Consider the following 57671-nt stretch of genomic DNA (forward strand, 5'->3'; position numbering starts at 1 on the left):
CGTGTGAAGATGGTGCTCGACAAGATCAAGTCAGACGGCCTCATCCCCACGCTGGAGACGGTGTTCAAAAAACTTGATGAGCCGCTTCCCCTGGGATATTGCAACGCAGGCGAGGTGATAGCCGTGGGAGAAGGTGTAGAGAGCTTCAAGATCGGAGACCGTGTGGCTTCCAATGGCAACCACGCCGAGATCGTGAGCATCCCTAAAAACCTGGTGGTCCGCATTCCTGATAATGTTTCATACGAAGAAGCTTCATTTACGGTGATCGGCGCCATCGGCCTGCAGGGCATCAGGTTGCTGAATCCCACCTTCGGCGAAACCGTTGTGGTGGTGGGCCTGGGACTGATCGGCTTGATCACCGGGCAGCTTCTCCGTGCCAATGGCTGCAGGGTGATCGGTCTTGATTTTGACGAAGCCAAAGTGCAGCTGGCAAAAGAGCTGGGCATGGATGGCATCAATGTGTCTGGCGATACAAACTCCGTGGAGGCCGTGATGCAAAGAACGTTTGGGGTAGGCGCAGACGGCGTAATCATCACCGCTTCTTCAAAAAGTGACGATATCATTTCGCAGGCCGCACAGATGTCGCGCAAACGCGGACGTATCATACTGGTAGGTGTGATCGGGCTTGACATCAGAAGGTCCGATTTTTATGAAAAAGAGCTCTCGTTCCAGGTTTCCTGCTCGTACGGGCCGGGCCGTTATGACGAAGCCTACGAACAGAAAGGCATTGACTATCCACTGCCTTATGTGCGCTGGACTGAAAAAAGAAATTTCGAAGCAGTTTTGCAGGCGCTTGCCGATCGCACCCTGAATGTGGGTAAGCTGATCTCTGAAGTGGTAGACCTGGAACAATATAATACCATCTATGGTGCCATCAGCCAGTCGCGATCCATTGCTTCGCTCATCAGGTTCCCGCTCACCGATGCTGAGCCTGCGCGCAAAGTGGCTGTTAGCGGAAGCGTTACCTATACGCCGCGTCAGCCCGTGTTGGGTGTGATCGGTGCCGGTAACTTTACAAAAATGGTGATCGTGCCCACCCTCAGGAAACTGAACGCCCAGCTCAAGTACATCGCCAGCGACAAGGGACTCACGGGCACCATGCTGGCCAAGAAGTATAACATCGGCTACTCCACCACCGACTATAAAGAAATACTCTCCGACGCGGAAGTGAACACCGTGCTCATCACGGTAAGACATAACCTCCATGCAAAACTCTGTCTCGAGGCGATCCAGGCAGGCAAAAATGTTTTTGTTGAAAAACCGCTCGCCCTTCACCGCGAAGAAGTTGACCAGATCAAAGCCGCGCTCGGTCAGCATCCTGCAAGCTCGCTCACGGTGGGCTTCAACAGACGGTTCTCGCCATTTGCTGTGATGGCCAAAGAGCTTCTGCGGGGCTCGTCTGCCATGCAGGTGATCTGCACCATGAACGCCGGCGCCATTCCCGCCAACTCGTGGGTGCACGATATGCAGGTGGGCGGAGGCCGCATCATCGGAGAGGCGTGCCACCTTATAGACCTGATCACTTATTTCACGGGCAGCCTGGTGGAAGAAGTGGTAATGTCGGCTTTGGGAACAGACCCACGCGAAAATACTGACAACGCCGTGATCACCATCAAGTACAAGAATGGATCGCAGGGTGTTATCAACTATTTCGCCAACGGCAGCAAGGCCTATTCCAAAGAACGTGTGGAGGTCTACAGCGAAGGCAGAACCATCGTGATAGACAACTACCGCAAGATGAAGTGTTACGGCTTCAGCAAGAGTGGTATGAGCTCATCGCAGGATAAAGGACACAAGAACCAGTTTGAGCTTTTCCTGAAAAAGATCCAGCAGGGCGAAAAAGTGCTGATCCCTGCGTCGGAGATCCTGAACACGTCGTATGCGGCGCTGGCTGCGCTCGAGTCATTGAAAACCCGTCAATGGGTGAAGGTTGATGATTGATCGCCTGATCAGAATATTCCATACCCTGCGTTACCTGAAGCCGGTACAGCTTTATTACAGGGTGTATTTTGTGCTTGCCAGGAAGCGTGTTGTTTCCTTTTTTAAAAAGAAGCTTGACGATGCCGTGCCGTTGTCTGTGGCAAAGCTCACATTGCATCCTTTCAGCATCCATCATGCCGTGCCCGAAGGCAACAGGTTTGTGTTCCTCAATCTTGAAAAGGATTTTGGTGCGCGGGTGGACTGGAATTATGCTGCTAACGGCAAGTTGTGGAATTACAAGCTGAACTATTTCGAGTTTGTCAACGATGAAAAAATAGACAAAGCCTACGCCCTGGCCCTCATCACCGATTATTGCAAGGCGATGAAGAACATCGACTGGGGTCTCGAGCCTTACCCCATCTCGCTCAGGGGCATGAACTGGATCAGGTTCTTTGTTACACACAAAATTTCTGACCCGCAGCTTAACCGCGCCCTGTATTGGCAGTTCAAAATGTTGTACTACACGGTTGAGTATCATCTGCTGGGAAACCACCTGATGGAAAATGGTTTCGCGTTGCTGTTCGGCGCCTATTACTTCCGTGATGAGAAATTTTACAAAAAGGCTACGCGCATTTTGAAGACAGAGCTGGCGGAACAGACTCTTGCTGACGGCGCACACTTCGAGCGCTCGCCCATGTATCATTGTATTTTGCTGCACCGCGTGCTCGATGCGTATAACCTTGTGGCCAGCAACCCATGGAAGCAGGACGAGCTGCAGACAATATTGAAACAAAAAGCAGCGGTGATGGCCGGGTGGCTGAAGCAGATGCAGTTCAGCAATGGCGACCTGCCCCAGGTGAACGATACGGTTGAGCATGAGTGCGAGCCGTCAGTGCTTTTCCAGTATGCGCAGGCGTTAGGAATACAACCGCAAACCACGGCACTCGGCGAATCCGGATACCGGATGATCCGCACACCACGCTTCGAGCTGCTGATAGATGTAGGCAATATCGGTCCCGATTATATACCGGGCCATGCGCACAGCGACACCTTCAGCTTCATTCTTTACGTAGACGGAGCCCCGCAGCTGGTGGAGACGGGAACAAGCACTTACCTGCCAGGAGAGAGAAGACATCTGGAGCGTACCACGGCATCGCACAATACCGTGGCCGTTGCAAAATGTGAGCAAAGTGATGTGTGGAGCACCTTCAGGGTTGGCAGGCGCGCGAAAGTGATCTCATTAAAAGAAGAAGCGAATGCAGTGACCGCCACTCATGACGGATACCGTTCCATCGGCGTCCTGCATGAAAGATCATGGACGTGGACCAATGATTCGATCACGATCACAGATAAAGTTACGGGTAACAAAAGTGCGGAAGCTTATATCCATTTTCCGCCAGGTGTGCAGCCCAGGATGTTAGATGCCGGCAAGATCGACGCTGGTTTCTTTTTCATCGGGCTGGCAAACCACACACAGGCGTCCGTTGGCGAGTACCTGATGGCCGCAGGGTTCAACAAGCTTGAGCGTTGCGCCTGCCTCAATATTCAATTCACTGACAGATTAGAAACAAAGATCAGTTTGCACGCGCCGGGGCAACTTCGATGATAGCCTTCAGCATATCGCCGGCAAGTTTTCTCCGGTCGTAATCACGCGCCAGGTTGCGGCATCCTTCTGCGTAGTCTACCTCGCCTGTTGTGATGTTGCGCCTTAGCACCGAAAGTTTTTCGAGGAAGTCGGTCTCATCTTCAGGTTCGAAGCAAACGCCGGCGTGATACTGTGTGATGATCTTCTGCGTTTCACCTTTCAATCCGAGAAAGATCGGCTTGTTCATGGCGGCCGTCTCGAAGATCTTGGAGGGGATCACATTTTCGAAGGTACTTGACTTGCGTAAAGGAACCAGGGCTACGTCGAGCACGGAAAGATAATCGGGCACCTGGTTTTTTGGTACCGGATCGAGAAAGATGAAGTTCTCCAGGCCGAGCTCGCGGGTTCTTCTGATCAGGTTGTTTTTCTCAGCACCATCGCCGATAAATAAAAAACGGATGTCGTTGTCTGTGATCTTCTTGGCTGTTTTTACAATGAAATCAAGCCCATGCGCCAGGCCGTGCGTGCCGATGTAACCAATCACGAAATCGCGCTGCAGGTTGAGCTGCCGGAGTATGTCCTGGTTTTTGCTGCGGGGCTGGAACCGGCTTGTTTCAACACCGTTCTTGATCACCACTATTTTGTCAGGAGAAATGCCGCGTGATGAAATGTTCTCTTTGAATGAGTCGGTAACCACGACCAGCCTGTCTGCCTGTCTGTAGAGGAACAGTTCCAGTTTTTCGAGCGCGCGGATGATGGAGCTGGTCTTGATCGCGTTAACAGCCTGGATCGATTCAGGCCAGAGATCACGCACCTCCATGATCCATTTTCTGCGTTTAAAAAAAGATAAAAAAAATCCGGATAACGCCGTGAAGAATTGGGGGGAGGTGGCGATAATGACGTCACATTTAACGAACAAACCGGCTATAAACGAGCTGAAGGCAAAACTTAAAAAGTCGAGTGATCTTTTTACCGCTCCTTTGTTTGGCGCAATAAAGGTCCAGACCCTGATAACATTGATCCCATCCATGGTTTCTTTGGAATAGAGTTTGTTTTTATATCCCTCGTAGACCTTGCCCATGGGGAAATTCGGGAAACAAGTGATCACGGTCACCTTATGCCCGGCCTTTACCCATTCCCTGCAATGCTCAAACGTTCGCGACGCGGGAGCATTGAATTCCGGAGGAAAATTGTCCGTCAAAAAAAGAATGGTCATGTTATTTCTGTAACGCACGGCAAAACTATACTTTTAGGATCAATCTGAAATGAAAATCTCCGGGGATAACCTACTTTAGAGAAATCCAGGATTGTAAAATAAAAATATACAGGAGATCGGGAGCGATTTCCAACTGATGGTCAATAAGAAAGACTTAATGGAGAATTCTTTGAATTTGATTAGTTTCCTTAATTTTGGCCCCAGACCCTGAATTATGACCATTCAGCTAGCAGCAGCTATTACATCTTTTGTCATTTCCTTTCTGATCCTGCCGATCATAATCAAATATTCGTTAAAGAAAAATCTTGTTGATATTCCCGGAAGACGTAAGATCCATAAAAAGGTAACCCCTTCGATGGGTGGTATTGCCATTTTTTGTGGATTTTTTATTTCTACACTTATCTGGCTTGACTTTCAGAGCTGGGGATATATAAAATTCATTCTCGTAGCTCTTTTTGTGATCTTCTTTATCGGCGTCAGAGACGATCTTGTGCCCTTGAGGCCGATGCTCAAGCTCATGGGACAGATCATGTCTGCCTGCCTGCTGATCTTTTTGTTCGACCTGAAGCTTAAATCACTTTACGGACTGTTCGGCATCTACGAGCTGCCCGAAGTAGTGAGCTTTCTCCTGACACTGTTCACCATCATCATCATCACCAATTCGTTCAACCTGATCGACGGGCTCGACGGGCTGGCCGGAACCATTGCCAGCATCGCGCTTTTTGCCTTCGGTACCTGGTTTTTTCTGATCGGCGATACCATTTTCGCCATATTTTCATTTACCATGCTGGGGGCTATTTTCTCGTTCCTCATCTTTAACTGGGAACCCTCGGAGGTGTTTATGGGCGACACGGGAGCCCTGGTCATCGGCATGCTGCTGGCGATCCTGGCCATCCATTTTATCAATGTGAACTACGCTCTTCCGGTAGAAAATCCGTACAAGTTCAACGCCTCCGTTGCTACAGCCGCCTGCTTCATCATCATCCCGCTGGTAGATACCTCACGCATCATCATCCTGCGGTTGTTGAAAGGACAGTCGCCCTTCAAACCCGATAAAAGCCATATCCATCACGCCATCATGAGGCTGGGCAAAACCCATAGCCAAACTACCATCATCCTGGCCACAGCGCAGGTGTTCTACATCGTTATGGCGCTGCTGTTCAACAACATCGGCGATAAGTTCATGATCCTGGGTGTGGTTGTGGTATCCGTCATCTTAAGCGTGATCCTCGACAGGCTCATCCTCAAGAAGCTCGACGTAAAGGAAGTGCCGGAATAAGCCGCCACGCTGCCTCCCGGAACTGGTGCGTTCTCGATCAAAATACTATTTTTGCACCATTACACTGGGAATGGAAAACAAAATCAAAAGTCTGCTGAACGAAGTCACGGCCTTCACCGCCAAGACCAAACAAGACCTGGAGACATTCAGGCTGAAGTACATCAGCCGTAAGGGCGCGCTGGGCGACCTCTTTGAAGAGCTCAAGCAGATCCCTGCTGAACAAAAAAAGCAGGCAGGTAAGATCCTGAACGAGCTCAAGCAGGCAGCCGAGGGCAAGTTTGCCGAGCTCACGCAGCTACTGGAATCCAGTGCGCAGACCACCACCGATATCGATCTTACGTTGCCGTCAGTGCCCAACAAGGTGGGAAACCTCCATCCCCTCACGCTGACCAAATACAGGATCATCGAGATCTTCGAACGCCTGGGCTTTAACGTTGCCGACGGACCGGAAATAGAAGACGATTGGCATAATTTCTCTGCGCTGAACTTTCCGCCCGATCACCCTGCACGCGAAATGCAGGATACCTTCTTCATCGAAAAAACCAACAAGGAAGGTGGTGATGTGCTGCTGCGTACCCACACCTCCAACGTTCAGATCAGGCTGCTCGAAAAACAAAAACCCCCTGTGCGTGCCATCATGCCAGGAAGGGTATACAGGAACGAAGCCATCTCCGCGCGGGCGCACTGTTTCTTTCACCAGGTAGAAGGACTTTACGTCGATAGAAATGTAAGCTTTGCCGACCTCAAGCAGACGTTGTTTCACTTTGCCAAAGAAATGTATGGCAAGGATATCAAGCTGCGCCTGAGGCCGTCGTTCTTTCCGTTTACAGAACCCAGCGCCGAGATCGATGTTACCTGCCTCATCTGCAAGGGAGAAGGTTGCGTGGTATGCAAACGCAGTGGCTGGGTGGAGATTGCCGGTGCCGGTATGGTGCATCCGAACGTGCTGCGCAACTGCGGCATAGACCCCGAAGAGTTCACAGGTTTTGCGTTTGGTATGGGCATCGAACGGGTTACACAGCTGCGCTACCAGGTGAACGACCTCAGACTTTATTCAGAGAACGATATCCGTTTTCTGCGCCAATTCCATACTGAAGGAACTACATGACCGTTGACGCTATCAAGTCAGTAGCCGTTGTCGGAGCGGGAACCATGGGGCAGGGAATCGCCCAGGTTTGCGCCGCGGCAGGGTACAAAGTTTTGCTGTACGACATTCAGCCTGACCTGATCAGCAACGCTCTTGAGCGTATCAGAAAAAATCTCGTCACACTGGTAGAGAAGGGTAAGATCACCGCAGCGCAAAAAGACTCGGTCACAGCGTTGATTACACCCGTGAGCGATTTTCGCCAGCTCCAGGTAGAGCTCGTCATCGAAGCAGTGATCGAAAAGCTCGAGGTGAAGCAGAAGATCTTCGCCGAGCTCGAGAAGATCAACGACCAGAGCTGTATTCTCACAACCAACACCTCGTCGATCCCCATCACACAGATCGCTGCCTCGCTGAAATATCCGCAGCGTTTTGCCGGGCTGCACTTCTTCAATCCGGCTCCTGCTATGAAGCTGGTGGAGATCGTAAAAGGTACAGCCACCACAGACGAGACCGTGCAGCTGTTGTTCCAGTTAGCGCAGAAGCTGTCGAAGCAGGCCGTGCTGGCACAAGATTCGCCTGGGTTTATCGTTAACAGGGTGGCGCGCCATTATTACGTTGAGGCGCTGAAGCTGCTGGAAGAGAACGTGGCGGATTTTAAAACCATCGACGCGCTGTTACGGGCAACCGGGTTTAAGATGGGGCCGTTCGAGCTGATGGACCTCATTGGTGTTGATGTGAATTTTTCGGTGACCACTTCCATGTTCAACGCCTTTCACCACGATCCGAAGTTCAGGCCCAGCCGCATCCAGCAGCAGAAAGTTGACGCCGGCCACCACGGACGTAAAACCGGAAAGGGATTCTATGACTACGAGTAAAGTATTACGCTGCTATAAGAGCCTGCTGTTTTCGCTGATCGCGATCTGTCTGCTGATCACGATCAACGCCTGCGAACCCGATCTGTCTGACGACCAGATCCCGCTGGCAACTTTTTCTGACATTCACATCAACCTGAACCTGCCGGCCTACAACAACCTGCGCACCGTGGGCGGGTATGTATATCTCAACGATGGCGGCAACAGGGGCATCATCCTTTATCATCAGAGCGCATCGAACTTTATCGCTTACGACAGGAACTGCTCGTACCAGCCCAACAACGCCTGCGCCACTGTAGGAATGCACTCATCAACGCTCTACATGGTAGACGATTGCTGCGGTTCTACCTTCGACCTTGCCACAGGACAGCCCACGGGTGGTGTAGCCTGGCGACCCCTCAGGAAATATCAAACCATCCTGAGCGGTAGTGAGCTGGTGATCACAAACTCAATTGTAGAGTAAATAAGGTACGAAGTCCGGGAAACAAGTACGAGGGACGAGGAACGAAGTACGGGTTAGTACAGCGTAAACCTCCGAATCGGCAGCCAGATCATGTGCATGACTCAAAACGTTGTCAATTGCCCATTTTCAACTGTCAACTGATTATTTCATCAGTTTTCCAATAATATCATCAACACTGATCCCTTCGGCTTCAGCCTTGAAGTTGCGTACAATGCGGTGGCGCAGCACGGGTTTGGCGATGGCTTGAATATCTTCAATATCGGGAGAGTATTTGCCGTTAAGCAGCGCGTTGCATTTGGCGCCCAGCACCAGGTACTGCGATGCCCTGGGGCCTGCACCCCATTCGAGGTATTCACCTGCGGTGGGTGATCCGCCGGTTGTGCCGGGGCGGGTTTTGTTGGCCAGCGACACCGCGTATTCTATCACATTATCCGGTACGGGCACGCGTCTCACCAGGTGTTGGAAATAGGTGATCTCTTCACCCGTCAGCACTTTGTTCACCGTCTTCGGCTCATCCGAGGTGGTGGTCTTCACTACTTCCACTTCGTCTTTGAAGGCTGGATAGTTCAGCAGGATGTTGAACATAAAACGGTCGAGCTGGGCTTCCGGCAGGGGATACGTACCTTCCTGCTCGATCGGGTTTTGGGTAGCCAGCACAAAGAAAGGGCGCGGCAGCTCGTAGCGCTGACCGGCGATGGTAACAGCATACTCCTGCATGGATTCCAGCAGCGCCGCCTGTGTTTTGGGTGGCGTCCGGTTGATCTCGTCAGCCAGGATGATGTTGCCGAAGATTGGACCCCTTACAAATTTGAAGTTCCGCTCCTTGTCGATAGTCTCCGCGCCGAGAATGTCTGAGGGCATCAGGTCAGGTGTGAACTGGATCCGCTTGAACTGCAGCTCCAGCGACGTGGCGATGGTTTGCACGAGCAGGGTTTTAGCCAGTCCCGGCACACCCACCAGCAACGAATGGCCCTGGCAGAAGATGGCAGTCAGCACTTGTCTTACCACTTCGTCCTGGCCGATAACTACTTTCGAAATTTCTGCCTTAAGCTTTTGATAGGAGGCCGCCAGTCCTTTAGCCGCTTCAACATCAGATGAGAACTTTGTCATGTACTTTAATTTTCTGCTGCACTTATGCTTTTGTTTCAAACGGCCAGCATACCGGTTTTAATGCTCGGGGCGTTCTACTTTTGTGATGAAATACATTGTCTCCCCCCGCCAGGGGAAGGTAGCATATCGTTTCACGTAATGAAGGTTCACCCGCTCCCCGCTCAAAGCCACGGTTTCAAGGTCTTTCAGCACCTGCTCGTTGCTGCTTTCAACGGAAAAGTCGAATGCTTCCGCGATGGGGTTTACCCCTTTCAGCGCACCGAAGGTCTGGAGGTTGAGTTGCCCCTCGTAGGTCTTGAAGATGATACCTTTTTTGCTGATCCGCAATACCGTGCCGGCCCGCACACCTTCATCGTAAACACCCCAATACATAAAGCTGAATATAATAATGCCTGCGATCAAAGCAGTTATGAGGATGATCCTGACTATTTTTTTAGCGGTATTTTTAACCTTTGAGCCAAAACTTTCGGACATGATTAACAGGATTTAAGGATTTACTGGATGAGCAGGATGAATATATGGCTGCTTATTCCGGAATGAAGAAAGATGTCTGGATTAACAGGATTGATGAATCCCCAACCATCCTGTTCATCCTGGAAATCCAGTTGATCCTGCTATACGGTCATGATCTCCGCTTCCTTCTTCTTCATCAAGGCGTCGATCCGCTGGATGAAATCATCGGTAAGCTTCTGTACCTGTTCTTCCGCATTTTTCACATCGTCCTCCGAAACACCTTTTACTTTTTTCAGGTCTTCGTTGGTCTCTTTGCGGATGTTGCGGACGCTCACTTTGCCATGCTCGCATTCATGGCCTACCTGCTTCACAAGCTGCTTTCTTCTCTCTTCCGTCAGCATCGGTATGTTGATGATCACCTGCTGGCCATCGTTCTGCGGATTAAGGCCGAGGTTGGCATTCTGGATAGCTTTTTCAATCTCACCGATCAGCCCTTTCTCCCAGGGTTTGATAAAGATGGTGCGGGCGTCAGGGGTGGTAAGAGATGAGACCTGATTCAGGGGGGTCATGGCGCCGTAGTAGGAGACCTGAATACCGTCCAGCATAGATGGATTGGCTTTTCCTGCCCTGATCTTGGTGAGCTCGTGCCCAACGTGCTGCAGGGCTTTATTCATCAGGTCTTTGGCCTCGTCCAGATATAATTGAAGTTCATCCATACGTCAATTGTATTAGTAAATATAAAAAATAATGGCTTTGTGCAGGTATTCAGTCCCTGATCATTAGCTGATCAGCGTGCCGGCTTCTTCACCGTTCACCACCCTCAGCAGATTGCCGCGTTTGTTCATATCAAATACAATGATGGGAAGCTTGTTCTCCATACACAGGGTGAAGGCCGTCATATCCATGATATTCAGGTTCTTTTCGTATGCTTCCTGGAAAGATAGTTTGCTGTAGCGTTTGGCATCGGGAAATTTCTCCGGGTCTGCCGTATAAACACCATCCACGCGCGTGCCCTTCAGCACCACGTTCGATTGTGTCTCGATGGCGCGCAAGCTAGCCGTTGAGTCAGTAGTGAAGTACGGATTGCCAATGCCTGCGCCGAAGATCACGATCCGCCCTTTTTCAAGGTGACGGATGGCCCTGCGCCGGATGAAAGGCTCGCACACCTGCTCCATTTTTATACCGGCCATCAGGCGCGTATACATGCCATGGCGCTCGAGGGCACTCTGCAATGCCATGCCGTTGATCACCGTTGCCAGCATGCCCATATAATCGCCCTGAACCCGGTCTATTCCCAGCGCCTCTGCCTGGCCGCCCCTGAAAATATTTCCGCCCCCGATAACGATGGCGATCTCTACTCCTTTTTCCTTAATGCCTTTGATCTCGTCACAATATTGTTCCAGCACCGCGGGGTCTATATTGGTAGTATTTTTGGAGGATCCCTGCAGGGCTTCGCCGCTCAGTTTGAGAAGAATGCGCTTATATTTCATCGTTCGGTTTTATCCGTTTAGGTAGTCCGTTGAGCTTCTTGCATCACTGAACAGACCGCTTTTTGGAAACAGTGGCAAATATAGGGAAGTAATAAAAATAGCGAGGGTTAAAATCCAATCAGTACCTGATTTTTTTCCACACTGTCGCCTTTTTTTACGTTGACAGTTTTTACCGTACCGTCGCCGGGGCACTTGATGATATTTTCCATCTTCATGGCCTCCAGGATCAGCAAAGCATCGCCCGCCTTCACCACATCGCCCGCTTTCACTTTCAGGTCTATGATCAGGCCCGGCATCGGCGCCTTGATCACATTTACCTTGCTGCCGGCGTTGCTGTTCATTCCCATCTTCTCCAGCAGCAGATCAAACTTGTCTTTTACCACCACAGGATAGATGCGGCCGTTCACCTTGATCTGGAAGGTTTTGGCCGCCGCATCCGCTTTCACAACCTCCGCCTTGTAACTGTTGTTCTCATGTACAATGTGAAAATATCCGTCGGCGATGGTGACCATGTCCCATTCAAAAGGCTGGCCGTTAACAGTGAAGCTTTCACCCGAGGTGCCGATCTCAAAAGTTTTGTTGTTGACTGTAGCCTTGAACATGCGGGACGTGAGTTGGTAGAGGTGCAAATGTAAACCAGGATTTTTTAGGATTTGCAGGATTTACCGGATTAAAACCGGGGCCAGGATTTTAGGATTTACAGGATATTCAGGATTAATACCAGGATCAAACCGGGATGACAAGATTCACAGATTTGCTGGATTAAGTATCGCTATGGCCTTTTGGAGTGCCTTGATTATCAGCCGCTAGCGACGTTTATAAAGCCAAAATTTGAAAATCTCAGAAATTCAGACATAACTTTGTCCTGTCGGGGTCATTGTTGACCATCGACAATTTAATAGGGGTGCCTAAAAATAACGGGCTGAGATTATACCCATTGAACCTGATGCCGGTAATGCGGCCGAAGGGAGGCAAGGTTAAACGTACGCGGATGCATTCCCCTGTGCAACCGCAGGTTTAAACCAACAAAATCAAAATGTTCAAATTTCTTTTTTCAGCAGCAGTGTTGCTGTTGTCGCTGAGCAGTTATGCCCAGTATTCACTCACCGGTGTTGTGCGCGATGAGCGTACCCATCAGGCGCTGACGGGTGCCACGGTGCAGCTGGCAGGTACCACGCAGGTGGCCATCGCCGATGCCTTTGGCCGTTTCGGATTCTATAAACTTCCCGCCGCCGAGTATGTTGTCACAACAACGTTTCTCGGTTACGCCGAGGCTAGCGAAAAAGTGCACCTCACCGCCGATGCGGAGATCGAGATCGCGCTGGCCGAAACCGCGGTGCTAACGGAGGCGGTAGTGGTCAGCGCCACCCGCGCCACCGACAAAACACCTACTACCTTCACCACAGTAGGCAAAGAAAAGATCCGGCAGCAGAACTTCGGCCAGGACCTGCCTATCTTACTAAGCTGGACTCCTTCAGTTGTCACCACTTCTGATGCGGGTTCAGGCGTGGGTTACACCGGCATCCGCATCCGCGGAAGCGATCCCACCCGGATCAACGTTACCATCAACGGCATCCCCTACAACGACAGCGAGTCGCTCGGAACGTTCTGGGTAAACATTCCCGATGCAGCTTCATCGGCGCAAAGCATCCAGATCCAGCGCGGTGTGGGCACTTCTACCAATGGTGCCGGTGCTTTCGGCGCAAGCATCAACGTGCAGACCAACACAAAAAACGATGAGCCCTATGCCGAGGTGATCAACTCGTTCGGTTCCTTCAACACCCGCAGGCATACGCTGAACTTCGGCACCGGCCTGCTCAACAAACATTGGGTGGTTGACGGCAGAGTGTCGAAGATCCTGTCAGACGGTTTCATCGATCGCGCGTCGGCTGACCTTCAGTCATACTACTTCTCCGGAGGTTTTTATGGCGGCAAAACCATACTCAAGTTTGTGATGTTCGGCGGAAAGGAACGCACGTACCAGAGCTGGTATGGTGTGCCCGAGTCGCGATTGAAGAACAATACCGAAGCCATGTTCACCACCGCCATGAACGAAGGCTGGAATGAAGAACAGACCAACAATTTGTTAAACTCCGGCACCCGCACCTTCAATCCCTACATGTACAAGAACCAGGTAGACAACTATCAGCAGAACAACTACCAGCTTCATTTCTCGCGGCAGCTCAGCAGCGCCTTCACGCTCAACACCGCGCTTCACTACACACCCGGCAAAGGTTATTTTGAAGAGTATCGCTATAACGACAAGTTTGTGAACTACGGGCTAAGCCCTGTGACCATCGGCGATTCTGTGATCAACTCCGCTGACCTGATCCGCCGGCGCTGGCTCGACAACGATTTTTATGGCTTCACCTATTCGCTGAACTATGACCGCGACAACTGGAATGTTGTGCTGGGCGGCGCATGGAACCGCTACGATGGCGACCACTTCGGTGAGATCATCTGGGCTCAGGTATCTACTGTGCCTTCAGAGCACCGGTATTATTTCAACAATGGCGATAAGCGCGATTTCAATACGTACCTGAAAACAAACTACCAGGTGAACCCGCAGCTGAACGTGTTCGTCGATCTTCAGTATCGCAAGATCCTGTACAAGGCCACCGGCATCGAGAACAAGCTCAACAACATCGCGGTGGATGAACAGTTCGATTTTTTCAATCCCAAGGCCGGCCTCACCTATGCGGTCTCTGACAATCACCAGCTTTATGGTTCGTTCAGCGTGGGCAACCGCGAGCCAGTGCGCGACGATTTTGTAGACAACCCCGGCCGCACACCCAAACATGAAACCCTTCACAACCTGGAAGTGGGCTATCGCAGCAAGGGCAAACGCCATACCCTGCATGTGAACTATTACCTGATGGACTATAAGAACCAGCTTGTGCTCACAGGGCAGGTAAACGATGTGGGAGCATCTGTACGCACCAATGTTGACAACAGTTACCGGATGGGTGTAGAGGTAGAAGGTTTGGTGAAATTGTCGGACCGGTTGCAGTGGAACGCCAACTTCACGCTGAGCCGTAACAAGATCGCCAACTTCACGGAAGTTTTATACGACTACGGTCCAGGCTTCGACGAATACATCGCCGTGGAAAGAACTTATAAGAATACCGACATATCTTTTTCGCCGAATGTGATCGCCGGATCTTCTCTGTCGTTTTTCCCGTTCAGAAATGCCGAGATCACCTGGCTGGCCAAATACGTGGGCGAGCAGTTTCTCGACAACACTTCCAACAAAGCCCGGAGCCTCGACGCTTATTTTGTGAACGACCTGCGCATCGGCTACAGCTGGAAACCTGGCTTTGTGAAGGAGATCAACTTCAGCGTGCTGATCAACAATATCCTCAACGAAGAATATGAATCGAACGGCTACACCTGGGGCTATCGCGGCGGCGGAGAAGAGTACCGCGAAAACTATTACTTCCCTCAGGCAGGGACGAATGTGCTGGGAATGGTTGCCGTCAAGTTTTAGGTGATTTCCACGCTGTATTGAGTGGTTTTAGTTGACAGTTGACAACAGGGCAATTGACAATATGTGGGGTCAATTGCCCTTGCGTTGTTCTTATTGGAATTGAAATACACCTGTGAACATTACACTCATCCGTTGTCAATTGCTTCATTGTCAACTGTCAACTGATTTCAATATTCCTCAAACTGTTTCTCCAGCGGCGCGAGCTTTTCGAGGTCGGCCAGGATCTTGGTGTCAAGGGGAGTCTCTTTGATCACGTTGTAGTTTTCCCAGAATTTTTTGTTGTAAGGTTGATCCTGGTACTGCAGGCTGTAGTTGCGCATTCTTTCGGTGGAGCCAATCCGTTCTGCTGAATTGGCGCGCACGCGGTTGATGAGGAGCTGCTGAAAAAGCTCTGTTTCGAACCTGATCTCGTCAGTCTTGGCGTCGTACCAGTTGATCCTCGACGTTACCGTGATGTAGTTCGGGTACATCTTGCCCTGGTAGCGCCTGAAGTCGAGCGTCTTTTTGAGGCCCACATATTTACTGATGAGATTCTTTTTCTTGCCGAGGTAGCCGTGCTCGGTCGAGTCTTCCAGCTCCAGGTGAATGATCGAAAAATCTTCCTTATCGATATACACCTTCAGCTTGTATTCTTTATCGTAGGTCACCACGTAGATGGCGTGCCCGTCGTAAAATGAATTTTTTTCGCGCCCTGCGTTTTCAACTACCTCGCCCTCGAGGTCAACTTTGCGGTAGCGTACATCATTGTGAAGCAAAAGATCTTCCAGCAGGTTGATCTGGTCGAAATAGTGTGTGAATTTACTTTCGTAGCCAATGCTCTTGCGCACTTCCAACAGCTTCACCCGTTCGCGCAGCCTGTACTTGTTTCTGGGTTCCGAATAGTTTTCGTCGTAGATCTGTACGGCCGCTTCCAGCAGGGAAATATAGGTTCCGCCTACTTTTTTGATATCGCGGTAGAAGCCATCCATCAGGAAAGGCTCCATGGGATAGTTTTGTTCGATGCGTGAAAGTGCGATGCCCAGGATGTCGCCACCTGTCAGTGTGTCAGACACCACGATCTCCTGCAGCTCGATCGGCGACTTGTCAAGCGTGATCACCTGGTCTGCAATGCCCGCCAGGGTCCAGATCGGGGCTTCGAAGCTGCGGTAGCCCAGCATGCTCACCACCAGGATGTCGTTGCGGTTCTCCGGGGGCACGTGAAAATCGAATTCACCCTGTTCGTTCGATATAGTGCCGATAGCAACCCCTTTTACCCCCACGGAGGCAAAACCAAGGGCTTCCCCGGTTTCCTTGTCCTGAATTCGGGCAGAAATCGTAAGGTTCTGCGACCGGCTAACGACCGGCAACGCAATAACGAGTATAAATAGCAGTTTTTTCACCTTAATTAGCTGTCGAATATCATTAATAACGGTTGTCCGTCAAATGTAATGTAGGATTATCCACCCAAATTGAATATTTATCGTGCATTAACCCGTGTTAATCGCTTTTGCTTTCCATTCCGTAACTTTATTCTCAATTTCACCGGCTTGAAGTTTATTGATGACATACCGCGTATCTGGAAAAGGGCCTATTTGCTGCTCTGTTTCTGGTATGCTATTAATTACGCTGTGGGTACTTTCCTGGAATGGAAGCTGGAAACTCCTAATACCTACATTTTTTGGAACGCGTTGTACCTTTTCGAGGCACTTTGCATTCTGATCGTTGCGATCTTCTTCTACTGCAATTTACTTTTTAAATACAATATATACATACAGGTAGCCGGGCACACGGCCGGTGTGATGATGTACTTCCTTACCATGGGCACCCTTTCATACTACCTGGAAGACTACGTGGAGGGTTTTGTGTACTTCGAAAACTGGAAAGATCACCTCGTTCAGCTGCTGAAATGGGAAGGATTGCATTTTCACGATCAATATATTATCACCATCGCCGTATATTATGTGATCCGTTATTTCGACGGGCAGCAGAAGCAGGAGCACGAGAAGAGCGAGCTCAATATCAAGAACCGCGAAATGCAGATCTCGCTGCTGAAGTCGCAGATCAACCCGCACTTTTTGTTCAACACGCTCAACTCCATCAACACGCTTATCGGTTCCAGCAAGGAGCAGGCGCGCAGGGTTATCACGCAGCTCTCGGATATTTTCCGGTATGCCCTTGATTCGCATGGCGACCAGATGGTACGGCTGATCCACGAGCTTGACTTTATCGACAACTATATCCGCATTCAGCAAGTGCGTTTTGGCGATCGCCTTAAGTTTGTGAAGCAGGTTGATTTTTCCTGCCTTAGTGTTTATATCCCGCCCATGATCCTGCAGCCGCTCGTTGAGAACTCAGTGAAGTATGGCATTGCTCCCAAAGACGACGGCGGTACAATTGTGCTCACCATTAAACGTTTCAATAACATGATCTTCTTCGAAGTGAAAGATGATGGGCTGGGATCTAAAGCGAAAAAGGTGATGGACGGAAGCTCCAGCGGCGTGGGATTGAAGAATACAGACCAGCGCCTTAAAAGTATTTTTGGGGCAAGCTCCGGCCTGAGGATCCGCTCAAACGAATGGGGTTATTCCGTCAGCTTCTTCATTCCTTTCGAAGAGGCCCTCAGCGAAACGCAGGCAGAGCCCGAAAATCAGCAGACGCTGAACAAAGCAGGGTAATGCCTTTCAAAAAATGATCTCAACAACAAATCAAACCACAAACCAAGTAATACATAAATCCACAATCCAATGAACATAACCTGTGTTATTGTAGACGATGAGAAGTTAGCCCGCGATCTTCTTACTGAATATCTTCAGCAAATGCCCAATATTCAGATCGTTGGAGAGGGCACCAAAGGAAAAGAAGCTGTTGAAGTGATCGATAAGTTAAAACCTGATCTCGTTTTCCTCGATGTGCAGATGCCCGGCATGACCGGCTTCGACGTGCTTGACGAGATCACACACGATCCGTTTGTTATATTTTGTACCGCCTATGATCAATACGCCATCCGCGCTTTTGAAAAGAATGCCGTAGATTACCTGCTCAAACCCCTCGACCAGGAACGTTTCAAGGTGGCCGTTGAACGCGCCATCAGCAGAATGAAGCTCGAGCAGAACAACGTAGGCGAGCTCTTACGCAGCATCAAGACCGAGAACAAAACCTCATACGACTCACACATCTTTGTTCAGAAATCGGAGAAGCTTCTCAACCTGCCCGTGGAAGAGATCGTGTACCTCGAAGCTTCAGGCGACTACACCATACTCACCACCAAGAATGACCAGTTTGTAAGCTCTTCCGGCATCGGCAAGCTCGAAGAGATCCTCAACCCGGAGCTGTTCATCCGCGTGCACCGCAGCACCATCATCAACATCAATGCGCTGAAGGAAATTGAAAAACACTTCAACGGTGGCATGGTGGTGAAAATGCAAAACGGAAAAAGCTTCCCCGTAAGCCGCACCTACGCCAAGCTGATCAGAAGAAAGGTAGTTTAGAAATACAGTCTACGGTCGACGGACCACAGTCCACAGCAAGTGCGTTGTGTTGTTAATGGATTCGTTTAGTCAGTCGACAGTTGACAATCCCGATGGTCTCGGGAGCAGTTGACAAAGGATAGACTTTAAAAACTAAGCGCCGCCTCAGATTCAAGTTAAGACGAGGCAGCGCTTTTCTTTTAGCCGTTGTCAATTGTTACCTTGTCAACTGTCAATTGTTTAAACACTACTCGTCTGTGGACCGTTGACTGATTTGCATTCAATCCGGCAGGTCGAACTTGAGTCTCACCTTCACTTTGTCTTTTACAGGCCGGTCGTTGCGTTTGGAGGGATTCCAGGCGGGGCCTTCCTTGATGAGCCTGATCACTTCATCGTCGCACCCGTAACCGATGCCTTTGATCACCTTGAACTCACCCAGCTGACCGTTGGCATCCACAGTGAATTGAACCGTTACCCTGCCTTCGACCTTGTTCTCAAGCGCCAGCTCGGGATAATTCATTTTTTCTTCCAGGTATTTTTCAAAGGCGTTGCGTCCACCCTGAGGTTCGGCAAATTGCAGCACGTTGTTGTTCGTTGTGCCTGCGCCTGTTACAACCACTTCACTCAGCTCAGTATAATCAGGTGTCATCTGGATGTTGATCTCGCGATTGTTTTCCGCCCTGACCTCAACTTCCTTCAGGCCGATGAACTGGAATACAAGGGTTTGTTTCGGGTCGTTTAAGGCGATCTGGTAATGGCCCACTTCATCGGTGATGGTGCCGATGTTAGTACCCTTTACCATCACATTCACACCGGGTAGGGGCATGCCGTCTTCCGTGGAGATCACTTTACCCTGGATGGTTCGAGGGTTAGCAGCTACTTCCCTTCGGGCTTCTGAAGCACGGGAAGCCTGTGCTCTTTTTTTGTCAGCGGCACCAGCATTGTCATCAGCCCTTTCAATTTCCCTGGGGGCTTCGGCCAGGTCTGCTTCAACGATCCGTTGATCTTCAGTTTCAATCGCTTCTGTCTGCGCCACCCTTTCTACCTGCGAAGCGGTCTCTTCATCGCGTGAAGCAGCGCCGGCAACAGGATTGGAGGTTGGTACCTGAGGTCTCGATTGGCCGGATGATTTCTTTTTCGCCTGAGCAGGTTGTGCTGGTTTGTTTAACGCGATCGCCTGGCCAGCGGCAGGCCTGCTGGCTATTGTATCATGTTTTACTTCTACCGTAGTGTCTGCGGCAGTTTGTGGAGCGACCTCTTTGTTCACCGCCAGGGTCTGGTCTGGCCGGTGGTTGCTCAGGTTGCCGATGATGTAAACACTGGCAACCGCCAGCAGTATGAGGCCGGCGGCAATGCCCAGAGACCAGCGCCAGAGTGAGATCACTTTAGGCCTTCGTGCCTGGGTGCGCTGGTGTAAGGTGTTGTGAAGCTCCTTCAGGTCGAACAGGAAGGAGTCTGGTCCGATCTGGTTGGCCCCTTCCAGCGCTTCTGAAAGGAAAGGATCCTGAAGCGCCTCTTTTTCAAGGGCATGCATTTCCCTGGGGGTCATTTCGCCCCGCAAATAACGTTCGATATCGTGTTTACGCCTGCCCATTACGTTCCATGCAGATCTTGAGGTTTCTTTTGCCGTTCTGAATATGACTTTTCACCTTGTTGAGGTCAAAACCGGTGATTTCGGTGATCTCTTTATAACATTTCTGCTCCAGATAAAACAATCTCACACATAGTTTCTGTTCCTCGCCCAGTGTCTCGATACATTTCTCTAATTTACTAAGATTTGTCTCTATTTCCGGCACGTCTTGCAGATGCGCTTCGGGGTCGGTTTCCATAATAAAAGGCGAAATTTCTTCGAAATTTTTACCTTTTTTCGATCGCAGCTGCATCAGGCAATGATTGCGGGCCGTCACGTATAACCAGCCTTTGAACTGGCTCACCGCGTGTTCTTTCAGGCTTACGATCAGCTTTTCAAATACCTGCATCACGGCGTCGCGGCTTTCTTCGCGGTCTTTCAGGTACTTGAGGCACACACCGAACACCAGCGAGGTGTAACGTTGATACAGCTCACCGATCACATCAAGCTGCTCACTTTGCTTATAAAGCGCCACAAGCTCCTCATCCGTCAGTTTTTTATAATCGTCAGCCGAAAGCATTTTTCAAAGTAAACAAAAATTTCCGGCGCAACGATATGGAATTTTTTCCGCGGGACATCTTCATGGAAATTTAAACACACAGCCTATGAAGAAGATATGGGTTTACCTCATAGCAGGTTTTCTATTGCTCAGTTTTGGGCAAGTACAGGAAAGAACGATCACGGGAACCGTCACCGCCTCTGAAGACGGAAGCCCATTACCTGGTGTCAATGTTATTCTCATCGGCACATCCACAGGCACTGTTACTGACGGACAAGGAAAGTACGAGATCAAAGTACCGGCAACCGGTGCAAAGCTGGCCTTTTCATTTATCGGTTATGTGAGTCAGGAGATCAGCGTCGGAACAAAAACGGTGATCGATGTCTCAATGTCAGCAGATACAAAGGCTTTGCATGAGGTGGTGGTCACCGGTTACGGAGTACAAAAGCAAAGCATGGTGCTCCAGGGGCGCGCGGCTGGTATTACAGCCACCAGAGGCCCTAGATCAGTGAAGAGACGTGCGGCCAAAGAAGCAGAATATGCAGACTATCAACCGGTGCAACACAACACCGAAGAATACGATGCCATCAATGAAAATATTTTCCACGAAGCTTTAAAGAATCCGCTCTCCACTTTCTCCATCGATGTGGATGCAGCCTCCTACAGCAACATCAGGCGATTCATCAGCAACGGCCAGCGCCCGCCCATCGATGCCGTGCGCATTGAAGAGATGGTGAACTATTTTGATTACGACTACAGCCAGCCCGAAGGTGAGCACCCCTTCGCCGTACACACCGAGATCTCCGAAGCCCCCTGGAATGCCAAACACCGCCTGGTGCACATCGGCCTGCAGGGCAAAAAGATCGCCACTGAAGATCTTCCGCCATCAAATCTTGTATTTCTCATCGATGTATCCGGCTCCATGGCCGATCCCAATAAACTTCCGCTGGTGAAGAGCTCGTTCCGCATGCTGGTAGAACAGTTGCGGGAGCAGGATCACGTTGCCATAGTGGTGTATGCCGGTGCTGCAGGTGTGGTGCTGGAGCCCACTTCAGGCAGTCGCAAGAAGGAGATCATCGCTGCGCTCGACAGGCTCGAAGCCGGTGGCTCCACCGCCGGAGGGCAGGGATTGAAGCTGGCTTATGCATTGGCCAAAGAACACTTCAGGGAAGGCAACAACCGTGTGATCCTGGCAACAGACGGCGACTTCAACGTGGGTGAGTCAAGCAATGCCGCCATGGAAAGACTGATCGAAGAGAAAAGAGAAGGTGGTGTTTTTCTCACCGTGCTCGGCTATGGCATGGGCAACTATAAAGACTCAAAAATGGAAACGCTGGCAGACAAAGGCAACGGTAACTACGCTTACATCGACAATATTTCAGAGGCCAGAAAAGTGCTGGTGAACGAATTCGGAGGCACCCTCTTTACCATTGCCAAAGATGTGAAGCTCCAGATTGAATTCAATCCTGCCAAAGTGAAAGCGTATCGCCTCATCGGTTATGAGAACAGGATGCTGAAGAGTGAAGACTTCAACAATGACAAGAAAGATGCAGGCGAGCTGGGCTCCGGTCACACCGTAACAGCGTTGTACGAGATCATACCGGTGGGTGTGGAAAGCGAGGCTTTCAAGATCGACGACCTGAAATATCAGTCTAACAAGGTAGCGTCATCGGCAAAACAATCCGATGAGCTGATGACCATCAAGCTGCGTTATAAAAAACCGGATGAGAACAAAAGCAGGCTGATCGAGCATCCGCTGATCGATACCCATACGTCCCTCGCCAGAACTTCTGATAATTTCCGCTGGTCTGCTTCGGTGGCAGCCTTCGGCATGCTGCTGCGCGAATCGGAGTTCATCAAAGACTTTTCATACGACGAAGTACTGGAGCTCGCAGCCGGTGCCCGTGGAAAAGACGAAGAAGGCTACCGCATCGAATTTATCAACATGGCCAAGTCATTCGGACTGGTAGCAAAGAAATAGCATCGTGAAACTGAGAAGGACTCTCTTCAGTAGGCGGTAGGCAAAAAAGCAGTAGGCAAGGAGAGGGCTAGTATCCGGGTCAACTGCTTTTTGTCACCGCCAGTTAGAGTCCACAGTCGACGGTCCACAGTCCACAGCAGCGCGGTGTTAACTCACACTCACTCGTACTTCGTACCTCGTAATTCGTACCTCTTACCTCGTACCTTCGGCATTCCGAAGCACCAGTGTTCAATCAACCCTCCCCGAATTCGTCAGGCCTCCTGGCTCCTTACTCCTGGCTTCTGGCTCCTGGCAACTACACCTAAGCTGAGTTCCTGGCAGCATTGATGATCCCAAACATACACCTCAGCACCAGCTTCCGGTATTCTTTTTCGAAGTCCTTTTCTTTGGCTGGCTGGGGGTCTCTGAGCTGTTGTAGTGCCGCCTGCTGGATGGTGATCAGCGGCAGAACGATGCGCTCGCGGAGCTTTACTGAGTCGCGGTTCACGGGATTGTTCTCCATCAGCTCCGACAATCCTGACACTTCAAGGATCATGGCAATGGAAAGCTCATATTCGTCGAACATGATGTTCCAGTATTCTCCGAACTCTTTGTCTTTAGACAGGTAAGCCGTGGCCGGATAATACGATTTGGTCAGCGACATCATACTGTTGGCCAGCAGGGTGCGGAAGAAAAGCGATTCTGAATAAAGGGCTTTCAGCTCCTTCATCTTTCCTTCGGTCTTCAATCGTTTCAGGGCACTGCCCACGCCGTAAAAACCGGGAATATTCTGTTTCATCTGGGCCCATGATCCTACAAAAGGAATGGCCCGCAGGTCTTCGAACTTGAGTCCGTCGCCGGAGCTGCGCCTCACAGGGCGTGAGCCGATATTGATATCGCCGAAGAAAGAGAGTGGTGTTATTTTTTCCAGATAAGGAACAAACTTCGGGTGGTGCTTCAGGTCGAGGTAAGCTTTGTGGCCAGCCTCGGCGAGTGACTCCAGCAGCGCTTTTTCCTTGTCGGAGAGTTGTACTACGTTGTTCCTGAACACATCGTTCTCGATGCCTGCGGAAAGAAGCTGCTCGAGGTTGAAGAGACATGAAACAGGTTTGCCGAAGTTCGAGCTGATGGTCTGGCCCTGGATGGTGATCTGTACTTCCTTGTCTTCGATGGTCTCTCCCAGGGAAGCATAGAAATCGTGGGTGTTTCCACCACCACGTGCCGGGGGGCCACCGCGGCCGTCGAAGAACACAGCGGTGAGTCCATGTTCACGTGACAGGATGGTGAGGTTCTCCTTAGCCCTGAAGATAGACCAGTTTGCGCGCAGGTAGCCGCCATCTTTGGTGCCGTCAGAAAATCCGAGCATGATGGTCTGCTTGTTGCCGCGGCGTTTCAGGTGCTCACGGTAAGCTGGTATGCTGTAAAGCGCATCCATCACGGAGGGGGCATGCGCAAGGTCTTCAATGGTTTCGAACAGCGGCACAATGTCGAGTGTGAGGTCATCACCTTTGGCCAGCAAAAGTTTGGCGAGCTGGTATACACGTACCACATCCAGCGACGACTGGCAATTGCTGATCACATAACGGTGGCATCCCTCTTCGCCATTGATCGCCTGGATCTCGCCGATCACCTTGATGCTCTCGATCAGCTCCGATACAAACGGGTCTTCGAATTTCAGCGACTGTGGTTTGAACTTGAGCTTCAGCAGCGTGTCGATCTGTTCCTGCTCCGGACGTTTGGCGAGGTCTTTGAGCTTTTTGTTCTTTGTTTGAAGCTGCTTGAGAATGGCTTCCCAGGCGTAGATATGTTTGCGGCTGTCTTGCCGGATGTCCATGCTGGCGAAATAAAATCCGAAGATCTTCACCTTAAGAATGAGCTCGTCCAGCAGGTTGAGGAACAGTCCGCGGTGCTCTTCGATCAGCAGCGTGCGGGCCTTGTTCAGGTCTTCCAGGATTGCTTCCGCATTTTTGTATCCGTCTTTGGTATTGCCATACGCAAGCGGATAGATCTTGCGTTCAACGTCGGCGATAATGGTATCCACACCTTTGAAGGTGAGTCTTCTTTTCAGGAACCGGGCATCGCGGTAGTAGCAACGCATCAGGGTCTGTTGTAACCGTTGCGCTACTTGCAGGGTGATGGCGTGTGTAACAAACGGGTTGCCGTCACGGTCGCCACCGGGCCAGAAGCCGATCTTGATCAGGTCAAAGTTCTTCCACGAATCCAGGTCTATGTTCAGGCCCGTCATCAGCTTGAGGATGATCTCAGGGATAACGGGGTAAAATACATTTTCGAGGAACCACGACAGGCTTATGGCCTCGTCATAGGGTGTCGGCTTCGAGCGGTTGATGAAAGCCGTCTTGCCGAGCTGGCGCAGCAGCAGGTTGATATGCTCCAGCTTGCTTTCGCGGATCGCCTCCTCCAGGTCGTTGAGGATGGCCAGCACATTGCCGGGGTAGAACTGGGTAGGGTGCGCGGTAAGCACTACCCGCACGCTGAAATCTTCCAGCTTCTTTTTCAGTGCATCGATCTGTCCTTCAGAAGAGGCGCGCAGCAGCAATGCCGAGACTGTTCCCTTTCCGTGCAGGTCGTTGATCTGGTCGAAGGCGGCATCCTCCACCGAATCGAACAATACTACCTGACGTTCGGTATACTGGATGAAGTTGAACAGCAGGTTGAACTGCTCTTCACGCGTGGCATTGGGCGTGAAGTCCTGGAAGAACTTCTTGATAATGGCCCGGGGCTCTTTTCCCTTGGCAAAACCCTCTTCGCAGGCCTGCTGCAGCAAGGGCAGCAAGGTGCCGGTGCGGTAAATGCCGGTGTACGGAAGGTTCAGGAATAGGCTGTTATAAATGTGATAACGCGTAGAAACAGCCTCGTTGTAGTTGGCGGACATGGTTGTTTAGTAATGACCTTCTACAAATTTATTAAATAGAGGTCTTAGCCATCGCAACGCGGTCCTGATATTCCAATAATTTTTTCGAAAACGTTTACAGTTGAAGTTCTGGCAAAAAAAATGGCTTTCGTTACAAGATCACGAAAGCCATCCGCAAAAGCGTTTTTGAATGCCGTTTACAGGGCTACCACTTCACCTTTGATGGTGAGTTTTGCCACCCCTTCTTCGGTGTTGGCGTTGACGGTCACGGTTTTAGTGAACTGTCCGATGCTGGCCGCATTGTAAGTGGCCTTCACATAACCCTCAGCGCCGGGTGCGATGGGGTCTTTGGTATACGATGTTACGGTGCAGCCGCAGGAGGCCTGTACGGTTGAGATCACCAGCGGAATATCGCCTTTGTTGGTGAACTTGAACTCATAGGTCACCGGAACACCAACCTTGATCTTGCCGAAATCATATTCAATGCGGGTCCAGTTGAAAATGGCGGCATCGGGGTTTCCGCTTACCGGCCGGGTATTCATGGCAACAAGGCTCGCTACCAACGCCAGGGAAAAGAATGTTAAAGCAATTTTTTTCATGATCTGTAGATTTAAGATGAATATTATTGTGTTCGAACCAATGCAAAACTCGTAGCAGCACCACAAATATCGTGTTAATGATTCGCTAAATATTGTTAATGAGATGTTAAACGCGGGTGCTTCCAGCGATCTTTATTGTATTTTTATTGTGTGAAAAGTTCATCCATCCGTTTTATTGTCATTCTCGGCACGCTGTGTATCGTAGGCATTACCATTACGCAGATCTACTGGGTCAGAAGGGCTTTTGATCTGAAGGAGGGTGAGTTTGAACGAACGGTCAATGCCGCGCTCTTCAATGTGGCCAACCAGATCTTCGCCATCAACAACACCCCCTCGCCTGCCATGAACCCCGTAAAGCAGGTGTCTACCAACTATTTTATTGTGATGGTCAATGGCGAAGTGGATGCCAGTTTGCTTGAGTTTTTGCTGCGGTCGGAGTTTGAAAAACGCAACATCAACGCTGATTTTGAATACGGCGTCTACGACTGTACCAGCGAAAAAATGAAATATGGCGATTATGTGCCGCTGCAGACCGCCAAAGAAAAAGTGACCAGCAAAAAGCTGCCCGCCTGGAACCATTACGCGTACTATTTCGGCGTGCAGTTTCCCAACCGCGAGGCGCAGCTCATCAATCAGATGGGTATCTGGTCGTTCTCATCTGTGGTGTTGCTGGTGGTGATCGTATTCTTCGGGTATACGTTGTTTGTCATCCTGAAACAGAAGCGGCTGTCGGAGATCCAGAAAGATTTTATCAACAACATGACGCATGAGTTCAAAACGCCGATCTCTACCATCGCCGTTTCCACGGAAGTGCTCAAAGATCCGAACATCGTACATCAGCCCGAGCGGTTACTGAACTACACCACCATCATCGAAAAAGAGAACACCCGGCTGAAGCAACAGGTGGAACGTGTGCTGCAGATGGCCCGGCTCGACAAGGAAGACATCGGACTCAAAAAGGAGATCGTGGATGTGCACCAGGTGATCCAGGATGCTATCCGCAACACGTCAGGATCTCTCCAAGACAAGCATGGTTCCATTTCGTGCGACCTGCGGGCTACACAACACACCATCGAAGCAGACAAGCTTCACCTCACCAATGTGCTTTACAACCTGATTGATAATGCCATCAAGTACTGCAAAACGGCACCGCAGATCCTGTTGCGTACTTCCGATGGCCATAAGAACCTGACGCTCGAGATCGAAGACAACGGTATCGGCATCAGCCCTGAAGACCAGAAGCGGGTGTTTCAGAAATTTTACCGGGTGCCTACCGGCAACGTGCACGATGTGAAAGGTTTCGGCATCGGGCTCAACTACGTAAAATCGATCATCGAAGCGCATAAGGGAAATGTCAGGCTTGAAAGTGAGCTGGGAAGCGGAAGCACTTTCAGGATAAGCCTGCCCCTTGCATGATTTCACCAGCCATGGACATGAATACCAAGAAGATCCTGCTTGTAGAAGATGACCCCAGCCTGGGTTTTGTGATCAAAGACAACCTGATCCTCAAAGGTTATCAGGTTACCCTCTGCAAAGACGGTGAGGAGGGCGAAAATGCTTTTCATGAGCAGCCGTTCCATCTTTGTATCCTGGATGTGATGCTGCCGAAGAAAGATGGTTTTTCACTCGCCAAAGCTATCCGCGAAAAGAACAGTCATGTGCCTATCCTGTTCCTCACAGCCAAATCGATGACCGAAGACAAGCTGGCAGGTTTTCAGACCGGGGCCGATGATTACATCACAAAACCTTTCAGCCTCGAAGAGCTGATCTACCGCATCGAAGTATTTTTAAGAAGAAGCAATGGCCACGCTGTTTTACCCGATGGCAAAGTTTTTCAGGTAGGCCAGTTCGAGTTCGATCATTTTAATCTCACGCTGAAGAATACCAGCTCCGAAAAAACGCTCACGCAGAAAGAAGCAGAAGTGCTCAAGCTGCTCTACCAGAACCGCGACCGTGTGCTGAAGCGCGAAGAGATATTGAAACATGTGTGGGGTGACGACGATTATTTCATGGGCCGCAGCATGGACGTCTTCATATCCAAGCTCCGCAAATACCTCAAAGAAGATCCCGCGGTGCAAATTGTCAACTATCATGGTGTAGGGTTCAGACTCGAGTTGAGGTAACGAAGCTCGTTCAACCCTTTGAGGGTTCAAAACCCTCAAAGGGTTGGGACCCGACGAAAACGCTGAGTCAACCCAAAATCTCTCTCAGCACCTGCACCGACTTAAATTCCCCGAGATTTTCCAGGTGCTCCGCATAGAATTTCAGTAATAAGTCAAGCAGCTCTTTCCGTTGTAGATTGGTTGTTGCAGGCGATTGATCATAACTCGCCGTGAGCAATCTCCCGAGGACCTTTTCTGTTTCCTCATCGGTGATCCTGCCACCAAGCACTTCGTTCACAAACTGTGGACCGAAGCCCAGGTAACGGCTGAGCCTGATCATAAAAATCAGGTGTGCATTCTCATGCCCCCCCTGAAGCCCGTCTATGGTAATGAGCGAATCGGCGAGGAAGGTAAACATCTCCTGCGTATGACTTTCATCTTTTACGGTTTTGTTCAGGAGCTCTGTGAGAAAGATAGCGATGGTCGATTTTTTGATGTCGGCCGTGAGCGACTGGTAAGGATGGAAGCAATGGATCTCTTTGATGCGCTCGATGTTGGCGTGTTCACGATGATACACCACCAGGTTCAGCAGTGTGAGCGGCTGATACAAAGCGATCTTGTTCTTGGCCGATTTACTTCTCACCCCATTTACCATGTAGCTCTGCAACCCGAACAGCTCGGTAAAGATGGTAACGATGATGGAGGTCTCGCCATACTTCGTGAACCTGAAAACAATGCCGCGGGTTTTGTGTAACATCTTACTGAATCAACGAAATTGAACATTGGCGCGTAATAGGTACGAAGTACGAGGGACGAGGTACATTAGAGCGCCCTGCATTCCGTACCTCGTCCCTCGTACTTCGTACCTGAAATCTCATACTTAAAAAACTTTATCGTCTGAAGTTCACAGCATTACTCCTCCGTAATTACGGCGATCTTGCCCACCACACGTTCGGCGCCGTCTTCGGTGGCGGCGAACACCAGGTAAACACCGGTAGCAGCGCGCCTGCCGTTGTAGTCTCTCACATTCCAGGTGGCAGTGCCGCCACTGGCCTGCGTTTGCCAGATCAATTTTCCGCTGATGTCGGTGATCTTCACAATGGCATCAGTGGCCAGTCCTGTGATGCCTACGGTGCCCGAGAAGCGCGCAGTTACCGGGTTAGGGAAGATCTTCAGATCCTGGAATGCAGGGGCGCCTACAGTGGCATCTGCACGGTATGAAACGATGCCGTTGTCTGTTGCAAAAAAAACTTCGCCGGTTTCATCGTTGATCTCGATGTGGCGGATCCTGTCTGAGAGCAGCGGACTGTTGGCGGTTGTGAAATTGTAAATGAGCTTTTCTCCGGCGCCATCAAAAAGCCACACACCCCGTTCGGTGCCGATCCACTTCCGGTTGCCGCCATCCACGGCGATGGAGGTGATCTTCTCATCACGCAACAGAAAACGGTTCTCGAAGATGGGCTTCACGGCATCAGCGTTGGGAGAAAAGAAGTAGGCTATGCCCTGGTCTGTTCCCACCCATACGTATCCCTCGCGGTCTGTGACAATAGTCCGCACCGCCCTCGAAGGCAATGCGCCCGCGCCTATTGCTTCCGTTTTATACGAACTCCTGTTGTCATTCGGGTCGAAAAACAGAACGCCGCCACCCTGTGCGGGATCCAGTGCCGCCCACACGTTGCCACTCATGTCAATGGTGAGTGTCAAAGGATAACGCGCTGCTGAAAACGGGAACGCGAATGATTGCCAGGCGTTGTTGCTGAAAACATGAAGCGATTGTGAAGCACCATAATTGGCCACCCATAAGTTGGCGTCAGAAGCTTCGATGTCGGTGACGTACACCGAGGCCGGAGCAGTGCCCGTCTTCTGCAGCGGACTGTTTGTTTCATTAAAAACAGTTTTGATGCCCGCGTTATCAGTGCGCTCAACGCCATAACCGAATGATGAGAGATACAGCTCATTGTTCAGGAGGGCTGCATCTGTGAGATCGCCTGTTGATGCTGTGGACTGCCACTGGCCATCGGAAAAAATGTTAAACACCCCGTTGTTGTTGCGTGGGTTGCTGGCAGCGTCGAAGCCTCCTCCCAGGATGAATAATTTTCCGGAGAGATATTTCATCCTGAATGCTTCAGAGAACGTGGGGCCGTTGGGAAGAACGGAAACAAATGTTCCGGTAACGTCGATCAGCAATCCGTTTTGCCGGTCGCCAATCCAAAGATTGCCCTGCACATCAGCCACAGCGGTGAGTGGCGCAGAGATCGGCGTTGCTGTCACCGGTGTGAGCATGCCAGAGGCGCTTAGCTTCCAAAGGCTGTTGTCGGCAATGATGAGCAGGTTGCTGGCAGAAGCGCTCAGGGGGCCAAAGCTTGTTCCTGTAATGACAGTTTCCCGTTGCCATTTTCCATTGTCATAACGATAGACACCTCGGTTGGTAAGAGCGGCGTAAACCTTGTTGTTGAAGCGGGTTACCGACGTTGCTGCTATGGCGAAGTCACCGGTGTCAGTCCGCTTCCAGTTGTTGAAGTCGAGCAGGTTAGCATTAAGGTTGCCGGCCATCACACCTTTTTCGGTGGCCAGAAAAATGCTGTCGTTATAAAAAGTGCTTTCAAAGATCTTCAATACTTTGCCGGTGGCGTCCAGGTCTCTCCAGGTTTCCCTCAGCTCGAGCAGCTTCAGGTCGAATACCACCACGCCAAAGTCGGCGGAGAGATAAGCGAGGTCGCCAAGGATGGCAATGTGATGGATGGTTTTTGATCCTGTGATCAGCTGCGAAGTTTTGAGGCGATTAAAATTCCTGACAGTATTATCCCTGATGATGTCCAGGTTGCCATCGGCATACGCTATCAGAAGTTGCTTGCGGGCAGCGTCATAAGCGATGTGTGTGATGCCGGTGCCACTTAAACCATTCAGTGTGTTGTAAGTGGCAATGCTGTTGTCTTCACGGTCAAGCACCAGGATGCCACTTTCTGATGCACCGAAGATCAGTTGATCTGCGGTAGCAATACTGTTGATGGTGTTGTAAGAGAGGTGCAGGCGCCAGGTGTTGAGGGGGATTGTTGATTGAGCCTGGAGGTGAGAAGGAATAAGGAGTAAGGAGTAAGAAGTAAGGAGGAAAATGCAAGAAGTCAGAAGCCAGGAGCCAGGAGTCAGGAGGGGGCAGGGGAGGTTCATTTCTTTCGATTTTTCATGCCTTCAAAAAAAGCTTTGCGGCTGCGGGCTTCGTATTGGCCTGATTCACCCAGCATCACCTGTTGATCGTTGGGAGAGAGGCGGAAGGAGAAGGAGGCGAGCTCACCGGTTTGTGCGCAGATGGCGTGAACCTTGGTCACAAACTCGGCAATGGCCAGCAGGTTGGGCATAGGGCCGAAAGGTTTTCCTTCGAAGTCCATATCGAGCCCTGCTACGATCACTCTTTTTCCCTGGTTGGCAAGGGTGTTGCAGGTATCCACAATGGCGTCGTCAAAGAACTGTGCTTCATCGATGCCCACCACATCGCAGTCGCCGGCCAGCAGCAGCATGTCGTTGGCGAAGTTCACAGGTGTTGAGCGGATGGCGGTCTCGTTATGCGAAACGATCTTGATGTCGTGATACCGTTTATCGATCACCGGTTTGAAGATCTCTACCTTTTGTTTGGCGATGATGGCGCGGTTGAGCCGGCGGATCAGCTCTTCTGTTTTGCCGGAGAACATGCAGCCGCAGATCACTTCTATCCAACCGGCGCGCTCCTGGTGCGGCTTGCCTCCAAAATTGGGTTCAATAAACATGGTGCAAAATACCGTCTCTGCCGCCTACAATCAACCCGTACGGAGAGATTTCGGGGCTGTATTATGGCATGGCATAGTTGATGTGCGGAAGCTTGTATTCGTCCGGAACAACGATTTTAACGTCGCCGGTGATTACGGCCTGGCAGGCGAGGCGTTCTGTGTTCTTCAGGGCGCCCATGTTGCGGTATTTTTGCTCGGCCGCAGTAACTGGTATGAAATTTTCTGCTCCTTCCGCAATGATTGCCTTACAGGTAGTGCAGCGCCCCTTTCCCCCGCAGGAATGCATCCAGTCGAGCTGGTGGTCGTGGAGATGGCGCAGCAGTGTTTTTGACAGGTCGGTCACTTCCAGTGTCTTTTCGGCCCAATTGGCAATCACGATCCGCGCCATGTTTACGTTATTTAAATGTTTACATTGGGTCAAAAAACCTAACTTTATAACGCCAAATAAGTTATTAATCTGATACCTGCAACGTATGGACGAAAAGATTAGCCTGGAAGCAATAGCCCAGTATGGAGATGCGTATGCCGATAAGGTTCTGAAAGCTTTTTTTTCCTCGAAAGAGAAAATAACGGGGCCGGAGATCTTAACGCTCTGCAATGTGCAGCAGGTGAACCTGTTCGTGATCCGTGAGCTGTTCAAAGCCTGGAGAGAAGAAACCCGCAAGCAGAAAAGCATCTATTTCGATAACGGTAACCCTGAGGTAAAAGAGGCCCTCAATACCTACATGACCGTGCTCTCCAACCACATCTCTGTAGACCGCGCCAACTTTGCTCCACTGCTGAAAAAGGCCGTCAGCCAAACCCTGCTGGCAATCTTCAATCCTTACGATTTTTTTTCCATGCTCATTGTCGGTAAAGAAAACCGGCTCGAGGTAAGCGCTTTTCGCGAAGAGATCAAATACCTGAAAGTGAACAAGGCACCGCTGGAACGCATGCTTCACAAGCTGGAGGAAAAGAATACCACCGAGATCCAGGGCAACGAAGCTTTTGCCGTGCTCGACCAGATCCTTGAAGAAGTGAACTTCACACCCGAAGACCTCGACGATTATATTGCCAGATTCTCGCAGGTAGTTCCGCTCGATCCGGCGTCATTCTTCTCGTCCAAAGCGCCTGAACCCGTCAGGCAGCCCGAAGAACCTCGGTCGCTTTTTTCAGAGCCCGTGGTGCGTGAGAACAAACCGATGTCTGAAAAGAAGGTGCCCGTGCATGAAACGAAGACAGAGCCAACGCTCAACGAAAGAATGAACAAGGTGAAGCAACCCGAAGTGATCGACAGCTTCCGGAAGATCGCCAGGATCAAAGATAACCTCAGCATCAACCAGAAGTTCATGTTCACCAAAGTGCTCTTCTACGGCGACTTCGAATCATTCAGCCGCGCCATCGATGACCTCGACCAGCTGCCCGACATGAACGCCGCCCTTCACTACCTGGAGAAACACTCCTCCACGTGGGATAGGGATAGCAAAGAGTTTCATGAGTTTATGGAGATGGTTGAAAAGAGATTTAGTTGACGTGACGGTTGTCTGTAGTTCACGATAAAAAATTGAATATTATTGTGTATATTATTTGAAAATTGATGATATGAGGAAGGATAAAGTGCTAGAAACGGTAAATGATCTTCCACAGGAGTTCGAGTTAGAAGATCTTATTGAACGACTTCTTTTCGTCGAGAAAGTGGAAAAAGGTATTAAACAAATGAGTGAAGGCAGGACTTTAACACATGATCAGGTAAAGAACAACATAAAAGAATGGCGGAAATAGTATGGACGGAGTTTGCATTACAGGATTTGAAGTCCATTCATGAGTACATTTCAAGGGATTCACAATTCTATGCAGACCGGTTCATTGATAAGATAATCGACAGAGTAGAACAACTGATTGATTTCCCAAATTCAGGAAGGATAGTTCCAGAATTTGCTCAGGATTCACTCAGAGAATTGATCGAAGGGCATTACAGGATCGTTTATAATCTTTCGCCAGTAGAAGAAGTAACAATACTCCGCATTCACCACTCTGCCAGACTCTTGAAATAATGGGCTTAGTAGTCGCAATTCGTACCTCTTGCCTCCTCAAAGCCTCTGCAGCACCTGCATCCTGTGCGCATCCAGCTTCAGGAAAATAAATAGCAGTATTGTAAAGCCCCAGAGTGACGATCCGCCGTAGCTGAAGAATGGCAGGGGGATACCGATCACAGGGAACAGTCCCACCGTCATGCCGATGTTCACGGCAAAATGGAAAAAGAAAATGCAGGCCACGGAATAACCGTAAACACGGGCGAACCTGTTCTTCTGCCGTTCGGCAAGAAAGACAACGCGCAGCAGCAGCGCAATGAACAGCGCGATGGTGAAAAGGCTTCCGATCCAGCCATGTTCTTCGCCAATGGTACAGAAAATAAAATCGGTGCTTTGTTCCGGTACGAAGTTGAACTTGGTTTGCGTTCCCTCCAGGAATCCCTTTCCGAAAAAGCCACCGCTGCCGATAGCGATCTTAGATTGCGTAACGTTCCATCCATATCCCAGCGGATCAGAGTCCGGGTTCAGCATCGATACGATCCTTCGCTGATGGTGGTCTTCCAGCAGGTTGAAGACTATATCCACACTGCTGATCATCAAGACCAGGGCAATAGCTCCTGCCGTGATCAGGATCATGGTTTTTAACTTCTTCCGCCGGTTCATGAGAATGGCCACAGCCCAGATCACACCAATACCGATATACAGGATCCAGGTGTTCTCGACCAATAACGTAAGGATAAAAATGGCAGCTGCTCCCAGTCCTATCAGGATCAGGAAGGGCGACATGCCTTCACGATAAAAAACGATGAGGAACACCAGGAACACCATGGCGGTACCGTAGTCTTTCTGAAGCAGGATCAGCAGCATCGGGGCGCCGATCAGCGCAAAGAGCACAGCCTGGTTTCGCAGGTTGTCCATCCTGAAGCCGATGGAGCCGATGAATTTGGCCACTACCAATACCGTGGCAAACTTGGCGAACTCGGAGGGCTGCACGCCAAACGATCCGATACCGAGCCATGCTTTGTTACCGCCCACTTCTTTACCGATGATCGGCACCAGCAGCAGCAAAAAAAGAATGAACCCGTAGATGATATAAGCGAAGGTCTCGTAGAACTGCCTGTCGATGATCAGGATGGCCGCCACCAGAATGCCCGAGGTGACAATGAACATCAGCTGCCTTCCAGAGTTCAGGCTCAGGTCAAAGATCGATTGGTTCTCTCCCTGATGATAGGTAACGGCGAAAATATTCAGCCATCCCATAAAAACGATAGCCATGTACAGTCCTACTGTAACCCAGTCTATCTTTTGCGTTATGTTTTGTTCCTGCCTCAATCTAAAAACTTCCCCCGTTTAACATATTCTTCGATGTGAGGCCGTTTGGTCTCTCCATACAGATATTTTTCGATCATCAAGCTCGCGATAGAGGCAGCCGCACGTGCGCCCTGTCCTGAGAATTCAACGTAAACCGATACCGCTATCTGCGGGTTTTCTTTGGGCGCATAGGCGATGAATACTGAGTGGTCTGGCCTTGCCTGGCGCATGGTTCGTGCATCGTTTTGAACGGAACCCGTTTTGCCACACACAACAATGTCTTTCAGGCTGGCGCGGAATTGTCCTGTGCCTGAGCGCACCACCTCTTCCATGGCGTCTGCGGCGATAGCAAAGTTCTCGGGGTCGATGGTGGTGTAATGTTTCTCCAGGTACTGCGGCAGGGGCTTGCCCGAGTCGCCGATCGATTTCACCAGGTGAGGTATGATGTAATAACCTTTGTTGGCAACCGTGGCTGCGAAGTTGGCCATCTGCAACGGCACTACAAGATTTTCACCCTCGCCGATAGCAATGGAGTAGATGTTGGAGAACTTCCACGGCCTGCCGCCATAAGCCCGGTCGTAAAACGCAGGTGACGGCATCAGTCCGCCTTTTTCGTTGGGGAGGTCTATGCCGAGCGGTTTGCCAAAGCCGAAGCTTGTGATGTGCCGGTTCCATTCCGCCAGCCCGATGCGGGTATCGTCAAACGGATTGTTTGATTTTCCCTGGTTCAACATTCTGCGGAGCACATTGTGAAAGTAAGGGTTGCAAGAGTTGGTGATGGCACCGCGCAGGTCTTCATTGGAATGCGGACCGTGACAGCCGATGATCGACCGGTCGCACGGAACGCGTGTTTCTGGTGTGATCACCTTTTCCTGCAGCGCCACCATAGCCTGGGCAACCTTGAAAATGGAACCGGGCCTGTACTGCGCCATCAAAGGCCTGTTAAAAAGCGGCTTGTTCGTATCGTTGCTGATCAGCGCAAAGTTCTGGCTGTAATTCTTGCCGGTGAGTTTGGTGGGGTCATACGAAGGTCCTGACACCATGGCAAGGATCTCTCCCGAAGAGGGCTCGATGCAGATGATACTTCCTGCCTTGCCTTCCATCAGGTACTCGCCATATTCCTGCAGCTCGATGCTCACGGTGGTGGTCAGGTTCTTGCCAGGAACCGCCAGCACATCGGCCTTGCCACCATCGAATGAACCCTGTACAATGCCGTCCACATCGCGCAGCAAATAGCGCACGCCTCCCCTGCCGCGAAGCGAATCTTCATAAAACGCTTCAATTCCGCTCTGGCCAATATAGTCGCCCTGGCGGTAAATGCCCTTGTCATCTTTGTCGAGGCGTTGTTTGGAGATCTCGCTCACATATCCCAGCGCGTTGGCCATGGCTTTAGACCGGTAAGCTCTTGTGCTACGGGCCTGGATGTAGAAGCCGGGAAATTCGTCGATGCGATCCTGGATCCTGGCAAAGTCAAGCTCCGAGAGCTTTGAAATAAAAACGGTGGGTTTAACCGGTGAGTATTCACGTTTGGCCTTCAGGTCCTTGAACAATTGTTTCAGCTCCTGGCGGGTTTTGGAGAACACATCGCAGAAGGCAGCGGTGTCTAGGTTCTTCACCTCGTTCTTCACGATCTGGAGGTCGAACTCCGGCGTGTTGTAAACGATCAGCTTGCCGTTGCGATCGTAGATGAGTCCCCTGATGGGGTAATCAACTTTCGGAAGAATGGCATTACTGTCTGCCAGCTCGCGGTACTTACTGTCTATCACCTGGATGAAGAACAGCTTGATCAGGAAGATGATCCCGACCACAATAAATGTCAACTGTATAATTTCTTTTCTGCCCTCGTTCATAATGAGCGCGCTTTAATCATAACCACCAACAGACAGATGGTTAAGTTAGTTTAAAAAATCTACCGGTATCTGCTACTTGGGAAGAGGTACTGTACGATCACCGTTACCAGGGAGGTGAACAGGGTGCTCGTAACCACTTTCCAGAGTGTGAACCAAAACATGCCGAATCCGCCAGCTTCAATAAAAAACAGAACGGAGTGATGCAAAAACACCATGGGGATGGTGTACACTACAAACCATTGCATACCATGGGTGGCAATGGAGGGGGTATCGTTGCTGTCATATCCGCCCTGGGGCGTGATTAAAGATAACCAATAATTGCGTACGTACATCACCAGCACGCAGGCAAAAGCATGCAGGCCGAGACTGTCGTAGAACATATCGATCACAAATCCCATGAGGAAACCCGCAGCCATCAGCACCAACGGATTGGATTCTACGGGCAGGAAAAAAAGGTAAGCCACGTAGAGAAAGCAGAAGGCCGTATTGAACAGCACAATGTTCTTCAGGATCAGCACCTGGTAGAACAGGTAGATGAAGAAGGCAATGCCCTGCATGATGATGTTCCTGTTCATCGGTTCGCCTCCTCCATAAAGGGTGTTTCAAGAGAATCCTGCTCGTGTTTGAGATGGCTTCTCACCACCTCCACGTAAGAGAGCTTCCGGAAGTCCTGCGAGAGCTTCACGGTCAGGTCGTAGAACAGTGTTTCGTTCTGTTTTACATCTTCGATGGTGCCCACCATCACACCTTCCGGGAAGATGGCGTTGTAAGCCGAGGTAACGATGGTATCGCCTTTCATGGGTGCCACGTGGCGGGGTACAAAATCAAGCTGCACATAATCTGGGTCGCGGCCGTTCCAGCTCACAGAGCCGAAGAAACCGGTGCGGGTCATCAGCACAGACACCCGGTTGTCTTTGTGGAGGATAGACATCACCACGCTGTAGTGTTTCGAAACTGCCTTCACCTTGCCAACGGCGCCCAGGGGACTGATCACCGCCATGCCGGCAGCCACACTGTCTGCCGACCCTTTGTTGATGGTGAGGTAGTTGGTAGAACGGTTCACGGAGTTGTTCACTACTTTGGCGCTGATGAAATCGAATTGTTTGAGCCTTGCTGAATCGGTGATGGCAAAACTGGCGGTATCTTTCAACTGGTTGAACTGCTCGAGCTTGCTGCGCAGGTAAGCATTCTCTTCTGCCAGCGTGCTGTTGATGTTGCGCAGTAAAAAATATTCCCGCACGCCCTGCGATAAGGTGTTGAGGCTTGCAACGGTACTGTTCGACGAGTTAAAGAAACGTGCGCCCTGGTACTGATTGTTTTCGATGATCAGCCAGGCGCAAATAACTTCCAGGACTAAGAACGTGAAAAAGGCACGGTATTGGTAAAAGAACAGAAAGAGCCTCTCCATGGAATCAGGTCATCAATACAGCACGGAATTTTTCCAGATTTTTAAGCGCTGCACCGGTTCCTCTCACAACGGCCTTCAGCGGATCTTCTGCCACGTGGATGGGCAGCTTGGTCTTGAGGGCAAGGCGTTTGTCAAGCCCCCGCAGCAGCGCGCCTCCTCCGGTCAGATAGATACCGCGTTCATAGATATCGGCAGAAAGCTCCGGAGGTGATGTTTCCAAAGCCTTGAGCACAGCCTCTTCCAGTTTCGATACTGACTTGTCGAGGGCAAAAGCTACTTCTGAATAAGAGATCTTGATGGTCTTGGGAATACCCGTCATCAGGTCGCGGCCCCTGATCTCGTAATCTTCGGGTCCGTCATCCAGCTCCGTCAGGGCCGAGCCAACTTCGATCTTCACTTTTTCGGCAGAGCGTTCGCCGATGAGCAGGTTGTGCTGGCGACGCATATAGTCAAGGATATCGCGGTTAAAGGTATCTCCGGCAACACGGATTGACTGGTCGCAGACAATGCCTGACAGGGCGATCACGGCGATGTCAGTGGTTCCTCCTCCGATGTCAACGATCATGTTACCCACCGGCATCTCGATGTCGATGCCTGTGCCAATAGCGGCAGCGATGGGTTCGTAGATCATGTATACCTCCTTAGCCCCGGCGTGCTCGGCAGAATCGCGCACAGCCCGCTTCTCCACCTCGGTGATCCCTGATGGGATACAGATCACCATCCTGTATGACGGTGGGAACATACGCTTGCCGGTGTCGATCATTTTGATCAGTCCGCGGATCATCATCTCGGCAGCCTGGAAGTCGGCAATAACACCCTCTTTCAGCGGGCGGATGGTCTTGATGTGCTCATGGGTCTTCTCATGCATCTGCATAGCCTCTCTGCCAATAGCGAGCACTTTGTTGGCCTGCTTGTCGAGCGCAATGATGGAAGGTTCGTCTACTACGATCTTGTCCCGATAAATGATGAGTGTGTTTGCTGTGCCCAGGTCTATGGCAATGTCACTGGTGAAGAAGTCGAGGAATCCCATTGTGAGTTTAAGAGGCTTAAGTGAGTTAAAAAATTGATGGGCGAAATTACATAAATATTGGATTGATTCAGTAGTATAATCCAGCGAAAAAACTTACAAGGGGTTGGTAACACCCCCGTCCGTTATAACAGGGGTGTTAGCGGTAAGTAGTCGACTGCAAAGACCAAAAGTCGTACACGGGTTGACTTTTGGAAGTGGCAGGTTTTAATGTTTAAAGTGACGGATTCCTGTAAATACCATAGCCATGTTATGGCTATCGCAGAAGGCGATCGAATCCTGATCTTTCACAGAACCACCGGGCTGAATCACGGCTTCTATACCATGCTGGTGGGCTATTTCAACGCAGTCGGGAAAAGGAAAGAAAGCGTCTGATGCCATCACTGCGCCCTTGAGGCTGAACCCGAAAGCCGCAGCTTTTTCGATAGCCTGTTTCAGGGCATCCACCCGCGAGGTCTGGCCCACGCCGCTGGCCAGCAACTGACCGTTCACAGCAAGGATAATGGTGTTCGACTTGGTGTGCTTGCATACCTTGCTGGCAAAGAGCAACGCCTCCACTTCAGTGGCCGTAGGAGCCTTTTTAGTTACTGTTTTGAGGTCTTCTCTCGCGTCGGTCTTCAGGTCCAGGTCCTGCTCGATCACACCATTCAGGATGCTCTTGAACTGGCGGGTCTCTTTTAGCCCTTGCTTCTGCCGCAGGATCATCCTGTTCTTTTTAGACTTCAAAAGGTTCAGCGCCTCCTGGCTATAATCCGGGGCAATAATGATCTCGAAAAAGAGCTTGTTGATCTCTTCCGCTGCCGCCAGGTCCACGGTCTTGTTCGTGGCCAGGATGCCTCCGAAAGCAGAGATCGTATCGGCCTGAAATGCCTTCAGGTAAGCTTCTTTCACGGTTGCTGCTGTAGCCACACCACAGGCATTGGTGTGTTTGATGATGACAAAGGCTGTTTCACCTTCAAACTCTTTCACCAGGCTAACAGCGGCGTCAACGTCTACCAGGTTGTTGTACGAAAGCTCTTTGCCGTTGAGCTGCTCGAACAGCGCTTCCAGGTCGCCATGGTAGCTGCCCTGCTGATGCGGGTTCTCGCCATAGCGAAGGGTGCGGCTTTGCTGGATGCTCTTTTTGAAACCAGGCATCTTGAACTCCTGGTTGAAGTAATTGAAAATAGCAGTATCGTAGTGCGATGTTACATCGAATGCCAGGGCAGCAAACCGCTTCCGGTCTGCCAGGTCTGAAGTGCACTGCTTTGCTTCCAGCAGCTGTTGTAATTCCGGATATTGTTGACGGGATGATACAATTATTACATCATTGAAATTTTTGGCAGCGCCGCGGATGAGAGAAATTCCTCCGATGTCGATCTTTTCGATGATGTCTTCTTCTGTTCCACCCTTAGCGACAGTTTCCTCGAAGGGGTAAAGGTCAACGATCACCATGTCGATAGGAGCGATGTTGAACTCCTTTGTCTGCTTCAGGTCACCGGCATCTTCACGCCTGAAAAGTATACCTCCGAACACTGCAGGGTGAAGCGTCTTTACGCGGCCTCCGAAGATAGAAGGGTAGCCTGTAAGCGTTTCAACCGGCGTTACTTTGTAGCCAAGCTTTTCAATGAATTCCTGGGTGCCTCCCGTAGAGACGAATTCTACGCCGGCTTTACCCAGCTGCCGGATGATGGGCTCAAGGTTGTCTTTGTAATAAACAGAAATGAGGGCTCTCGAAATTTTACGATTCGACATGAAGGTTAAAGGTTATTGCAAAAAGATATAAGGGCCTAAGGTTGCTACGGATCAGCCGGTGATCTGGTCACTCTCCTCGTATTCTTCAAACTCGATCACAAAATCGTCGGCATCGAGGTAAGCAGGAAAACGGTCGCGGAATGCATGGAGCGCGTTGGCGTTGAGCTCCAGGGTGCGGGTGGTCTCCATACCTTCGTTCGTGAAAATGGGATCACCTTTCGGACTGATCACGGCCGAATTGCCGTTGTATTCCACGCCGGAACCATCCTGGCCAACGCGGTTCACGCCCACCACATAGCTAAGGTTCTCAATGGCGCGGGCGCGCAGCAGGGTATTCCAGGCATCGATGCGGATGGTGGGCCAGTTGGCTACGTAGATCATCACGTCGTACGACAGCTTTTTGGCGGCATGGTCCCACTTATTGCGGCTCCACACGGGGAAACGCAGGTCATAGCACACCAGCGGGCAGATCCTCCAGCCCTTCCAGGTGCCTATCAGCAGGCTTTCTCCGGCCGCGTAGGTCTTATGTTCATTGTCCATCCTGAAGAGGTGGCGTTTATCGTAGGTGCGGTAGACACCGCCTGGTTCCATCCACAGCAGCCGGTTATAATAGCGGTCGTGCACCCTCACAATATAGCTGCCCAGGATCAGCGCGCCGGTCTGGTCGGCCATCTGTTTCATCCACTTGAAGGTGCGCATGTTCATGTGCTCGGCAAGCCGGGGGGCATTCATGGTAAAGCCGGTGGTAAACATCTCGGGCAAGACGATCACATCGGTGGTGTTGGCGCCGATCTGCCAGATCTTTTCTTCGAACATCGCCAGGTTGGCCTCAATTTCTTCCCAATGAAGATCGGATTGAATAAGCGTGATTTTCAGGTCCTGCATATGTCGTAGTGGTTTGTTCCCGGGTCCCCGGGAGCCCGGAGAAAAGTCATCGGACCGCAAAGAAAACGAAAGGGGGGCAAAATGTCTAAGAAAATTTCGGGCGTGGGGTCCCATCTAACGCGCGTGCCTTCTTTTTCCCGCAGATCTCGCGGATTAGCGCAGATACCTCATTTTCAAAATCTGCGTAAATCTGCGCAATCAGCGGGAAATGAATTCGAGTCAGATCTTTTTTAGGATCTCCCCCGCTTTTGCCAGGGTCTCTTCTTTTTTGGCGAAGCAGAACCGGAGCAGCCGGTTGTCGGTCTTATCCTGGTAAAAAACCGATACCGGGATGGCAGCAACCTTGAATTTTTTGGTCAGTGTTTCAGCCATCCCAACGTCTCCCGTGCTGGCAATATTCCGGTAAGACACCACCTGGAAATACGATCCATGGCAGGGCAACGGTTCAAAAGAAGATCCCCTGATCTGTTCAAGGAAAAAGTCGCGCTTGCGCTGATAGAAGTTCCCCAGGTTCCGGTAGTGGTCGGGGTTCTTCATGTATTCGGCCAGGGCCATCTGCACGGGCGTGTTTACGGCGAAGACAATGAACTGGTGTGTTTTGCGGATCTCGCGGGTGAGGTTCTCCGGCGCAACCACATACCCGGTTTTCCATCCCGTGGCGTGAAAGGTTTTGCCGAATGAGAAGATGGCCACACTCTGCGCCGCCAGCCCGGGCCGGGTAAGCACACTTCTGTGGGGAATGCCGTCATAAATAAGCCTGTCATAGACCTCATCGCTCAACACGATCAGGTTGTGCTTCAGGGCCAGCCGCTCCAACTCCTGCAGGTCTTCTTCCTGCAACACGGCTCCGCTCGGGTTGTGAGGTGTGTTCACCATGATCATCCTCGTTCGGGGCGTGATCTTCTTCTTCACTTCATCCCAATCGATTGAAAAGCCTGGGAAGCGCAGGTTGATCTGAACAGGTATGCCTCCGTTGAGACGTATAGCCGGATCGTAGCTGTCGTAAGCCGGGTCGAAAAGGATCACCTCATCACCGGGGTTGATGAATGCCGAAATACACGAGAAGATGCCTTCCGTTGCCCCGGCTGTTACGGTGATGCCAGTTTCAGGGTCGGCCTTGTGTCCGTAGGTGTGCATGATCACTTCGGCAATGATGTGTCGCAGGGCAGGCACCCCGGGCATAGGTGCATACTGGTTGTTGCCCTCCATCATGTAGCGGTGCACCAGGTGAATGATGGTATCATCCAAAGCAAAGTCCGGAAATCCCTGTGATAGATTGATGGCTCCATGTTCCAACGCCATCTTCGACATCACCGCGAAAATAGAAGTGCCGATATCGGGGAGTCTTGACTGTACGATCATGATTATGCAGGATTTTCACGATTGACTGGATTAATATCAGGGTTTTTCTTCATCATTCGGTATTCAATCCTGTTTAATCCTGTTAATCCTCTAATCCTGGTTATTTCTTGGGTGCCAGTATCCGGTATTCGGTATCCACCTTCCCTTTGGTGATGTCAGAGAGCTTGCCTTTGAGCAAACGTTTTTTGAGGGGTGTGAGGTAATCGAGGAAGAGCTTGCCTTCGATGTGGTCATACTCATGCTGGATGATGCGCGCCTTCATGCCGTCGAACGCCTCTTCATGCAGGTTCCAGTCTTCGTCGTAATACCGGATGCGCAGTTTTTCTTTCCTCGATATTTTTTCGCGTATGTTCGGAATGCTCAGGCAGCCTTCTTCAAACTCCCAGGGCGTTCCCAGCTCTTCCAGCATCACCGGGTTCACAAACGCTTTTTTGAAACCTTCCATGTCGGGCTCTTCTTCCAGGGCCGATCCATCAACCACAAAAAGCCGCACGCTCTTGCCGATCTGGGGGGCAGCCAGGCCAATGCCGCTGGCCGCATACATGGTCTCGAACATATCGCCAACCAGCTGTTTCAGGTCAGTTCCTGTCGGAATTTCTTTCGCGCGTTGCCTGAGCACAGGGTCGCCGTACACTACTATCGGGTAAATCATCCTCCAAAGTTAAACAGGATTTTAAAGATTTACAGAATGAACAGGATTAAATACCGGATTCGAAGATTTGCACGAGTTGACAGTGAAGGACTTACAGAAGGTACGAGGTACGAATGACGAGGTACGATTACAACGACGTTCTCTGCAGGGCCGTGGACTGTTGACTGTCGACCGTGGACTGATTGCCTACTGTCCGATGCCTACTGCCTACTAGTCATAAAAGACTGAAGTATGATCGTAGCACTGATCTTATCCACATTACCCTTCACCTGCCGGTCTTTCTTTTTCATGCCGCCTTCTATAAGGGCGCGTTGGGCCATGGTGCTGGTGAACCGCTCGTCTGCCAGGTGAACCGGTTTCTGGGGGAAGATCTTCGTTAGCTCTTCTACAAATTTTCTCACGTAAGGGGCGATCTCCGAGTCTTTGTTCAGCAGCGTTTTGGGCATGCCTACTACGAACTCGTCAACAGTCTCTTGCTGCGCATAGCGGGTCAGAAATGTAAGGAGGGTTGCAGTGTCCACGGTATCCAGCGGTGTGGCGATGATGCGCAGGGGATCTGAAACGGCAATGCCCGTTCTTTTCAGTCCGTAGTCGATGGCGACGATCCTGCCCATAAAAGTGGAGACTTAGTTCAGGGTGGCTTTTTCGAAGAAGGCCTTGCGCACTTTGTTCTCGATGGCCATGGCTTTCGGGAAGAGAATCTCATTCTCGATGCGGGCGTGGGTGATGAGACTTTTTTCGAAAGCCTTCAGCTCGTTGTAGATCACTTTTACGTGAAGCGGCGCGTTGGAGCTGAGGATATAATTTTTGGTGATCTTGCGGATGCCTTCCATTTCATCGTCGTGCGCCTCGTGCTCGATGGCAAATTTCTGAACGGAATTTTTTTCCAACAGATAATAGAGTTTGCCGGGAAGATAACTGCCCTTGGATGCCCGCTCGAGCGCAATAATGAAATTGAATAAAGTATCTTCTTCTTCGTAGATATGCTCGATAAAATCCTCCACAAAAAGCGGGAACACCAGCTTCAGGTCGCGCTCCACAGGCTGATAGTCGTCGTGGTGTGCCTTGAAGCTTTCCACCAGCCGGGCGATATAAGGAAGCTTGTGCTTGATGAAGAGAAAATGCGAGTGCTTAAGGTATTCGATGATCAGGTCTATCGGATAAGATACCAGCGGCAGGTCTGCTTCATGCAGATGTGTTGGCGCCTCCAGCTCTTTTACCACCTGGTCAACCTTCAGTCCACGCTGCTTGCAGACCTGTTCGAGGGTGAATTCGGAATATTCGTAAAATTTGATCCCGAAATAGAACAATACATACGCGTGAACATAGTTCTGGTCAACCAGTTCCGCGATGAGCTTATCTTTCAGGCCTGTCTTGTTCATGGATCTTGTAAATATAACCAGAAAACCGTTTTTCAAAAGTAATTTATTTGCCGAAACCGGCTTTTATAAGCCTTTAGATTTTCATGCCAACAATTATTTTAGCACTTCGTTATATTATTTACTGTTATAGCGCTTAAAGCAGACGTATGAATCAGAATTCAAAATACCAGATCAGGCTTCCCATTGTGCTTTGCCTGGGCCTCGCAGCAGGCGTATTTGTGGGAGCTACCTTAAATACAGACAAACACACCACAGACGTAAACCAGGACATACAGAAATTCAGGGAGGTCCTCACACAAATCAAACAGGAATATGTAGATACCGTCAACACCTCCGAGCTGGTGGATGACGCCATTCAGCATATCCTGCAAAAGCTCGACCCACACTCCGCCTACATCCCCGCAACCGACCGTATCGCCGCCAATGAAGATCTGAGAGGCAATTTCGACGGCATCGGCATTGAATTCAATATTTTCAACGATACTATCGTGGTGGTTTCTCCACTCAGTGGTGGGCCGTCAGAGGCACTGGGTATCCAGTCGGGCGACAAGATCGTAAAGGTCGACGATAAGAATATGGCCGGCATCGGCGTTACCACCACTGACGTGATGAAAGCGCTCAAAGGGCCACGAGGCACGGAAGTGAAGGTCACCATCCAACGCAGGGAAAAACAGATCGACTACAACATCATCAGGGATAAAATTCCACAGTACTCTGTAGATGTTGCCTATATGGTAGACAATGAGACCGGCTATATCAAGGTGAACCGTTTCTCTGCCACCACCTATGAAGAGTTTCAGGCGTCTATGAAGAAGCTCAAGGATAAGGGCATGAAGAAGCTTGTGCTCGACCTGCAAGGCAACCCCGGCGGCTACATGAACATGGCCATCGATATGGCAGATGAATTTCTCGCTGCCGGTAAACGGATCGTTTCACAAAAAGGAAAAGAGCGGAAGTACAATGCAGAAGCTTTGTCTACCGGCAAGGGCGATTTTGAAACGGGCGACCTTATCGTACTCGTGAACGAAGGAAGCGCTTCGGCATCGGAGATCCTCGCAGGCGCCTTACAGGATAACGACCGCGCCCTGGTGGTAGGCCGCAGAAGCTTCGGAAAAGGATTGGTGCAATCGCCGTTCGATATCAGCGACGGTTCTGAGCTGCGCCTCACCATCTCACGGTATTATACACCAAGTGGCCGCTCCATTCAGAAGCCTTATGAAGATGAAGATGAGTACTCACGCGATATCATCAGCCGTTACAACCACGGCGAGTTCTTCCATGCAGACAGCATCAAGTTCAACGATACTTTGAAATATCTTACCATGAACGGTCGCAAGGTTTATGGCGGTGGTGGCATCATGCCCGATTACTTTGTGCCGCTCGATACATCGCTGAACAGCCACTACCTCAACGAGCTCTATACATCAACCGCTATCCAGGAATATACTTTCAAATATGCCGAAGATCATAAAGAACAACTCGAGCAGAAAGGTTTGGAACAGTACCTCCGGAAATTTGTGGTTACCGATGATATGCTGGCCGAGCTTATGAGGGTAGGAGAGCGAAATAAAGTGAAGGCCGACCGCGAGGAATTGCGCGAGAAGAAAAAGCTGTTCCAGGTTCACGTGAAAGCACAGATCGCGCGCAAGGTGTGGGGCAATGAAGGATTTTACCCTGTATATAATGAGACCAACGAAGTGTTTCAGCAGGCTGTGAAGCTCTTTGACAGGATCCCTGCCGAGCTCGACCGTTCGAAGCTGTAAACAGGAAATAAAAATTTACCGATCCCGGTCTTTTTATAAGGGCCGGGATTTTTTATTTGGTGAAATCCCTTTTTACAGAAGAGGATTCGGAATGGCGATAAACCATTCCGGGATTGTTTAATTTTGATCATAAACCATCGCGTTATGTACTATTACCGATTAGGCAACATTCCTCCGAAGCGTCATACGCAGTTCAGGCAGCCGGACGGAAGCCTGTATAAAGAAGAGCTGGTGAGCTCAGAAGGTTTTTCCGGCATCTACTCCAACCTCTATCATATCAATCCGCCTACCCGTATCAAGCAGCTGGAAGAGCCGGTGAAGTTCGGCCCTAAAAGAATAGACGACTACGCCTTGCGGCAAACACACCTGAACACGTCAAAGGTGGCTACTACCGGCGACGATTACCTGGGCGCGCGCAAGGTGTTGCTCATGAACAACGATTGCCTCATTTCGATCTGCTCGCCGAAGCAACGCAGGATGGACTACTTCTATAAGAATGCCGAAGGCGATGAGGTGATCTACATTCACGATGGTAAAGGTGCGCTGATCTCGCAGTTCGGAAGGTTGGAAGTGCGGCAGGGAGATTACGTTGTCATTCCACGCACCGTGATCTATAAATTCGAGTTTGAAGAGGGGCCGCTCCGTCTGCTCATTATTGAGTCGTCTTCGCCGGTAGAGACCGTGAAACGTTACCGGAACCAGCTCGGTCAGTTGCTGGAGCATTCACCTTATTGTGAGCGCGACATCAGGCCTCCGCATGAGCTGGTCACCGATACCAGCAAAGGTGAGTTCCTGATGAAGATCAAAAAGCAGGGATACCTTCACCACTATGTGTATGACCACAGTCCGCTCGACCTGGTGGGCTGGGACGGATTTCTCTGGCCCTACGCTTTTTCCATTCACGATTTTGAGCCTATCACAGGACGCATTCATCAGCCGCCGCCAGTGCACCAGACCTTTCAGACACACCACTTTGTGATCTGCTCCTTTGTGCCGAGGTTATTCGATTATCATCCGCAGGCCATACCCGCACCTTATAATCATAGTAATATCGACAGCGACGAAGTGTTGTATTATGCTGAAGGGAACTTCATGAGCCGGAGAGGCATCGAGCGCGGTTCATTTACGTTGCATCCCGGCGGACTTCCCCACGGACCACATCCCGGCACCGTTGAAAAAAGCATTGGCGCCAAAGAGACCCATGAGCTTGCCGTGATGATCGATACCTTCAGACCACTTCACCTCACCACCGACTCCCTCGAGTTCCTCGATAAGAACTACCCCATGAGCTGGACAGACAACACCAGCGTGAAAGATGGGTTTCATGAGGTGAACACGCCGTGAGTTAGTTGCCAGTTGCCGGTTACAAGTTGCCAGTTCAGGAGGCTACTTGTCAATACTCATGTGATTACATAAACCGGATTGTATTAAACCCACAGCATATTCATACCGGACCTCAGCGTATCTTTGGCCTGGCAGTGGCATGTGCGGATACGGTGCAGGCCGGGATGAATATGCGGTCCCGATGGCTATCGGGAGGCCCGGGAGGCGTTCCTGGTAATTAACACAACCCTTCGAACATAAACTCGATTGAGTTTGAAGCCGTCAACTTTTTCACAACTAGTGTGTGTGCGTGGCACTCACCTTACTGCCTTTGCGGACGTAGACAACCAGCGCAACAATGAACATGGCGGCAGCGGCGAAGCAAACATACTGGATCAGCGCTTTTCCATCTTTGGCGTAGAGATATCCAACGATAGACATCACCACGGCCTCGAGAACATAGACATAAGCCTTGAAATGCTTCAGTAACCGTTCAGCCTTGTGGTGAAAGGCAGTTCCGGCAATGATCAGGATCCCGATGAGGAAAAAGATCAATGCGTACCCCATTTTCCCGGGCGTTTCAGCTTTATCGAGACCTTTCATCACAATCACAAAAGCTGTAACATAATGCGTGAAATTTTCGAGCAACGCAAGCCTCTTCATTTTCGTGTTAATGCTCATGCGGAATGTTTTGATTTGAATATATTCGCTCAATTTACAAATTAATTTAAAGGAGATGAATATACTGCAGTTAGCCGTGTATATATATCTTCATTTCAGCCGTCACATCGCCTTGGATATTTATCACCAAAAGACACAGCACAATTTAACTTCCAACCTCTAACTTGAAACTTTAAACTTTCAACTTTAAACTTCTAACTTGAAACTCTAACCGGCAACTGGCAACTGGCAACCGACAACTCACTATTTACGTAACTTTACCTATGACAAAGTACTCCCAGACCATCCAGATCCGCTGGGCGGATATCGATGCCAACCGTCACCTTCGCCATTCTGTTTATTACGATTACGGCGCCGCCATGCGCATGAATGTATTGAGCAGCGGTGGACTCACCACCAAAAAGCTTGAAGAGTTTATGTTAGGCCCCATCCTCTTCCGCGAGGAGGCCATCTTCAGGCGTGAAGTGCTGCTCGAAGACCAGATCACCCTTGACGTTGCGCTGGTAAAGACCACCGAAGACTTTGGACGCTGGAGCCTGCGCCATCACTTCAAGAAAGCTGACGGCACACTCGCTGCCATCCTGAACATAGATGGTGCGTGGATGGATCTCAGCAAACGCAAGCTTGCCGCCCCGAACGAGTTCATTCGTAATATATTCAATGACTTCCCGAAGTCTGAAGATTTTCAGCTGATCACCCTCGAAAAGAAAGCCTGACCACTATGCCTGTAAAACTGATCGACCTGAGCCATACCATTGAGGATGGTATGATCACCTACAAAGGGCTACCTGCCCCGGTTATTTGCGACTACCTGAGCCGTGAGAACTCACGCGCGCTCTATGAACCCGGCACAGAATTCCAGATCGGAAAAATTGAGATGGTTGCCAACACAGGCACTTACGTGGATTGTCCTTTTCACCGTTATGCCGATGGAAAAGACCTGAGCGAAGTGGAGCTGAAACGGTTCGCCCACCTCGAAGGTATTGTTGTTACGGTAGATCACAGCAAAGGCATCGCGATCGGTAAAAGTTTCTTTGAAAATATGGATGTCAATGGCAAGGCGGTGCTGGTGAATACCAATTGGAGCAGGCACTGGCGTACCGATGCTTATTTTGAGAATCATCCTTTTTTAACGGAGGAGGCTGCGGTATACCTGCGCGATCGGGGAGCGTTGCTGGTGGGCATCGACTCACATAATATTGATGACACCCGTACCCGGAGCAGGCCCGTGCATACAACCCTGCTGAAAGCCGGTATCCTCATCGTTGAACACCTTTGTAATCTTGACCAGTTGCCTGCCCGCGACTTTTACTTCAACGCCGTTCCTCCGAAGTTTAAAGGTGTAGGTACTTTCCCCGTAAGGGCATATGCGGAATTAGCTGCGAGCCGTTAGCCGCGAGCCTCGAGACCGTGCTTGTATTCCTGGCAGCTCGCAGCTCATAACTTGTGGCTTACATCTCTCCAGTTGTCCAACGCTCAATCACTCTGGGATAATGCTCGTGTTCCAACTTCTGCACGCAGGCGGCGATCTCGAGGGGTGAATGATTGTCTTCCACCTTGCACCGCCCCTGGAAAAGCGTTCGCCCTTCGTCGTAATGTTCGTTCACCAGGTGGATGGTGATGCCGGTCTCGGTTTCACCGGCGGCCTTTACCGCTTCGTGTACTTTGGCTCCGTACATACCTTTGCCACCGAACTTGGGCAGCAGCGCGGGGTGAATGTTGATGATCCTGTCGGGATAGGCGGTGATGAGGTAACGGGGGATCAGCCATAGAAAACCCGCGAGCACAATGTGGGTGATCTTATCTTCCTTCAGCCATTGAAGCACTGCGCCTTCTTCCTTAAAGTCTTCGCGTGAGAAAGCCCTGGCGGGAACCTCCAGCCGCCTGGCGCGCTCCAGCGCATAGGCCTGTGGGTTGTTGCTGAGCAAGAGGGCAACCTTAATGCGTGGATGATCCTTAAAATAACGGATGATGACTTCGGCATTGGAGCCGCTTCCGGAGACGAGTACCGCAATACGGATTTCGGGTGACGACATTCAACTATAACTTAAAGGGCAAAGAACGCAAAGAATCCTCCATTCATACAAACGCCATGCTTAATACACCCAACAGCAGTATCACTTTGCAAAAACTGCTCAGCCATGCAAAGTCCTTTTTTGTGTCGGCACGGATCAGGCTGAAAAGCAGCCAGAGCAGGGGAATGAAGAGAAAGGGTATGAAGTAATAGAGCGGCAACCTGACAAAAAAAAGGTTGAAGGCCAGCACTGTGAGTGAAAAGAGAAAGATAATGCTGTAAATGAGAAGTTTTGTTTTTCTTAGTCCCCAGATGATAGGCAGCGTTCTGCATCCGAAAGTATTGTCTCCCTTCAGGTCTTCCATGTCTTTGATGATCTCCCTGATGAGCGTGATGAAGAAAGCGAAAGAGGCGTAGATAAAGATCAGGTAGTTGCCCGTCTTGTATAACGTATCCACGATCATGATAGACAAAGCGGTGAGGATGGCCACCACAAGGTTGCCGATGAAAGGCTGACGTTTGAGGTCGTTGGAATACCACCAGAGCAAAAAGGCGGAGACGAAATTGATGAGCCCGATGCGCCAGTCGAGGAACACGCCGATTGCTACACCGGAAATGGAAAGCACCGTGTGCAAAAGAATAGCATACCGCCGCGTAATGCCTTGGCCGATCACTACCCGCTCGGGTTTGTTCACCAGGTCTATCTTCACATCGTAGTAGTCGTTGATGATGTAGCCCGCCGCAGCGATCATACACGTGGAGGTTACCAGCAGAAAGAACCGCACGTCGAAAACGTTTGCAGTCGAGATCAGCATGGCTGCCGTAAAGTACTGAGACAACGCCAGAATGAGCAGGTTCCACACGCGGGTGAGGCGCAGGAAAGAAACCAGGAACCTTTTACGAAGCATTGTGGCCATACGCTGACAAAGGTAAGAAAAGTCCACAGTCCACAGTCGACAGACCACAGACGGGTAGTGTTAAATCAGCATACCGTGCTTACGAAAAGCGCCGGCCCTCGTTCATTTGAACCGGAGGCGGCGCTTAGATTTTATTCTCAATCCTTTGCCTACTGCCCATTTGCCTACTGCCTACTGCTCTGCCGTGGACCATCGTCCGTGGTCCGTGGACTCAACTACTTCAACTTACCCAACGCTTCCCCAATCCTTTTCATCGCTTCGCGCAGATCTTTCTCGGATGCTGCGTACGACAGCCTCACACATTTCGGGTCACCGAAGGCGCCGCCGGGAACCATCGATACGTGCGCCTTCTCCAGCATATACATGCAGAAGTCGTCCCCGTCTTTGATGGTAACTGTGCCATCAGACTTGCCGTAGTAAGCGCTTACATCAGGGAAGAAATAGAACGCGCCCTGCGGGTAATTCGATTTGATACCCGGGATTTCTTTCAGCAAGTTATAAACGATCTCTCTTCGCTTTTTGTATTCGTCCACCATTTTATAGGTAGGGGCCTGGTCACCGCTGATGGCGGCAAGGGCTGCACGCTGGGCGATGGAACAGTTGGCCGAAGTGATCTGGCCCTGTACTTTGTTACATCCGTCAGCGATCCACTTCGGAGCAGCGATGTATCCCACGCGCCAGCCGGTCATGGCATATCCTTTTGCAAACCCGTTCACGGTGATAGTCCTTTCAAACATACCGGGGAAGGCGGCAATGCTCACCCGCTCACCGGTGAAGTTGATATGTTCATAGATCTCATCGGCAATGGCAATAAGGTTGTGCTTAACAACTACTTTGGCAATGGCTTCGAGCTCCTGCTTTGAAAAGACAGTGCCTGTAGGATTACAGGGAGAAGAGAAGATAATGACCTTGGTCTTCGAGGTAACGGCAGCCTCTACCTGGGCAGCGGTTACTTTGAAGTCGTTCTCGATGCCACCTTTCACCATCACCGGTGTTGCCTCTGCCAGCCGCACGAGTGCATCGTAGCTCACCCAGTAAGGAGAGAACACGATCACTTCGTCGCCGGCGTTGAGCAGCGCGAGCATGGCATTGGCGATAGACTGCTTGGCACCATTGGAAACAACGATGTTCTCTGCTTTATAGGGAACGTTGTTTTCCTTCTGGTATTTCGAGGCCAGCGCTTCACGCAGGTCCTGGTATCCGGCTACAGGAGGATAGGCAAAATACTTTCCTTCATCGATGGCATTCTTGGCAGCATCACAAATGTGCTGCGGAGTTTTAAAGTCAGGTTCACCCAGGCTCAGGCTCACTACATCAATGCCTTTGTTCTTAAACTCCCGGGCTTTTGCAGCCATCGCTAGTGTGGCCGACTCTTCAATAGCCTCGATCCGGTTGGAAAGTTTGTTCATAACGAAAATTTTTTTGAAAGCGAACAAAGAACGGGATTCGAAATCCAAATTTCAAGTTTAAAGTTCAAAGTTTAAAGTTGAGAGCCCGCTAACGTACGGTAGTTGTTTCTTGGTTGCCAGTTGCCAGTTTGCCGGATGGCCAGTTGAGAGAGGTGCACGGTTTCACTTTTACAATTTCACCTCAATATGTAGATCGGAAAAAGTTACGACACTCGAACGAACCGGTAACTGGCGACTGGCAACTGGTAACTAATTGAACAGTGTGCGTCCCAGAATACTCCTCCCCAACGTGATCTCGTCTGCATATTCCAGGTCGCCACCAACAGGCACACCTCTGGCAATAACAGAAACTTTCAGGGGCAGGTCTTTGATGCGTTTGTTGATATAAAAGGCAGTAGTGTCGCCTTCCATGGTAGGGCTGAGTGCAAGGATCACCTCCTTGATCTCCGACTGGTTGTGATTCAGGCGTGAGATGAGGTGCTCGATCTTCAGGTCGCCGGGGCCGATGCCATTGATGGGCGAGATCACGCCACCCAGCACGTGATACAGCCCCGTATACTGGGCGGTATTTTCGATGGCCATCACATCTTTGGTGTCTTCTACAACACAAACGATGCTGCGTTCACGCCGGTGGCTGGCGCAGATGGTGCATACTTCGGTATCGGAGATATTAAAGCACGATTTGCAAAACTTGATCTTGGAGCGAAGGTTGTTCAACGCTTCCGTTAATGCATAAGTGTTCTGCTCGTTTTCTTTGATGAGGTGCAGCACCAGCCGTAAAGCCGTTTTCTTGCCAATGCCCGGCAGCCTGGAGATCTGGTTAACAGCCTCTTCGATGAGTTTGGAAGGATATTCCACTTTCGTTTACAGATAGAAAGATCGCGACGGCGATTTACAGGATCCTCGCATCAATGCCCGCTTCACAGATCGCCTCACGCATAGGTTTGAGGAAATCGAAGCTGCCGTTTTTCACGGCGCACTTGCCCTTGAAGTGGACCAACAACGTACACTGCTCTGCCTGTTCTGGTGTGTGACGACACACGCGGATGAGCGTATCGATTACATGATCAAAAGTGTTCACATCATCATTAAAAACCACCAGGTCCATGAGGTCAGTGGTTTCAACAGCCTCCAGAACATCTATTAACTCTTCTTGCTGATAAGCAGTTTTCATAGTTCTGTATTTAAGCAGACAAAAATAAGCAATTTAAAACGCTATAAAACTTTCTCCCTGACGAATTCCTTTATTGTTCTTTAGAACACACCGTTGCACAAATTTGGAATTATAACGTTTTCGTTTTTCATTGCCGATTAATTTTTAAGCCCACATGACACCTACCCTGGTACTGACCATTATCGTTATCTATTTCCTTGCCCTCATCCTGATCTCCGTCATAACCTCCAAAGGCGCTGATTCAACTACGTTTTTTACCGCTAACCGTCAGTCGCCCTGGTACCTCGTTGCTTTCGGTATGATCGGTTCATCCCTCTCCGGTGTAACCTTTATTTCAGTGCCAGGAAACGTCGGTAATATCGGCTTCGGCTATTTTCAGGTGGTGCTGGGCTACCTGGTGGGGTATTGGGTGATCATCGGCGTGCTCATGCCGCTATACTACCGCTTGAACCTGGTCTCCATATATACATACCTCGAGAAACGTTTCAGCTTCTGGTCGCACAAGACCGGCGCCTCCTTCTTCCTTATTTCCAGAACACTCGGTTCAGCATTGCGTCTCTACCTGGCGGCCACAGTGCTCCAGCTGTTTCTGTTCGATGCCTGGAATGTTCCGTTTTTTGTAACGGTCGCTATCACCCTGGTGCTCATTTGGGTTTACACTTTCCGCGGCGGCGTAAAAACCATTGTGTATACTGACGCTTTCCAGACCCTGTTTCTGGTGTCAGCCGTCTGCATCACCGTGTGGCAGGTCTCTGACAGCCTCGGCCTCTCATTTTCAGGCATGGTTGAAGCCGTGAAGAATGGTCCTTATTCGAGGATCTTTTATTTCGATGACCCCAGCTCACCTATGTTCTTTTTCAAGCAGTTCCTGGGCGGTGCTTTCATCACCATTACCATGACCGGTATGGACCAGGAGATCATGCAAAAGAATCTCACCTGTAAAACGTTGGGCGATGCGCAGAAAAACATGTTCTGGTTCAGCATCATCCTGGTGGTGATCAACCTGCTCTTCCTCACGCTGGGTGCGCTGCTGTATATGTATAGTGAGCAGAACAACATTCCGGTGCCCACTGCTACCGATGAGCTGTTCCCTTTGCTGGCATTGAATAAGTTCAGCCTCCTGGTGGGCGTCTTCTTCCTGCTGGGCATCACGGCGTCATCGTATGCCAGCGCAGATGCCGCCCTGGCCGGATTGACCACATCATTTTGTATCGACTTCCTGGATTTCAAAAACAAAAGTGAGAAGACCAAACAGTTGCAGAAGTTCTGGGTGCACCTCGGCTTCTCATTCGTGTTCCTCATCATTATTGTGATCTTCCGAAAGATCAACGAGCGCAGTGTGATCGATGCGGTGCTGAGCATTGCTGGCTATACATACGGACCGTTGCTGGGCCTTTTCACGTTCGGGTTGTTCACCAAGTACCAGGTGAAAGACAGGCTGGTGCCGATAGTATGCGTGCTGTCGCCGGTACTGACGTATGCTACCAAGATCGTCATCGAAAAGAATTTCGATTACAGGTTTAGCCTCGAGATCCTGTTGGTGAACGGACTGCTCACCTTTATTGGACTGTTGCTGATCTCGAAGAAGGGAGAGCGGGTGCAGGCCCTGTAAAATGGAAAAGGCTGTCGTTACCGACAGCCTTACCAGACTAAAACCAACCCCTCATCCATATTTTATACAATTCTCCGGACTGTATTAACTCTTATGGTACTGGTATTCCTGGGTGCGTGCTCCCTTTGAGATGCGGATCGTATACAAGCCGCGTTTCATCTCGCAGAAGTCAATGATCATTTTTCTTTTGAAGAGGGTTTGTGTTGTTACAACATCGCCGGAGTAAAGGATCTCCACCTTTGCCCCGATGAATTTGCGATCCGCCTTGTATACAAAAAGGTTTTTGTACTTTGCCGGAACCGGTATCACGCCATCACGTCTTGCGGCTGCGGACAGGGGCTGAGTTAGCATCAGAACCGCTACGCCGATCAGTAAGATTTTTCTGAAGGTTTTCATGGCTATTGAACAGCCAGAGTCACGCGAACATTATGCCGATGTAATTAAATAGTGTTTTTTATGCAGTAGGGCACACTGTATACCATTAAACCATCCAGTTTTGGGATGCCGGGTTCTCAATTTGAGTGTAGGATTTACATCAATTCTTTCGATGGATTCCAGAATATCTCGCTGAAGTTTTTCACCTTATCTTTCGCAACCTTCACACCTTCTTTCTCCAACAGCTTCTGCATCTTGCTCGGCGGTTTGAAGTGATGTTTGCCTGTGAGAAGTCCAGCGCTGTTCACCACCCTGTGGGCCGGTACATCTTTCGGACAACCAAACATGGCCCAGCCTACCATACGTGCACTCGATTTAGCACCGAGATAGTGGGCAATGGCGCCATAGCTTGTAACGCGGCCTTTCGGGATCAACCGGGCAACGGCATATACATCTTCAAAGAAATTCGGTGCAGATTCTTTCTTTTTGGTACGTGGCATGAGCTTGAACTGATGATCTTGCTAAATTTACGGGGATTTTAAAATAACATCGACCTTATACTGTGAAGCAACCTCTTTTGATCGGAATTTTTTGTCTGTTGGCTTGCAAATCTTTCGGTCAGAATGGCCATAACCTGGTCTTCCCCGACTCTGCAGGCTGGAATATTTTGAAAGAGAACCAGGAACTGACATTTAAGGTCAGAACCACCAGCGCCGACCCGGCAAGGTTCTCCATCGAAGGCACTGAGAACACCGGCATCCAGTTCGATTCACTTGGAAACTTCCGCTGGAAACCATCTTTTGATCTGGCAGACCGTGTGTCGAAGACCAAAGAGGTCAGCGTCATCTTCCAGGCCGACTGGCCCGACAACAAACGCGTAAGGCAGTCCATCACCTTCACCGTGAACCATGTGAACAGGCCTCCCGTAGTAGAAGATCTTCCGGTCTTT

At 50.4% G+C, this 57671-nt stretch carries 54 protein-coding genes and 1 riboswitch (1 of these 55 running past the window's edge); of the genes, 20 read left to right on the forward strand and 34 right to left on the reverse strand.

From position 1 onward, the window contains the following. Together KK083_RS21900 and KK083_RS21905 are read left to right on the forward strand one after the other, a co-directional pair. A partial coding sequence (locus tag KK083_RS21900; RefSeq protein WP_254167594.1) for a bi-domain-containing oxidoreductase occupies positions 1-1941 on the forward strand: 1941 nt, incomplete at its 5' end. Next, complete coding sequence (locus tag KK083_RS21905) at positions 1934-3526, forward strand: alginate lyase family protein (RefSeq protein ID WP_254167595.1); 1593 nt, start codon at positions 1934-1936, stop codon at positions 3524-3526. The genes KK083_RS21900 and KK083_RS21905, both read left to right, overlap by 8 nt. On the opposite strand, the gene KK083_RS21910 is transcribed toward KK083_RS21905, so the two are convergent. After that, on the reverse strand, positions 3495-4721 hold the full coding sequence (locus KK083_RS21910; protein ID WP_254167596.1) for a glycosyltransferase family 4 protein: 1227 nt from the start codon (positions 4719-4721) through the stop codon (positions 3495-3497). The two genes, KK083_RS21905 and KK083_RS21910, sit on opposite strands and share 32 nt — an antisense overlap. Positions 4722-4935: 214 nt before the next feature. Here KK083_RS21910 and KK083_RS21915 point away from each other — a divergent pair, with 214 nt between their 5' ends. The 4 genes from KK083_RS21915 (at position 4936) to KK083_RS21930 (ending at position 8422) form a co-directional block, all read left to right on the forward strand. Continuing rightward, positions 4936-6000 (forward strand): glycosyltransferase family 4 protein, encoded by a 1065-nt coding sequence (locus KK083_RS21915; RefSeq protein WP_254167597.1) that lies wholly within the window; start codon positions 4936-4938, stop codon positions 5998-6000. Positions 6001-6070: 70 nt separating this feature from the next. Then, positions 6071-7108: a phenylalanine--tRNA ligase subunit alpha gene (gene pheS, locus KK083_RS21920; protein ID WP_254167599.1), complete on the forward strand. Its 1038-nt coding sequence runs from the start codon at positions 6071-6073 to the stop codon at positions 7106-7108. Further along, a complete protein-coding gene (locus KK083_RS21925) occupies positions 7105-7962 on the forward strand; it encodes a 3-hydroxyacyl-CoA dehydrogenase NAD-binding domain-containing protein (RefSeq protein WP_254167601.1) in 858 nt (285 codons plus the stop codon). Before pheS ends, KK083_RS21925 begins: the two co-directional genes overlap by 4 nt. Further along, positions 7949-8422: a Rieske (2Fe-2S) protein gene (locus tag KK083_RS21930; protein WP_254167603.1), complete on the forward strand. Its 474-nt coding sequence runs from the start codon at positions 7949-7951 to the stop codon at positions 8420-8422. The genes KK083_RS21925 and KK083_RS21930 overlap by 14 nt, the downstream gene beginning before the upstream one ends. A 141-nt stretch (positions 8423-8563) precedes the next feature. Here the strand turns inward: KK083_RS21930 and KK083_RS21935 are convergent, their stop codons facing one another. The 5 genes from KK083_RS21935 to KK083_RS21955 all read right to left on the reverse strand — a co-directional run bounded on the left by KK083_RS21935 (position 8564) and on the right by KK083_RS21955 (position 12077). Then, positions 8564-9532, reverse strand: a complete 969-nt coding sequence (locus KK083_RS21935) for an AAA family ATPase (protein ID WP_254167605.1) — start codon at positions 9530-9532, stop codon at positions 8564-8566. A 57-nt stretch (positions 9533-9589) separates the two neighbouring features. Further along, entirely contained in the window at positions 9590-10006 is a 417-nt protein-coding gene (locus KK083_RS21940; protein WP_254167607.1) for a DUF8785 domain-containing protein, read from the reverse strand. Positions 10007-10146: 140 nt separating this feature from the next. Next, positions 10147-10701 carry a ribosome recycling factor gene (gene frr, locus KK083_RS21945; protein ID WP_254167609.1) on the reverse strand — a complete coding sequence of 185 codons (555 nt, stop codon included), beginning with the start codon at positions 10699-10701 and terminating at the stop codon, positions 10147-10149. Between the two features lie 63 nt (positions 10702-10764). Further along, a complete protein-coding gene (gene pyrH, locus KK083_RS21950; protein ID WP_254167611.1) occupies positions 10765-11475 on the reverse strand; it encodes a UMP kinase in 711 nt (236 codons plus the stop codon). 107 nt (positions 11476-11582) lie between these two features. Further along, on the reverse strand, positions 11583-12077 hold the full coding sequence (locus KK083_RS21955) for a biotin/lipoyl-containing protein (RefSeq protein ID WP_254167613.1): 495 nt from the start codon (positions 12075-12077) through the stop codon (positions 11583-11585). 288 nt (positions 12078-12365) lie between these two features. Next, positions 12366-12462: riboswitch (TPP riboswitch) on the forward strand. 49 nt (positions 12463-12511) lie between these two features. On the opposite strand from KK083_RS21955, the gene KK083_RS21960 reads away from it, so the two are divergent. Further along, entirely contained in the window at positions 12512-14962 is a 2451-nt protein-coding gene (locus KK083_RS21960; RefSeq protein ID WP_254167615.1) for a TonB-dependent receptor, read from the forward strand. A gap of 167 nt (positions 14963-15129) precedes the next feature. Here KK083_RS21960 and KK083_RS21965 read toward each other — a convergent pair whose 3' ends face one another. Continuing rightward, positions 15130-16341, reverse strand: a complete 1212-nt coding sequence (locus tag KK083_RS21965) for a carboxypeptidase-like regulatory domain-containing protein (protein WP_254167618.1) — start codon at positions 16339-16341, stop codon at positions 15130-15132. Between the two features lie 147 nt (positions 16342-16488). Here KK083_RS21965 and KK083_RS21970 point away from each other — a divergent pair, with 147 nt between their 5' ends. Both KK083_RS21970 and KK083_RS21975 read left to right on the forward strand, forming a co-directional pair. Further along, on the forward strand, positions 16489-17616 hold the full coding sequence (locus KK083_RS21970; RefSeq protein WP_254167620.1) for a sensor histidine kinase: 1128 nt from the start codon (positions 16489-16491) through the stop codon (positions 17614-17616). 69 nt (positions 17617-17685) lie between these two features. Further along, positions 17686-18429: a LytR/AlgR family response regulator transcription factor gene (locus tag KK083_RS21975; protein ID WP_254167622.1), complete on the forward strand. Its 744-nt coding sequence runs from the start codon at positions 17686-17688 to the stop codon at positions 18427-18429. Between the two features lie 259 nt (positions 18430-18688). Here the strand turns inward: KK083_RS21975 and KK083_RS21980 are convergent, their stop codons facing one another. Further along, a complete protein-coding gene (locus KK083_RS21980) occupies positions 18689-20002 on the reverse strand; it encodes a TonB family protein (protein WP_254167624.1) in 1314 nt (437 codons plus the stop codon). After that, positions 19989-20558 (reverse strand): RNA polymerase sigma factor, encoded by a 570-nt coding sequence (locus KK083_RS21985; protein WP_254167626.1) that lies wholly within the window; start codon positions 20556-20558, stop codon positions 19989-19991. Before KK083_RS21985 ends, KK083_RS21980 begins: the two co-directional genes overlap by 14 nt. Before the next feature lie 85 nt (positions 20559-20643). Here KK083_RS21985 and KK083_RS21990 point away from each other — a divergent pair, with 85 nt between their 5' ends. Next, positions 20644-22518, forward strand: a complete 1875-nt coding sequence (locus KK083_RS21990) for a vWA domain-containing protein (RefSeq protein WP_254167628.1) — start codon at positions 20644-20646, stop codon at positions 22516-22518. Between the two features lie 301 nt (positions 22519-22819). Here KK083_RS21990 and KK083_RS21995 read toward each other — a convergent pair whose 3' ends face one another. Together KK083_RS21995 and KK083_RS22000 are read right to left on the reverse strand one after the other, a co-directional pair. Further along, positions 22820-25390 carry a phosphoenolpyruvate carboxylase gene (locus KK083_RS21995; protein ID WP_254167630.1) on the reverse strand — a complete coding sequence of 857 codons (2571 nt, stop codon included), beginning with the start codon at positions 25388-25390 and terminating at the stop codon, positions 22820-22822. Positions 25391-25566: 176 nt separating this feature from the next. Further along, positions 25567-25968, reverse strand: a complete 402-nt coding sequence (locus KK083_RS22000; protein WP_254167632.1) for a DUF1573 domain-containing protein — start codon at positions 25966-25968, stop codon at positions 25567-25569. Between the two features lie 150 nt (positions 25969-26118). On the opposite strand from KK083_RS22000, the gene KK083_RS32685 reads away from it, so the two are divergent. Next, entirely contained in the window at positions 26119-27384 is a 1266-nt protein-coding gene (locus KK083_RS32685) for a sensor histidine kinase (RefSeq protein WP_254167634.1), read from the forward strand. Beyond that, complete coding sequence (locus KK083_RS22010) at positions 27381-28091, forward strand: response regulator transcription factor (protein ID WP_254167636.1); 711 nt, start codon at positions 27381-27383, stop codon at positions 28089-28091. The genes KK083_RS32685 and KK083_RS22010 overlap by 4 nt, the downstream gene beginning before the upstream one ends. Before the next feature lie 67 nt (positions 28092-28158). Here KK083_RS22010 and recO read toward each other — a convergent pair whose 3' ends face one another. The 4 genes from recO to KK083_RS22030 form a co-directional block, all read right to left on the reverse strand. After that, complete coding sequence (gene recO / locus KK083_RS22015; protein WP_254167638.1) at positions 28159-28827, reverse strand: DNA repair protein RecO; 669 nt, start codon at positions 28825-28827, stop codon at positions 28159-28161. 155 nt (positions 28828-28982) lie between these two features. Further along, positions 28983-31238, reverse strand: a complete 2256-nt coding sequence (porZ, locus tag KK083_RS22020; RefSeq protein WP_254167640.1) for a type IX secretion system anionic LPS delivery protein PorZ — start codon at positions 31236-31238, stop codon at positions 28983-28985. After that, entirely contained in the window at positions 31235-31831 is a 597-nt protein-coding gene (locus tag KK083_RS22025; RefSeq protein WP_254167642.1) for a thymidine kinase, read from the reverse strand. Before KK083_RS22025 ends, porZ begins: the two co-directional genes overlap by 4 nt. 61 nt (positions 31832-31892) lie before the next feature. Next, positions 31893-32219 carry a 2Fe-2S iron-sulfur cluster-binding protein gene (locus KK083_RS22030; protein WP_254167644.1) on the reverse strand — a complete coding sequence of 109 codons (327 nt, stop codon included), beginning with the start codon at positions 32217-32219 and terminating at the stop codon, positions 31893-31895. 85 nt (positions 32220-32304) lie between these two features. Here KK083_RS22030 and KK083_RS22035 point away from each other — a divergent pair, with 85 nt between their 5' ends. Together KK083_RS22035 and KK083_RS22040 are read left to right on the forward strand one after the other, a co-directional pair. Continuing rightward, complete coding sequence (locus KK083_RS22035) at positions 32305-33342, forward strand: DUF8457 domain-containing protein (RefSeq protein WP_254167646.1); 1038 nt, start codon at positions 32305-32307, stop codon at positions 33340-33342. Positions 33343-33579: 237 nt separating this feature from the next. Next, positions 33580-33864: a type II toxin-antitoxin system RelE/ParE family toxin gene (locus KK083_RS22040; RefSeq protein WP_254167648.1), complete on the forward strand. Its 285-nt coding sequence runs from the start codon at positions 33580-33582 to the stop codon at positions 33862-33864. Between the two features lie 36 nt (positions 33865-33900). Here the strand turns inward: KK083_RS22040 and rodA are convergent, their stop codons facing one another. The 11 genes from rodA to KK083_RS22095 all read right to left on the reverse strand — a co-directional run bounded on the left by rodA (position 33901) and on the right by KK083_RS22095 (position 45454). Then, positions 33901-35175 carry a rod shape-determining protein RodA gene (gene rodA, locus KK083_RS22045; RefSeq protein ID WP_262899589.1) on the reverse strand — a complete coding sequence of 425 codons (1275 nt, stop codon included), beginning with the start codon at positions 35173-35175 and terminating at the stop codon, positions 33901-33903. Then, on the reverse strand, positions 35172-37004 hold the full coding sequence (locus KK083_RS22050) for a penicillin-binding transpeptidase domain-containing protein (RefSeq protein ID WP_254167652.1): 1833 nt from the start codon (positions 37002-37004) through the stop codon (positions 35172-35174). Before KK083_RS22050 ends, rodA begins: the two co-directional genes overlap by 4 nt. A 59-nt stretch (positions 37005-37063) precedes the next feature. Further along, positions 37064-37579: a Rod shape-determining protein MreD gene (locus KK083_RS22055; protein ID WP_254167654.1), complete on the reverse strand. Its 516-nt coding sequence runs from the start codon at positions 37577-37579 to the stop codon at positions 37064-37066. Continuing rightward, on the reverse strand, positions 37576-38412 hold the full coding sequence (gene mreC / locus KK083_RS22060) for a rod shape-determining protein MreC (protein ID WP_254167656.1): 837 nt from the start codon (positions 38410-38412) through the stop codon (positions 37576-37578). The genes KK083_RS22055 and mreC overlap by 4 nt, the downstream gene beginning before the upstream one ends. A 4-nt stretch (positions 38413-38416) precedes the next feature. After that, a complete protein-coding gene (locus KK083_RS22065) occupies positions 38417-39442 on the reverse strand; it encodes a rod shape-determining protein (RefSeq protein WP_254167658.1) in 1026 nt (341 codons plus the stop codon). 204 nt (positions 39443-39646) lie between these two features. Continuing rightward, positions 39647-41173 (reverse strand): bifunctional phosphoribosylaminoimidazolecarboxamide formyltransferase/IMP cyclohydrolase, encoded by a 1527-nt coding sequence (purH, locus tag KK083_RS22070; RefSeq protein WP_254167660.1) that lies wholly within the window; start codon positions 41171-41173, stop codon positions 39647-39649. Positions 41174-41224: 51 nt separating this feature from the next. After that, a complete protein-coding gene (locus KK083_RS22075) occupies positions 41225-42058 on the reverse strand; it encodes an amidohydrolase (protein ID WP_254167662.1) in 834 nt (277 codons plus the stop codon). A gap of 219 nt (positions 42059-42277) precedes the next feature. Then, the gene (locus tag KK083_RS22080) at positions 42278-43420 is read right to left on the reverse strand and encodes a methionine aminotransferase (protein WP_254167664.1); all 1143 of its coding nucleotides are present in this window, start codon (positions 43418-43420) and stop codon (positions 42278-42280) included. A gap of 100 nt (positions 43421-43520) precedes the next feature. Continuing rightward, positions 43521-44072, reverse strand: coding sequence for a peptide deformylase (gene def, locus KK083_RS22085; protein ID WP_254167666.1), 552 nt, complete (start codon positions 44070-44072; stop codon positions 43521-43523). Positions 44073-44272: 200 nt separating this feature from the next. Further along, positions 44273-44686: a Holliday junction resolvase RuvX gene (gene ruvX, locus KK083_RS22090; RefSeq protein ID WP_254167668.1), complete on the reverse strand. Its 414-nt coding sequence runs from the start codon at positions 44684-44686 to the stop codon at positions 44273-44275. A 12-nt stretch (positions 44687-44698) separates the two neighbouring features. After that, positions 44699-45454 carry an iron-sulfur cluster repair di-iron protein gene (locus tag KK083_RS22095; RefSeq protein WP_254167670.1) on the reverse strand — a complete coding sequence of 252 codons (756 nt, stop codon included), beginning with the start codon at positions 45452-45454 and terminating at the stop codon, positions 44699-44701. Between the two features lie 146 nt (positions 45455-45600). On the opposite strand from KK083_RS22095, the gene KK083_RS22100 reads away from it, so the two are divergent. Next, positions 45601-47217, forward strand: coding sequence for a S41 family peptidase (locus tag KK083_RS22100; RefSeq protein ID WP_254167672.1), 1617 nt, complete (start codon positions 45601-45603; stop codon positions 47215-47217). Between the two features lie 144 nt (positions 47218-47361). After that, positions 47362-48561 (forward strand): homogentisate 1,2-dioxygenase, encoded by a 1200-nt coding sequence (locus KK083_RS22105; protein WP_254167674.1) that lies wholly within the window; start codon positions 47362-47364, stop codon positions 48559-48561. Positions 48562-48837: 276 nt separating this feature from the next. On the opposite strand, the gene KK083_RS22110 is transcribed toward KK083_RS22105, so the two are convergent. Beyond that, a complete protein-coding gene (locus tag KK083_RS22110; RefSeq protein WP_254167675.1) occupies positions 48838-49221 on the reverse strand; it encodes a hypothetical protein in 384 nt (127 codons plus the stop codon). Between the two features lie 263 nt (positions 49222-49484). On the opposite strand from KK083_RS22110, the gene KK083_RS22115 reads away from it, so the two are divergent. Both KK083_RS22115 and KK083_RS22120 read left to right on the forward strand, forming a co-directional pair. Next, the gene (locus tag KK083_RS22115; protein WP_254167676.1) at positions 49485-49937 is read left to right on the forward strand and encodes an acyl-CoA thioesterase; all 453 of its coding nucleotides are present in this window, start codon (positions 49485-49487) and stop codon (positions 49935-49937) included. A 5-nt stretch (positions 49938-49942) separates the two neighbouring features. Continuing rightward, positions 49943-50614 (forward strand): cyclase family protein, encoded by a 672-nt coding sequence (locus KK083_RS22120; protein ID WP_254167677.1) that lies wholly within the window; start codon positions 49943-49945, stop codon positions 50612-50614. 58 nt (positions 50615-50672) lie between these two features. On the opposite strand, the gene purN is transcribed toward KK083_RS22120, so the two are convergent. The 5 genes from purN to KK083_RS22145 all read right to left on the reverse strand — a co-directional run bounded on the left by purN (position 50673) and on the right by KK083_RS22145 (position 54735). Then, positions 50673-51257, reverse strand: coding sequence for a phosphoribosylglycinamide formyltransferase (purN, locus tag KK083_RS22125; RefSeq protein ID WP_254167678.1), 585 nt, complete (start codon positions 51255-51257; stop codon positions 50673-50675). A gap of 43 nt (positions 51258-51300) precedes the next feature. Further along, on the reverse strand, positions 51301-52152 hold the full coding sequence (locus KK083_RS22130; RefSeq protein WP_254167679.1) for a geranylgeranylglycerol-phosphate geranylgeranyltransferase: 852 nt from the start codon (positions 52150-52152) through the stop codon (positions 51301-51303). Between the two features lie 215 nt (positions 52153-52367). Then, the gene (locus KK083_RS22135) at positions 52368-53561 is read right to left on the reverse strand and encodes a pyridoxal phosphate-dependent aminotransferase (RefSeq protein WP_254167680.1); all 1194 of its coding nucleotides are present in this window, start codon (positions 53559-53561) and stop codon (positions 52368-52370) included. Between the two features lie 249 nt (positions 53562-53810). After that, positions 53811-54419 (reverse strand): recombination mediator RecR, encoded by a 609-nt coding sequence (recR, locus tag KK083_RS22140; RefSeq protein ID WP_254167682.1) that lies wholly within the window; start codon positions 54417-54419, stop codon positions 53811-53813. A 34-nt stretch (positions 54420-54453) separates the two neighbouring features. Then, the gene (locus KK083_RS22145; RefSeq protein ID WP_254167684.1) at positions 54454-54735 is read right to left on the reverse strand and encodes an ATP-dependent Clp protease adaptor ClpS; all 282 of its coding nucleotides are present in this window, start codon (positions 54733-54735) and stop codon (positions 54454-54456) included. Positions 54736-54889: 154 nt separating this feature from the next. On the opposite strand from KK083_RS22145, the gene KK083_RS22150 reads away from it, so the two are divergent. Next, complete coding sequence (locus tag KK083_RS22150) at positions 54890-56347, forward strand: sodium:solute symporter (RefSeq protein ID WP_254167686.1); 1458 nt, start codon at positions 54890-54892, stop codon at positions 56345-56347. An 84-nt stretch (positions 56348-56431) separates the two neighbouring features. Here the strand turns inward: KK083_RS22150 and KK083_RS22155 are convergent, their stop codons facing one another. Next, positions 56432-56743, reverse strand: coding sequence for a hypothetical protein (locus tag KK083_RS22155; RefSeq protein ID WP_254167688.1), 312 nt, complete (start codon positions 56741-56743; stop codon positions 56432-56434). Between the two features lie 134 nt (positions 56744-56877). After that, positions 56878-57222 (reverse strand): MGMT family protein, encoded by a 345-nt coding sequence (locus KK083_RS22160; RefSeq protein ID WP_254167690.1) that lies wholly within the window; start codon positions 57220-57222, stop codon positions 56878-56880. 98 nt (positions 57223-57320) lie between these two features. Between KK083_RS22160 and KK083_RS22165 the strand changes: the two genes are divergently transcribed. Beyond that, positions 57321-57671, forward strand: partial view of an Ig-like domain-containing protein gene (locus KK083_RS22165; protein WP_254167692.1) — the beginning only. 1158 nt of this gene lie beyond the right edge of the window; 351 of the gene's 1509 nt are visible here — the first part of the coding sequence; the start codon lies at positions 57321-57323; its stop codon lies beyond the right edge, outside the window.

The sequence above is a fragment of the Chryseosolibacter histidinae genome, assembly GCF_018598225.1.
In the GTDB taxonomy this organism is placed as follows: Bacteria; Bacteroidota; Bacteroidia; order Cytophagales; family Cyclobacteriaceae; genus Chryseosolibacter; species Chryseosolibacter histidini.

What these genes read in the sequence shown, in the direction of transcription:
- KK083_RS21905 (WP_254167595.1), top strand. Translation starts at nt 1,934, where the DNA reads ATGATTGATCGCCTGATCAGAATATTCCATACCCTGCGTTACCTGAAG.
- KK083_RS21910 (WP_254167596.1), bottom strand. Translation starts at nt 4,721, where the DNA reads ATGACCATTCTTTTTTTGACGGACAATTTTCCTCCGGAATTCAATGCT.
- KK083_RS21915 (WP_254167597.1), top strand. Translation starts at nt 4,936, where the DNA reads ATGACCATTCAGCTAGCAGCAGCTATTACATCTTTTGTCATTTCCTTT.
- pheS (WP_254167599.1), top strand. Translation starts at nt 6,071, where the DNA reads ATGGAAAACAAAATCAAAAGTCTGCTGAACGAAGTCACGGCCTTCACC.
- KK083_RS21925 (WP_254167601.1), top strand. Translation starts at nt 7,105, where the DNA reads ATGACCGTTGACGCTATCAAGTCAGTAGCCGTTGTCGGAGCGGGAACC.
- KK083_RS21930 (WP_254167603.1), top strand. Translation starts at nt 7,949, where the DNA reads ATGACTACGAGTAAAGTATTACGCTGCTATAAGAGCCTGCTGTTTTCG.
- KK083_RS21935 (WP_254167605.1), bottom strand. Translation starts at nt 9,532, where the DNA reads ATGACAAAGTTCTCATCTGATGTTGAAGCGGCTAAAGGACTGGCGGCC.
- KK083_RS21940 (WP_254167607.1), bottom strand. Translation starts at nt 10,006, where the DNA reads ATGTCCGAAAGTTTTGGCTCAAAGGTTAAAAATACCGCTAAAAAAATA.
- frr (WP_254167609.1), bottom strand. Translation starts at nt 10,701, where the DNA reads ATGGATGAACTTCAATTATATCTGGACGAGGCCAAAGACCTGATGAAT.
- pyrH (WP_254167611.1), bottom strand. Translation starts at nt 11,475, where the DNA reads ATGAAATATAAGCGCATTCTTCTCAAACTGAGCGGCGAAGCCCTGCAG.
- KK083_RS21955 (WP_254167613.1), bottom strand. Translation starts at nt 12,077, where the DNA reads ATGTTCAAGGCTACAGTCAACAACAAAACTTTTGAGATCGGCACCTCG.
- KK083_RS21960 (WP_254167615.1), top strand. Translation starts at nt 12,512, where the DNA reads ATGTTCAAATTTCTTTTTTCAGCAGCAGTGTTGCTGTTGTCGCTGAGC.
- KK083_RS21975 (WP_254167622.1), top strand. Translation starts at nt 17,686, where the DNA reads ATGAACATAACCTGTGTTATTGTAGACGATGAGAAGTTAGCCCGCGAT.
- KK083_RS21980 (WP_254167624.1), bottom strand. Translation starts at nt 20,002, where the DNA reads ATGGGCAGGCGTAAACACGATATCGAACGTTATTTGCGGGGCGAAATG.
- KK083_RS21985 (WP_254167626.1), bottom strand. Translation starts at nt 20,558, where the DNA reads ATGCTTTCGGCTGACGATTATAAAAAACTGACGGATGAGGAGCTTGTG.
- KK083_RS21990 (WP_254167628.1), top strand. Translation starts at nt 20,644, where the DNA reads ATGAAGAAGATATGGGTTTACCTCATAGCAGGTTTTCTATTGCTCAGT.
- KK083_RS21995 (WP_254167630.1), bottom strand. Translation starts at nt 25,390, where the DNA reads ATGTCCGCCAACTACAACGAGGCTGTTTCTACGCGTTATCACATTTAT.
- KK083_RS22000 (WP_254167632.1), bottom strand. Translation starts at nt 25,968, where the DNA reads ATGAAAAAAATTGCTTTAACATTCTTTTCCCTGGCGTTGGTAGCGAGC.
- KK083_RS22010 (WP_254167636.1), top strand. Translation starts at nt 27,381, where the DNA reads ATGATTTCACCAGCCATGGACATGAATACCAAGAAGATCCTGCTTGTA.
- recO (WP_254167638.1), bottom strand. Translation starts at nt 28,827, where the DNA reads ATGTTACACAAAACCCGCGGCATTGTTTTCAGGTTCACGAAGTATGGC.
- porZ (WP_254167640.1), bottom strand. Translation starts at nt 31,238, where the DNA reads ATGAACCTCCCCTGCCCCCTCCTGACTCCTGGCTCCTGGCTTCTGACT.
- KK083_RS22025 (WP_254167642.1), bottom strand. Translation starts at nt 31,831, where the DNA reads ATGTTTATTGAACCCAATTTTGGAGGCAAGCCGCACCAGGAGCGCGCC.
- KK083_RS22030 (WP_254167644.1), bottom strand. Translation starts at nt 32,219, where the DNA reads ATGGCGCGGATCGTGATTGCCAATTGGGCCGAAAAGACACTGGAAGTG.
- KK083_RS22035 (WP_254167646.1), top strand. Translation starts at nt 32,305, where the DNA reads ATGGACGAAAAGATTAGCCTGGAAGCAATAGCCCAGTATGGAGATGCG.
- KK083_RS22040 (WP_254167648.1), top strand. Translation starts at nt 33,580, where the DNA reads ATGGCGGAAATAGTATGGACGGAGTTTGCATTACAGGATTTGAAGTCC.
- KK083_RS22050 (WP_254167652.1), bottom strand. Translation starts at nt 37,004, where the DNA reads ATGAACGAGGGCAGAAAAGAAATTATACAGTTGACATTTATTGTGGTC.
- KK083_RS22055 (WP_254167654.1), bottom strand. Translation starts at nt 37,579, where the DNA reads ATGAACAGGAACATCATCATGCAGGGCATTGCCTTCTTCATCTACCTG.
- mreC (WP_254167656.1), bottom strand. Translation starts at nt 38,412, where the DNA reads ATGGAGAGGCTCTTTCTGTTCTTTTACCAATACCGTGCCTTTTTCACG.
- KK083_RS22065 (WP_254167658.1), bottom strand. Translation starts at nt 39,442, where the DNA reads ATGGGATTCCTCGACTTCTTCACCAGTGACATTGCCATAGACCTGGGC.
- purH (WP_254167660.1), bottom strand. Translation starts at nt 41,173, where the DNA reads ATGTCGAATCGTAAAATTTCGAGAGCCCTCATTTCTGTTTATTACAAA.
- KK083_RS22075 (WP_254167662.1), bottom strand. Translation starts at nt 42,058, where the DNA reads ATGCAGGACCTGAAAATCACGCTTATTCAATCCGATCTTCATTGGGAA.
- KK083_RS22080 (WP_254167664.1), bottom strand. Translation starts at nt 43,420, where the DNA reads ATGATCGTACAGTCAAGACTCCCCGATATCGGCACTTCTATTTTCGCG.
- def (WP_254167666.1), bottom strand. Translation starts at nt 44,072, where the DNA reads ATGATTTACCCGATAGTAGTGTACGGCGACCCTGTGCTCAGGCAACGC.
- ruvX (WP_254167668.1), bottom strand. Translation starts at nt 44,686, where the DNA reads ATGGGCAGGATCGTCGCCATCGACTACGGACTGAAAAGAACGGGCATT.
- KK083_RS22095 (WP_254167670.1), bottom strand. Translation starts at nt 45,454, where the DNA reads ATGAACAAGACAGGCCTGAAAGATAAGCTCATCGCGGAACTGGTTGAC.
- KK083_RS22100 (WP_254167672.1), top strand. Translation starts at nt 45,601, where the DNA reads ATGAATCAGAATTCAAAATACCAGATCAGGCTTCCCATTGTGCTTTGC.
- KK083_RS22105 (WP_254167674.1), top strand. Translation starts at nt 47,362, where the DNA reads ATGTACTATTACCGATTAGGCAACATTCCTCCGAAGCGTCATACGCAG.
- KK083_RS22110 (WP_254167675.1), bottom strand. Translation starts at nt 49,221, where the DNA reads ATGAGCATTAACACGAAAATGAAGAGGCTTGCGTTGCTCGAAAATTTC.
- KK083_RS22115 (WP_254167676.1), top strand. Translation starts at nt 49,485, where the DNA reads ATGACAAAGTACTCCCAGACCATCCAGATCCGCTGGGCGGATATCGAT.
- KK083_RS22120 (WP_254167677.1), top strand. Translation starts at nt 49,943, where the DNA reads ATGCCTGTAAAACTGATCGACCTGAGCCATACCATTGAGGATGGTATG.
- purN (WP_254167678.1), bottom strand. Translation starts at nt 51,257, where the DNA reads ATGTCGTCACCCGAAATCCGTATTGCGGTACTCGTCTCCGGAAGCGGC.
- KK083_RS22130 (WP_254167679.1), bottom strand. Translation starts at nt 52,152, where the DNA reads ATGGCCACAATGCTTCGTAAAAGGTTCCTGGTTTCTTTCCTGCGCCTC.
- KK083_RS22135 (WP_254167680.1), bottom strand. Translation starts at nt 53,561, where the DNA reads ATGAACAAACTTTCCAACCGGATCGAGGCTATTGAAGAGTCGGCCACA.
- KK083_RS22145 (WP_254167684.1), bottom strand. Translation starts at nt 54,735, where the DNA reads ATGAAAACTGCTTATCAGCAAGAAGAGTTAATAGATGTTCTGGAGGCT.
- KK083_RS22150 (WP_254167686.1), top strand. Translation starts at nt 54,890, where the DNA reads ATGACACCTACCCTGGTACTGACCATTATCGTTATCTATTTCCTTGCC.
- KK083_RS22155 (WP_254167688.1), bottom strand. Translation starts at nt 56,743, where the DNA reads ATGAAAACCTTCAGAAAAATCTTACTGATCGGCGTAGCGGTTCTGATG.
- KK083_RS22160 (WP_254167690.1), bottom strand. Translation starts at nt 57,222, where the DNA reads ATGCCACGTACCAAAAAGAAAGAATCTGCACCGAATTTCTTTGAAGAT.